Here is a 57,671-nt window from a genome sequence, read left to right as displayed (position 1 = left end):
ATTCTTTTCACAAGCGTTGTAGCAGCCTTAACAGTAGGTGGTAAAGCAGTTGGAAAAACATTTGCCATCCATTACTCTACTGCGATCATCTATCAAGTTGGTAGATTATTATACATTTTAGAGGTAAGATTAAAGATAAAAGTGTTCTCGGTTAGTAATGGGAAGACGAAGAAAAAAGACAAACTGACTCGAAAGTGAGGGTTCCTTTATGAAACTAGAGGAATTTAAAGACCCAAGCGAACTTAACGACTATTCAAAGAAACAATTAGAGGACCTAGCAGAAGATATCCGTCATTTCTTAATTGGAAAATTATCGGTGACGGGTGGTCACCTAGGACCTAATTTAGGTGTGGTGGAGCTTACCCTCGCCTTACATCATTTGTTTGATAGTCCTAAAGATAAGTTCATCTGGGACGTAGGGCATCAAGCGTATGTACACAAAATTCTTACCGGTCGCGCTGACAGGTTTGATCAATTACGCCAATATAAGGGCCTTTGTGGTTTTCCGAAGCGTAATGAAAGCGAGCATGATGTTTGGGAAACTGGACATAGTTCTACTTCGCTTTCTGCTGCAATGGGAATGGCAACCGCTCGTGACATTAAAGGTACGGATGAAAATGTTGTTGCTATTATTGGCGATGGAGCCCTGACAGGTGGTATGGCTCTTGAAGCATTAAATCATATTGGTCATGAACAAACGGATTTGATCGTGATTCTAAATGATAATGAAATGTCTATAGCGCCAAACGTTGGCGCTCTTCATAACGTACTTGGACGCTTGCGCACTGCAGGTAAGTACCATAAAGCGAAAGAAGAGCTTGAGCAATTAATCAAGAAAATCCCTGCTTTAGGTGGCAAGATTGCCGCTACTGCTGAACGAGTAAAAGATAGCTTAAAGTATTTACTTGTTTCTGGAATCTTTTTTGAAGAATTAGGATTTACTTATTTAGGTCCAGTTGATGGACATGACCTTGATGACTTAGCCGAAAATTTAAAGTATGCCAAGAAAACAAAAGGTCCAGTTATTGTTCATGTGTTAACGAAAAAGGGAAAGGGCTATGAGCCGGCAGAAAATGATGCGTATGGAACTTGGCATGGACTCGGACCATACAAGATTGAATCAGGTGAAGTTGTTAAAAAGCCAGGACCACCTAGTTATAGTGGGGTATTTGCTGAAACGTTAAAGAAGATTGCCCGTGAAGACAAGCGTATTGTGGCATTAACAGCAGCCATGCCTGGTGGAACGAAACTTGATGTATTTGCTAAGGAATTTCCAAAGCGGATGTTTGATGTTGGGATTGCTGAGCAGCATGCTACAACGATGGCTGGAGGGTTAGCTACGCAAGGAATGAAACCTGTGTTTGCCGTGTACTCAACCTTCTTACAGCGTGGATACGATCAAGTCGTTCATGACATCTGTAGACAAAATTTAAATGTCGTATTTGCGATTGATCGTGCTGGACTTGTTGGAGCAGATGGAGAAACGCATCAAGGAGTGTTTGATATTGCCTTTTTAAGACATCTTCCTAATATGAAAATATTAATGCCAAAAGATGAAAATGAGCTACAGCATATGATCTATACTGCTTGTAAATATGATGGTGGTCCAATTGCTGTTCGTTATCCTCGTGGAAATGGATACGGTATTAAAATGGATGATGAATTAAAGCAACTTCCGATCGGAAAATGGGAAACGTTAAAGGACGGTACAGACGCCTGTATCTTGACTTTTGGAACGATGATTCCAGTAGCAGAAGAAGCGATGAATCAATTAGAGAAGCAAGGCATTTCCGTTAAGTTGGTTAATGCCAACTCGGCTAAGCCGTTAGATGAAGCTCTTTTGCATGATATTGCCAAGTTAGACGTTCCGGTGTTAACGTTAGAAGAGGCGGCATTGCAAGCGGGTTTTGGAAGTGCAGTGCTTGAGTTTTTCCATGATAATGGCTATCACAAAGTGGAAGTCAAACGGATGGGAATCCCAGATGAATTTATTGAACATGGTAGCGTATCTGAATTACTTGAAGAAATTGGACTTACTTCAGCCAATGTGTTAGATCAAGTCATGACGCTATTACCAAAGAAAAGACAAAGGGCGTAACGATCGTGACGAAGAAAGAACGAATAGATGTCTTGCTAGTTGAGCGTGGACTTATAGAAACAAGAGAAAAAGCCAAAAGATCGATTATGGCGGGTCTTGTTTTTTCAGGAACAGAAAGAGTTGATAGGCCTGGATTGAAAGTTGATCGTGAAACCCCTTTGGAAGTAAAGGGAAATCCGCTGCCATATGTAAGTCGTGGTGGTCTGAAATTAGAAAAAGCAATTACACAGTTTGATCTCTCATTAAAAGATAAAATTGTCTTGGATATTGGGGCATCGACGGGTGGTTTTACAGATTGTTCCTTGCAAAATGGCGCCAAAGCGGTTTACGCTCTTGATGTTGGCTATAATCAACTTGCGTGGAAGCTTCGTCAAGACGAACGTGTTACCGTCATGGAGCGGACAAACTTTCGTTATGTAAAGCCAGAGGATTTAAACAAGGGACTGCCTCAATTTGCGACTATTGATGTTTCCTTTATATCGCTTAAGCTGATCCTACCTGTTTTACGAACTCTTCTTGTACAAAATAGTGACGTAGTAGCTCTTGTTAAACCACAATTTGAAGCTGGAAGAGAACAGGTCGGTAAAAAAGGAATTGTCCGTGATAAAAGAGTCCATGAAGAAGTGGTGACGAAAATCACTGAGTTTGCCGTTCAACAAGGGTTTGATGTAGCGGGTCTTAGCTTTTCTCCAATTAAAGGTGGGGAAGGGAATATTGAATTTCTTATGCATCTCCATTTCACTGGTGAAAAAGAAGTTGGACATGTTGCTGATAATATATCTACAAAAGAAGTGGTAGATTCTGCCCATGAGCAATTAAAGGTTAAGCAAGAAGGTGGCCAGGAGTAGAAGGGTCAAATAGATAAAGGACTAACCATAAAGGTTCAGTCCTTTTTTTCTAATTTTCTCGACCATCATCTTTTGTATGATCTTTCCTGTAAAAAAGTCTAGAAATAGCCAAACCTATTCCACCAACCAATAAAAATAAAATAGCTCTTATTAAAATCGAAACAGTAGGTAAGTCAATGAAAATAACTTTAAGAAGTGTAAAGACTATCATAAACATACCAATTAGACGAAATAGCTTATCTTGTTTTATCTGACCATAAATAACGTTTGCAGCAGCATATATAATCCAAGTCAGGGATAAAACGATTGATTCAAGTTCTAAAGAATTCGTCAGCAATAACGATAGCTGTGATAGATAGATAAGGCCGAGAAATGTTATTAGAATTTTTATAAAAGCAGCTAACTCCTTTTTTTGACTTATGATTTGATTGGATTTGAAGTGAAACAAAAATGATGACATCAGAACCGTCCAAGCTAATGTCTCAATGGAAATAAACCGTTCAATTGGAAATGAAAGGATGCTAATAACCCCAAGAACATAAACGCCAAATCCAACCCATCTTTGTAAGGTTGATTGATAATGATAGTTTAAATAAATGACGATTGACCCTTCGATAATAAGAAACAGTCCAAGTGTCGATTGTTCAAAAAGGTCTAATAAAAGAAGCAATAATGTTAAGGTTGCACTTGAAAGGAAGACGGATCGCTTTTTCTTATCCATTTTGAAAATGATTATAAAAAGCAAGTAAGCACTTATATGGATCGTTAACCAATACGAATAAGTAAAAGAGGCCAGAAACCACAACGACATGAGCACTGAACTTGTTAAAAAGGTAAAAGCTACTTGTTCTTTCAGTGTCTGTCGATAAAGAAAATAGAACACAATGATCATGTGCTGGACAAGAGTTGCAAACGCAAGTGCCCGAATGTCTGCATTCCATTGAACAAAAGCGAAAACCAAAAAACATAAGTGAAGACCATATGTCACAACTAAATAAAGAGCTTTAAGCTTTTGCGACAAAGCAAGGATCATATAAGCTACAAAAATGATGAGTTCATACAAAGCAAAAAATAAGAGGTTGCCACTTTCTGATTGAATTAGAAACGGAACTAAACATGCCCCAATACTACTTACAATTCCAATGCTTTGTGATTGGTAATATTTCGTAAATAAAAATCCAACTAGAACAACTACAATGTGTATCGTAAAAGCAGTAGGAGATTGGATTAAATCATATAAGATATGGGCAGTAAATGTAGTTATAAAGAAAATAGCTATCGCCCCACCTAGTAGAACTTGCCCGAGAACAATGTTTTGGTTACGCCATTGTTTATGACCCATAAAAAGAATCAAGCATCCAGCTATGTATACTGCTCCAATTCGTACATAATCATTAATGAAACCCATTTCAGTCCCTGCTTTAAAACCCCAAATCACTCCTAAAAGCAAAACGAAAATAAAGATTCTTGGTAACCATACCTGTCCAATTTTCTTTTCCCAATCTGTTTCTTTTTTCATTGGCAATTTAGTGGTTGGAGAGATTGGTTTATTGATTTTTGAGAGTGGAATTGTTTTTCGATCTCTTAACTTCGATAGGTCCTCTTCTAACTTCGCAACCCTATCTTCTAAATTTTTCATACGTTCATTGTCATTCATCGTCAATATCATCCACCGCTTCCATAAAATGTTAATATATTCATTCGCTCTTTAAAAGGCAAAATCCTTGTTGCATTTTATTGTATGATAGTTTTTTGTACTTTTCTGCTTTTTTTGCTTGATTTTGTCGTTTCTTTAGTTGTATTAAGACAAGAATCCGTAGATAATGAAGAGAAGAGATTGTGGAAAGATTGGGTGGGAAAATGAATAAAGGGCAAAGACATATCAAAATAAGAGATATTATTGCAAATTCTGAAATTGAAACACAAGATGATTTAGTCGAGCAACTTCGTCGTGCAGGATATAATGTCACACAAGCAACGGTATCGAGGGATATTAAGGAACTTCACCTAGTGAAAGTCCCTATGCTTGATGGACGCTATAAATACAGTTTGCCAGCGGACCAACGCTTTAATCCACTTCAGAAGCTTAAGCGGTCTTTAATGGATAGTTTTGTGAGTATTGATCTTTCAGAGAATCTGATCGTGATGAAAACATTACCAGGGAATGCCAATTCGATTGGTGCGTTGATTGATAATTTAGATTGGACAGAAATAATGGGAACGATATGTGGAGATGATACAATTCTTATTATTTGCAAAAATCGGGAAGAGTGTCCCGCAATAACACAAAGATTTTTAGATATGCTATAAGGGTGTGACTGAATGTTAATCGAATTATCAATTAGGCATTTTGCCATTATTGAAGAATTAACGGTCCAGTTTGAAAAAGGGTTAACGGTATTAACAGGAGAAACAGGTGCAGGTAAGTCAATCATTATTGATGCCATTGGGTTACTTCTTGGCGGACGTGGTTCAGCGGAATTTGTTCGCTACGGAGAGAAACGTGCTGAGATTGAAGGTTTATTTATCGTCGAGGATATTCATCCTGCAATAAAAAAGGCAATTAGTTATGGGGTGGATGTTCAGGACTCGATGTTCATATTAAGACGTAATATTACATCTCAAGGAAAAAGCATATGCAGAGTAAACGGAAAATTAGTTACGCTTGCGATTTTACGTGAGATAGGACAGGCACTTGTAGACATTCATGGTCAACATGAGCATCAGGCTTTAATGCATGCTGAGCAACACATCTCTATGTTGGATGGTTTTGCTCAGAAAAAGCTTACTCCAGCATTGATCGAGTATCAAAGCCTCTTCAGACGAGCTCGTCAGTTGCAAAAACAATTACTGAGTCTTAATCAAAATGAGCAAGAGATGGCACAAAAGATTGATTTGTTTCAGTATCAACTACAAGAAATAGAACAAGCTAATTTACAGCCTAATGAAGATCTTGTATTGAGTCAGGAACGTCATAGACTCGCTCACAGTGAAAAGTTGTTTTCGCTCTTGCAAGACAGTTATTCCAGTTTATATGGAGAAGGAAGAGGGCTCGACTTTCTGTCAACAGCGGTTTCTCATCTTGAAGAGGCTGTTACGATTGATGAAGAGTTAAAAGATTTGTTTGAATCTGTAAGCAATAGCTTTTTTTTACTTGAAGAAGCGGCTTTTTCACTTAGAGACCGAGTTGAGCAAATTGAGTTTGATCCAAGTCGACTAGAGTTTATCGAAAGTAGGTTGCATGATATCCAGCGCTTAAAACGAAAATACGGCTCAACTGTAGATGAAATACTAGAACATGCTTCCGTAGTGGAAGAAGAGCTGGACTCCATCATTCATAAAGATGATCGAATTAACAAGCTTCAAGATGAATTAGATGGATTATGGCAAGATCTCTTTGTTGAAGCAAAAGGACTGACAGAAGTAAGAAAGCAAGCTGCAGCCCTACTTACAGACGCCATTCATCAACAGCTTCGTTCATTATATATGGAGAAAACGACTTTTGATGTCCGTGTTCATGAGAAATTACCAAGTAAGTATTCACCCATCATTGATGGAAAAACAGTTCCGTTTAGTCAAGATGGGATCGACCTTATTGAATTTTACTTATCAACAAATCCAGGAGAACCAATGAAGCCATTATCAAAGGTTGCTTCGGGTGGCGAAATTTCTAGAATCATGTTAGCAATTAAATCGATATTTTCCAACCAACAAGGCGTTACTTCTGTAATTTTTGATGAAGTGGATACAGGCGTAAGCGGTCGTGTAGCTCAAGCCATTGCTGAAAAGATCCATGGTATTTCACTCGGTTCTCAAGTATTATGCATTACACATTTACCGCAAGTAGCGGCTATGGCAGATTCTCATCTTTATATTCAAAAGAATGAAGAGCGAGATCGCGTCAAAACGTCAGTGAACGTATTAACAAAAGAAGAAAAAATTACTGAGATTGCGCGCATGATTTCTGGTGTCGAAATTACAGATTTGACATTAGAACATGCAAAGGAATTATTAGAGTTAGCCGAAAAGCTCAAACATCCCTCTATAAAAAGCTGAGACCACTGAATAAGACTCTTTTAGCAGTTTAGAGGAAGCAGGCAATGGTTGCGCGCCTGCTATTGAGAAGCCCACTCATAGCAGGCTTTAAAATCAGGCAACAGCTCCGCTCATTGCGGGGAGCATTAAAAAAGGCAAAACCCGACCCTTTTTTAATGCACTCCCAAATTAGGTTAGCTTTTTCTTATTGTTCCAGTTATAAATGTTCCACCAGAAGGCAACATTAGTAGTACAGCCAATAATGGAGGTGTGGGCAAGGAGCTAGGAGAGTGAAGTGAGTGAGAGGCGATGTATGTAGAAAAATAATAGGTGTCCTTGTTCTGCTATTCATAATAAGCTTGGGATTATCACATGAAGTCCGCGAATGGGCAAGTATCCCAACAGCTATGACTGTATTGGAAGGGGAATTAACGCCAGTAGTTGAAGCGACAGAATCACTAAATGCAGTAAGCGTTTCAACTAGTACCGCGGCACAAGCTTTCCAACCTAGCGGAGTAAGTGAAAATGAAATTGTAGAAAATGTATCACTAGAAGTTGCTGGGTTTCCGGTGAAAAGTATTGATGTTAAATCTTTACCTAAAAAAGAAGTGATACCAGGTGGCCAGTCAATTGGAGTGAAGCTGAACACTGAAGGAGTCTTAGTAGTGGGACATCATTTAGTCGAAACAGATGACGGAAGCTCTTCCCCTGGTGAAGCAGCTGGGATTGAAATAGGTGATATGATCCTGAAAATTGATGGACATGAAATACAGCGCATGAGTCAAGTTGGTGAGTATGTTCAAGCCGCAGGGGACGAAAGGCGCGCAGTAAAAATGGAAATTAAACGAGATCATCAAACAATCGAAAAAGATTTAACTCCATTAAAAGCAAAAGGGGAACATTCGTACCGAATGGGTCTTTATATTAGAGATTCAGCTGCTGGTGTTGGAACGTTAACCTTTTATGATCCAGAATCAAAAAAATATGGGGCATTGGGACATGTTATTTCTGATGTTGATACACAAAAACCGATTGTTGTTCATGATGGTCAAATCATTCGCTCATCTGTAACATCCATTGAAAAGGGCAGTAATGGAGATCCAGGTGAAAAATTAGCTAGTTTATCTGAGCAACGTGAAGTATTGGGTTCAATCGAAAAAAATAGTTCCTTTGGAATCTTTGGAACGCTAAAAGAGGCAAATTTAAAAAATAATATTCATGATAAAAAGATGCCGATTGCCTTATCTACACATGTTAAAGAAGGTCCTGCAAAGATCTTAACAGTGGTAGAAGGTGAGAATGTAGAAGAGTATGATATCGAAATTGTCAGCTCTGTCCCTCAAAAACAACCAGCAACAAAAGGAATGGTCATTAAAGTGACCGATCCAAAGTTGTTAGAAGCTACAGGTGGAATTGTCCAAGGCATGAGTGGAAGTCCGATTATACAAGATGGGAAAATTATTGGAGCTGTTACGCATGTATTTGTAAACGACCCAACTAGTGGATATGGTTGTCACATTAGCTGGATGTTAGAAGAAGCAGGAGTAACAGATCATTTCTCAAATAAACAGGAAGCCAAAGCAAGCTAATTCGTTTTGGCTTCTTTTCTTCTGTTATTTTTGTGGTATGATAAATCCAGATAAAGAAAATTCGACAAAAGCACAGCCTTCTTTTTGATGAGATGCGAATATGGTCGAAAAAACAAGTAAATTGAAGTATACATTAGAAAAGCTTTAAAAAAACAAATAAATACCGAAAAATAGAAGGTATTTTCGAATGCTTGTCGAAAAAGTTACAGTAAGACAGAAAAAGTGGATACAGAGGAGGATTTTTGGTGCAAAAAATAAATGTTTGTATTGCCGACGATAATCGTGAGTTAGTCAATCTACTCAATGAATACATATCAGCTCAGAACGATATGCAAGTGGTTGGTACGGCTTATAATGGGCAAGAATGCTTAGGGTTAATTGAAGAAAAAGAACCAGATGTTCTAATTCTTGACATCATTATGCCTCATTTAGATGGATTAGCTGTTCTAGAAAGGATTAATACATCGAGTATGAAGAAGAAGCCTCATATTATTATGTTAACAGCATTTGGGCAAGAAGACGTAACGAAAAAAGCTGTTAATTTAGGGGCGGCTTATTATGTCCTTAAACCTTTTGATATGGAAGTATTGATTACTAACATTCGTGAAATTAATGGGCAAACTAGAGGTTTAATTCAACAAACATCTACACAATCTTTTATTTCAACGCCACAAAAAGATAAAGGTTTTAATTTAGACGCAAGCATTACGAGTATTATTCATGAAATTGGTGTCCCCGCACATATTAAAGGATATATGTACTTAAGAGAAGCCATTACAATGGTCTATAACGATATTGAGTTACTTGGATCGATTACGAAAGTACTTTACCCAGATATTGCAAAGAAATTCAACACAACTTCAAGTCGTGTTGAGCGAGCGATTAGACATGCTATTGAAGTAGCATGGAGCCGTGGGAACATTGATTCTATCTCAAGTTTGTTTGGTTACACCGTAAGTCACTCAAAAGCAAAACCAACAAACAGCGAATTTATCGCAATGGTTGCGGATAAATTAAGAATTGAACACAAGGTTTCTTAAAAAATGAGAAATAAAAAAATCAAATTCCAAGTGGAGTTTGATTTTTTTGTTTTAAATAACCAGGAATTACTAGTGTCATTCAATGAATTCATTAAAAAATGTTCTAATAAATTTGTGTGAATCTGCTTATATTATGAACAAACGGTGCAAAGAGGGTTTTCATATGGTAGAGCTTATTAAAGGACCTATTTATGAACATACACAAACTAAAAAATTACTCCATTATTTGCCGAGCCGGAGTATTGTCTTTCTCTGGCATGAAGATTTAGATGGAGTTGCAGTTGATGGTCTAATAGCAGCTAAGGTAAGAGCGGTTATTAATGGCAGGGCATCAATGAGTGGTCGATATAATCAGCACCAAGTAAGGCTGCTTCTAGAAGCTGGGATTCCAGTCTTTGATATTACATCCTTGAACGTGTTAGAGGACAAAGGATTTTATCAAGGAGAGGAAGCAATCATTTTTCAAAATGAGCTTTATATACAAGGATTTCAAGAGAACGAACCACGACTTATAGCGAACTTGCTTGCCTATAATGATGAATTGCTTGACATGAAAGATAGACAAGCGATCGCGAATTATTCACAACAATTTCAAAATTTCGTTCATAATACGTTAAGGTATGCAAAGAAAGAGTGTCATTGGTTTACTCAGCATATTTCGCTTCCAAGTTCGCTTCACACTATTAAAGATAAGGAAGTCTTTATTGTAGCGAGGAATACGAATTATGAAAAGGATATTCGTGCTATTCGTCATGCATTAGTGAAAAAAGAAATCATCATTATGGCAGTCGATGGAGCAGCTGACGGTTTATTGAAACAAAAGATCTGCCCTGATTTTATTATTGGCGACATGGATTCGATTAGCACTGAGGCATTTGAATGTGGAGCGACGTTATTATGTCACGAGCACCCAAACGGTTCTTCTCCAGGAAGAGATCGTTTAGAACAGTTAGGATACGAAGTAGAAACCATCTGTTTTGTTGGTACAAGTGAGGATGTGGCGATAACAGCCTCTTATTTAACTGGAGCCGACCATATTTACTTAATTGGATGTCGAATTGGAATGACAGAGTTTCTTGAAAAAGGCCGGGCTGGCATGGGATCGACTTGGTTAAGTCGTATTCAAGCAGGGGAGAAACTTACAGATTTAAAAGGAATTCACACCTTAATAGGTAAACCAAGAGTGCTGTCGTTTAATTGGCATAGAAGAGATCAAAAGTCGACCATCTTAGAATCCTTACAAAATCTTCTTCCGAACAAAATAACAACCTGGAAGAAGAAGGAGGTTCTTCGCCATGATTGATGTGTCCTATATCATTCCAGCCTTTAACGAAGAAGGAAGAATTGCGAATACATTAGAAGCATTAAGGGGTCTCTCTCTTTCAAGTGAAATTATAGTAGTAAATGATGGAAGCACGGATCGAACAGCTGAAATTGCTAAACTTTTTGCTGATCAAGTGATATCTTATCCATTTAACAAAGGAAAAGGATATGCTCTAAAGCAAGGCTGGCTTGAAGCAAGAGGGACGTATATTGCATGTCTGGATGCGGATTTAGAAGAGACAGCAAAAGAGATTGTTTCCTTAATTGAGCCAATTAGAAACGGAGAAGCAGATGTGGCAATCTCCATTATAAAACCAGGAAAAAAAGCAGGAGCTGGAATCGTTAAAAAAAGAGTACAAGCACTTGTTTATAAAAAAACTGGTGTGAAACTTGAAGCGCCATTATCCGGTCAACGCGTTTTTCACCGTAAGTGGCTCCCAATGCTCCTTAATCAAACTTATAAAGGATTTGGTATTGAAACTCAAATGACAATTGATTTACTGTGTGCAGGAGCGAACTATCTCGAGGTAGCCACAACGATGCAGCATCGAGAAATGGGGCGCGATCTTAAAGGCTTCTTCCATCGGCTGAAGCAATGGATTGATATTGAAAGGCAACTTAGGGGAGCTCAGTCATGATTGTCTTCTTTATCTCGGTTCCAATCATTGCTTACTTAAGTATGATTGCATTTAAGATGATGAATTTGGGCGTGAAGAATTACGAAGGGAAAGATGTTCCATATAGTTTAGGGGTGCTGATCATTTACAGCTACTCGTTTATGTACGCTTTTCCACCTCGTCTAAACCCATCTTTGTCGTTTGCTTCATTTGTCTTTGTTTTAAGTATTTGGCTACTCGGTTTAATAGATGATGTCTATGGTAAGCCATACCCAAAAGGATTAAAGGGGCATATGATCTATTTCGTTAAAAACCACATTTTGACAACAGGTCTGCTTAAGGCAGGAGGTACGGTTGTGACTGCCATCGTGTTTCTTTGGGTGAGTGAGTTAAGATCGTACTTGGCTTATTTTGTTGCCTTTTTGTTATTAACAGGTCTACCCCATGTTATGAACCTGTTTGACACTAGGCCACTTCGTGTTTGGAAATTGGCTATAAGTCTTTTGGCGTTAGTCATGGTATTCAATCCTCTCCCGTCTTTTCGATTTATTCTCATGGTCTTAACTGTATTTTATATTTGGTATGTCTTAGAAGGCTACAGGAAAGCAATGTTGGGGGATAATGGTGCAACTGGTATTGGAGCTATTTTAGCCGTCATTGTTGTCAATCAGTTTTCATTATCCGTTCAATACGGATTACTTGTATTTGTTTTAGTGCTGATATTAGTATCAGAGAAATACTCTTTTTCTGCTTTGATTGAAAGTTCCTCTTTTTTAAGAGCAATTGATCGAATCGGTATCATGAGAAAATGATCAATAACCAAAAAAGGCCGCTAGTTTCCCAAAAGTTAAACTAGGGGCCAATCACAGTATTTACTTTTTTTGAAACCTAGGGGAAATTTTCCCGTTTTTACGATCACGATAAAAAATAAAGCCACCTATGAAGCTTACACAAACAAGGAAAAGAATGAGCCCACCAAAAAATTGCAACGTTAAATTAGGAAACGGGCTATTTAATAATTGGAAAATTGTATCTCTCATTAATTTAATTCCATAACCAGCAATCACACCTGGTATAAGTAAAATCATTAAAGCTAAAAAACGTCCCATATTTATGCCTCTTTCATTCTAAGTATGTGTAGTGATCGGTTGTAGTATTAAGTAAGTAATACTCTGTTAATAACTGGCTAGTTTCGTTCTTCTTAGTTTTTTAAAAGAAGAAACCTTTACCTTCTATATTACCTAAAAACTTTACTTGTGTACACGTTTAGTAGTTGCATTTTTGTGTCATTTGCGTAATAGTAAAGAGAGAATTGATACTAGAAGTTAAGACCAAGTCTTAAAGAAGGGGGAGTGTGAGTGAAACGAGCTATTATTATCGGAGCTGGTCAAGGTGGGACTGCTTTGTGTCATTTGCTTATGGATATGGAGCACATTCAAGTTATGGCTGTGTTTGATATTGACCCATCTGCCCCTGGATTAAAGGAAGCTGATAGTTATCAAGTAAGGACGGGAATGGATTGGCAAGAGTGTGACTATGAAAACATTGATTTTGTTTTTGAAGCGACTGGAGATCCAAATGTATTAATCGATTTAAGAAAAAGTCTTAAGGATAGGACGATGATTGTTCCTTCAAAATTAGCAAGTCTTTTTTATTCTTTAATGGAAGAAAAAGATAAACTGATTCAACGGTTAAATGAGCAAATGTCAATACAAGAAACGATTTTAAATTCTACATATGACGGTATGATTGCGATCGACAACAAAGAGAGAATTCTAATTTTTAATGAGGCAGCCGAGCGTATCTCTAATATGAACGCAAAAGACATAATCGGTAAGTCAATTAAAGAAGTGTTGCCTTCTAGTGGGCTTCCACGCTTATTAAAAACGAAGCAAGTTGAACATCATCGTACACAGCAATTTGAAAATGGGACGAATGTTATTACAACGAGAGTGCCTATGTTTGAGAAAGGTCGCTTTATTGGTGCATTGGCTGTTTTTAAAGATATTACGGAAATCGTTGAGATCTCAGATCAAGTAACAAACCTAAAAAAAATTCAAACGATGCTCGAAGCGATTATTCAATCATCCAATGATGCCATTTCGGTCGTCGATGAAAATGGCAGTGGGATCATGATTAATCCTGCTTATACGAGATTAACGGGCTTAGCGCCTGAACAAGTGATTGGACACCCTGCAACAGCTGATATCTCTGAAGGGGAAAGTATGCATTTGCAAGTGCTTGAAACAGGGAATGCTGTAAGGGGAGTTCCATTAAAAGTTGGACCAAACATGAAAGACGTAATCGTGAATGTAGCTCCAATTATCGTTGATGGTAAAAAAAGAGGAAGCGTCGGTGTTATTCATGATGTATCAGAATTAACTTCCTTACATAATCAGCTTGAAAAAGCAAAGAAGCGAATCCAGACGTTGGAAGCTAAGTATTCATTCGATGAGATCGTTGGAAATTCTGACGAGATGCGCGTCGCTAAAGAGCAAGCGAAATTAGCTGCATCTACACCAGCAACGATTTTATTAAGAGGAGAGTCAGGTACTGGGAAAGAGTTATTTGCTCATGCTATACATAATGAAAGCAGGCGGCGTGGGAATGCCTTTGTCCGGGTGAATTGTGCAGCTCTCTCTGAGAATTTGTTAGAAAGCGAATTATTTGGTTATGAGGAAGGTGCTTTTACAGGAGCGAAACGAGGTGGCAAGCGAGGTCTGTTTGAAGAAGCCGATAACGGGAGCATCTTTCTTGATGAGTTGGGTGAGCTCTCAAGTTCAATGCAAGCGAAGCTCCTTCGAGTTTTACAAGAACAGGAAATCGTTAGAGTTGGTGGGACCAAACCGATTACAATTAATGTTCGTATAATTACGGCGACCAACGTTAATTTAGAAAAGGCGATTGTGGGAGGACGTTTTCGTGAGGATCTTTACTACCGGTTAAATAAATTTCCTATTTACATACCTCCATTACGTGAACGAGCGAATGACTTAAAGATACTCGCGGTTCATTTACTCACAAAACTTAATAGGGACTATGGTCGTTACGTTCAATCAATTTCAGATGAAGCGATCCGTTACTTAAGTACCTATCACTGGCCAGGAAATGTAAGGGAATTAGAGAATGTCCTTGCAAGAACGATGATTTACATGGAGCCTTCCAATCAACACATAGAGCGATATCACTTGCCTTCACTAGATGAGGAAGCATCTAAATCAATTCACATTAATGAAGGTGCTATCGGACCAGAATTAGAAGGCAGTTTGGAACATTTATTAAATGGCTTTGAAAAAGATGTCCTTGTTCGAACATTAGAACGTTACAAGAACAATCGGACAAAAACGGCTAAAGCATTAGGTATATCGATTCGGTCACTTTATTATAAGATGGAAAAATACAGCATTGCATAAATGTGCATGCAAAACCTTGCATAACAGTGAAGAGAATTGCACGCTTTATTATGGGATGTGATCGTTTTGTGAAGACTAATAAGGATTCTTGCTTATAACTCGGATATGGCATGATACTTGCAAAAAAGAAGAGTAACAACATCTTGATGCCAGGATGACTTATCAAGGAGGTTACAACATGGAATTATTTTCATATATGGAAAACTATGACTATGAGCAAGTTGTCGTATGTCAAGATAAATTATCAGGATTAAAAGCGATTATTGCCATTCATGATACTACACTCGGACCTGCTCTTGGAGGAACGAGAATGTGGATGTATAACTCAGAAGCTGATGCGTTCGAGGATGCGCTGCGTTTAGCGAAAGGAATGACCTATAAAAATGCAGCTGCTGGTTTGAATTTAGGTGGCGGAAAGACAGTTATTATTGGAGACCCTCGTAAGGATAAAAACGAAGAGATGTTCCGTGCATTCGGTCGTTATATTCAAGGTTTAAATGGGCGTTACATTACAGCTGAGGATGTTGGAACAACGGTTCAAGACATGGATATAATCTACGAAGAGACAGACTTTGTAACTGGAATTTCACCGGCATTTGGGTCATCTGGTAATCCTTCGCCGGTAACGGCTTATGGTGTTTACGTGGGAATGAAAGCAGCAGCAAAAGAAGCCTTTGGAACAGATGACTTGGCTGGTAAGACAATTGCCGTGCAAGGAGTAGGGAACGTAGCGTACAATCTATGCAAACATCTTCATGAAGAAGGCGCAAATTTGGTTGTAACCGATATTCATAAGGAAGCTGTTGAACGTGCTGTTACGGATTTTAACGCAAAAGCAGTAGACGTAAATGATATATACGGAATAGAGTGTGACATTTTTTCTCCTTGTGCATTAGGGGCGATCATTAATGATCAAACGATACCGCAATTAAAAGCAAAAGTCATTGCAGGTGCAGCAAATAATCAATTGCAGGAAGAACGTCATGGTAGTCTGATTCATGAAATGGGAATTGTCTATGCTCCAGATTACGTAATTAATGCAGGTGGCGTCATTAATGTAGCTGATGAGTTAAATGGCTATAACAGTGAACGTGCTCTGAAAAAAGTAGAAGGAATTTACCAAAACATTGAGAAGGTTTTAACGATCTCAAAGCGTGATCAAATTCCTACATTTAAAGCAGCAGATCGGATGGCAGAGGAACGTATTGAAAGAATGAGAAGATCTCGCCGACAGTTTTTACAAAATGGACACCATATTTTATCTCGTAGCTAAAAATATTAGTTGGAGCAGGGAACGAGGAGGAGAACATAGATGGCTGAAGAATATGATCTTGTCATTTTAGGGGCAGGGACTGGCGGCTACGTTGCTGCTATCCGTGCTGCTCAACATGGCATGAAAGTTGCGGTTGTAGAAAAAGAAAAACTTGGCGGAACCTGCTTGCATAAAGGATGTATACCGAGTAAAGCATTGTTAAGAAGTGCAGAGGTTTTTGCGACAACGAAGCGCTCAGAAGATTTCGGTGTCGTGACAAGCGATGTTCATCTAGACTTTAAAAAGGTTCAGGAAAGAAAGAACTCGATTGTTGATCAATTGCACCGGGGGGTCAAGCACCTTATGAAAAAAGGGAAAATTGATGTATTTGAGGGCATAGGTCGAATTCTCGGACCTTCGATTTTTTCGCCTACACCAGGGACGATTTCGGTGGAACGAACAGACGGACTAGAAAATACGATGTTGATTCCTCAATATGTTTTAATTGCTACGGGTTCTTCTCCAAGGTCGCTTCCTGGCTTAGATCCAGATGGACAATATGTACTTACTTCTGATCATGCACTCGCACTTGAACAACTCCCATCGTCAATTCTTATTGTGGGTGGTGGAGTGATTGGCATTGAGTGGGCATCGATGCTTTCAGATTTTGGCGTTGATGTGACAGTGATTGAGTTTGCTGAACAAATTCTGCCAACTGAAGATGCTGACATCGCAAAAGAAGCTGCTAAACTGTTAAAGAAAAAAGGAATTAAGATTGTTACGAATGCAAGGGTTTTACCTGAGACATTAGAAAAAAATCAAAAAGTTACGATTCGTGCAGATCTAAATGGAGCAGAGCAAACATTTCTAGCAGATAAATTATTGCTGGCGGTAGGGCGTAGTCCAAATATCAACAATATTGGTTTAGAAAATACAGACATCCAATTAGAGAACGGCGCCATTAAAGTAAACGAATATGGTCAAACAAAAGAATCTCATATGTATGCGATTGGTGATGTTATTGGCGGATTACAACTTGCTCATGTTGCGTCACATGAAGGAATTATTGCTGTTGACCATTTGGCACGCAAAAAGCCAGAACCTATCGACTATAATACTATTCCAAAGTGCATTTATAGTAGTCCAGAAATGGCAAGTGTTGGATTAACGGAGACACAAGCGAAGGAACAAGGCTTTAAGATCAAAGTGGGATCATTTCCATTTAAAGCAGTTGGAAAGGCATTGGTTTATGGGGATGCTGAAGGGTTTGTGAAAGTCATTGCTAATGCGGATAACAATGATTTACTAGGTGTACACATGATTGGTCCACATGTTACCGATCTGATTTCAGAGGCTACACTCGCAAAAGTGTTAGACGCTGCGCACTTTGAAGTAGCTGAAATGATTCACCCTCATCCAACATTATCTGAAGTCATTGGGGAAGCAGCTTTGGCTGTGGATGGCCTTGCTATTCATTCATAAAAAAGGCATAGAAGAGGAGGAAAGAAGATGACAGAAAATCGACATCGTGCTTTAGGTTTAACAGACGATACCATACTTGAAATGTATAAAACCATGCTCCTTGCACGAAGAATTGATGAACGTATGTGGCTATTAAATAGGGCAGGGAAAATTCCATTTGTGATTTCATGTCAAGGTCAGGAAGCGGCACAAGTTGGAGCTGCTTTTGCCCTTGATCGTAAAAAGGATTATATCCTTCCTTACTATCGCGATATGGGTGTTGTATTAGCGTTTGGAATGACAGCACAAGATTTGATGTTATCAGGTTTTGCTAAAGCAGAAGATCCTAATTCAGCGGGACGCCAAATGCCTGGTCACTTTGGTCAAAAGAAAAATCGGATTGTAACAGGTTCTTCACCGGTGACAACTCAAGTACCTCATGCTGTTGGGATTGCACTAGGTGGCAAGATGGAAGGGAAAGATTTCGTTACTTTTACTACATTTGGTGAGGGGTCTTCAAATCAAGGAGATTTCCATGAAGGGGCTAACTTTGCAGGTGTCCATAAACTTCCTGTTATTTTTATGTGTGAAAATAACAAATACGCAATTTCAGTTCCGATTGAAAAACAACTTGCTTGTGAAAAAGTATCGGATCGTGCCATCGGATATGGAATGCCTGGAGTAACGGTTGATGGAAATGATCCTCTTGCGGTATATGAGGCTGTAAAAGTAGCAGCAGATCGCGCAAGAAGAGGGGAAGGACCATCTTTAATCGAAACGGTATCTTACCGCTTGACTCCACATTCAAGTGATGACGATGATCGTGCTTATCGCCCTCGTGAGGAAGTGGAAGAAGCAAAAAAATTGGATGCGATCTTTACTTTTGCTTCTTATTTAAGGGAAACAGCTGTCTTAACAGATGAGTTGGAAACTGAAATCGAAAAAGAGTTTACTCAAATAATCGATGAAGCAACGGAATATGCAGAGCAAGCACCTTACGCAGACCCAGAAGATCTAATGACGCATGTGTATGCAGAGGAATAGAGAGGGGGAAAAAGAATGGCTATAATTTCTTATATTGAAGCGGTGACCCAAGCTTTACGAGAAGAGATGGAGCGCGATGAAAAAGTGTTCATACTTGGCGAAGATGTTGGAGCGCGTGGTGGTGTGTTCCGTGCTACTAATGGCTTATACGAACAGTTTGGTGAACAACGTGTCATTGACACACCTTTAGCGGAATCGGCGATAGCTGGTGTTGCTATTGGTGCAGCAATGTATGGGATGAGACCTGTTGCAGAAATGCAATTTGCTGATTTTATCCTTCCAGCTGTTAATCAAATTATTTCAGAGGCGGCTAAAATCCGCTATCGTTCAAACAATGACTGGGATTGTCCAATTACGATCCGAGCACCTTATGGTGGGGGAGTACACGGGGCTCTTTATCACTCTCAATCTGTTGAAGCCATTTTTGCCAGTGTTCCAGGTTTGAAGATTGTGATGCCTTCAACTCCGTATGACGTAAAAGGTCTACTTAAAGCTGCAATACGTGATAATGATCCCGTTCTATTTTTCGAACATAAGCGTGCCTATCGTTTAATAAAAGGAGAAGTACCAGAAGATGATTACACACTTCCAATTGGCAAGGCTGATATAAAGCGAGATGGAGACGATATTACCGTTATTACGTACGGCTTATCAGTTCACTTTGCGCTTCAAGCTGCTGAACGACTTGAAAAAGATGGAGTATCTGTGCATATCGTTGATTTGCGTACGGTCTATCCACTTGACAAAGAAGCGATTATTGAAGCAGCTAGTAAAACAGGGAAAGTTCTTCTTGTTACAGAGGATAATAAAGAAGGCAGCATCATGGGAGAAGTGGCTGCGATCATCGCAGAACATTGTTTATTTGACTTAGATGCCCCAATTAAAAGATTAGCCGGTCCAGATGTTCCAGCAATGCCTTATGCACCAACAATGGAAAAGCATTTTATGATTAACCCAGATAAAGTGGAAGAAGCGATGCGCGAGCTAGCAGAATTTTAAATGAAGGGAGGAAATCATAAATGACGACAGAAATGAAGATGCCCCAACTTGGGGAAAGTGTAACAGAAGGCACGATTAGTAAATGGCTTGTTGAACCAGGTCAATATGTGAACAAGTATGATCCAATTGCAGAAGTTATGACGGATAAAGTAAATGCTGAAGTTCCGTCATCCTACTCTGGGACGATAAAAGACCTTCTCGTTCAGGAGGATGAGACCGTTGAAGTTGGTGTTATCATCTGTACGATTGATGTAGAAGAAGCGGCCAATGTAGAAAAGCCAGAGCGTGCCCCTGAACCTAAAGCTGTTGAATCGACCTTATCAGAACGAGCAAAAGATCAATCGCAAAAGCGTCGTTACTCACCTGCCGTTCTACGCATGTCACAAGAGTCCGGTATTGACCTTGAGCAAGTGTCTGGATCAGGAAAAGGTGGAAGAATTACGCGTAAAGATCTTCAGCGCTTAATAGATAGTGGAGAAAAACCTCCTGCTGCGCCGGTTGCAGCTAATATAGCAGAGCCGACTCCTACTACAGATGCACAACCAGTCGTCCAGAAACAAATACCATCGAAAATGGAAGATGTACCTGTAGCGCATAGAGGTGACATTGAAATTCCTGTTAATGGAATTAGAAAAACGATTGCAGCCAATATGGTCAAAAGCAAACATGAAGCACCACATGCATGGATGATGGTAGAAGTTGATGTAACCAATCTTGTTCATTTCCGTAATCAGATTAAACAAGACTTTAAAGCAAAAGAAGGTTTTAATTTAACGTTCCTCCCATTCTTTATTAAAGCAACCGTTGAAGCATTAAAGGAGTTTCCACAGTTGAATTCCATGTGGGCAGAGGATAAGATCATTCAGAAAAAAGATATCAATATTTCTATAGCTGTCGCAAAAGAGGATGCATTATATGTGCCGGTTATACCAAATGCTGATGAAAAATCGATTAAAGGAATCGGGCGTGAAGTTCAAAATTTAGCTTCAAAAGTTCGTTCAGGTAAGTTAAGCGGTCAAGACATGCAAGGTGGCACGTTTACAGTGAACAATACAGGGTCATTTGGGTCTGTGCTGTCAACGCCAATTATCAATCATCCACAAGCGGCAATTTTATCAATTGAATCGATTGTGAAGCGACCTGTTGTCATCGAAAGCGCGTCAGGAGATATGATTGCTATCAGAAGTATGGTTAATCTATGTCTCTCGCTCGATCACAGAGTGTTAGATGGTCTCGTTTGTGGTCGCTTTTTAGCAAGAGTAAAAGAAACTCTAGAAACGATGACAGCAGAAACAACGTCGATTTACTAATGATAGTAAAAAGCTGAGAAGAGATCTCAGCTTTTTTTTGGTCTCTTACATAAACTGATTTTGAGCTGGTTACTCTATAAGTAATTAAAGGAAAGGGTGACCAATACATGAAACGTTTTCACCAGTTGTTTCTTTTTGCTCAACTCATGTTAATTGCTTCGATTGTGGTTACATCGTTGGCACCTGTACAAGCGGAAGTGTCGGAAGATAAAAAGGAAGAAACTTGTTGGGAGCATGAGCAAGGAATTAGTAAGAAACTTAAAGTCCATCTTGATTTTTATTACGAATTGCTCGCAGAAAAATATGCCCCTAACGAAATAGAGCAATGGAAAGAAATAAGAGTTGAACGTGATTTATTGCAGAAGAAATTGAAAGAAGCCAAACAAAGAGGTGAACTTGAAAATGGCCAAGCTGTTGACAAGAGTTGGTTAGATAAACATGCCGAACTGCAAAAGGCATTTAATAATGCAATTGAAAAACGTGACGATGAGCAGTTGAAAACAATTTTACCTCAAATGTTTGATCAATATGCTGAATTAAATTCCTTGTTTAAACAGCGTTTAAATCTAAATAAGTTATCGTAAAATTACAGTCTGTCTTCACTATTTTGAAGGCAGATTTTTTATTTACAGTTTACACATCGTAAGGATTACGATATAATTCATAGATGTGATAAAACGTAATCGTTACGAAAGGGGTTTATTTATGAAAAAGCTATTTAGTTTGTTTGTTTCTGTTCTTATCCTTTCTATATTTCTAGCTGCATGTAGCAATCAAGAGACGGAACAACAACCGGCAACAGAACAACCTAGTGAAGAGAATGTTCAACAATTGGAATTATATACGACTATTTTTCCTTTAGAAGATTTTGCACGAAAAATTGGTGGTGATTACGTGAATGTAACCAATCTCGTTCCAGTTGGAGCGGATGCACATTCATTTGAACCAACTGCAAGAGAAATGATAAGTGTGGCAGAAGGCGATGCATTCATTTACAACGGTGCTGGCCTTGAGGGCTTTGTTGATGCCCTTATTGATACCATTGAAGGTGAAGAAGTTCAGATCGTAAAGGCTTCAGAAGGTATGGAACTCATTGATTTTGATGCAGAGCAAAATCATACGGACGATGAGCATGAAGAGGAACACGATCAAGCACACGGTGAAAATGAGCATGAAGAAGAGAGCCATGATCATGCTGAAGAAGCCGATGCGCAAGAGGAAGAGGATCATGGTCATGCTGAAGAAGCCGATGCGCAAGAGGAAGAGGATCATGATCATGCTGAAGAAGCCCATGCGCAAGAGGAAGAAGATCATGGTCATGCTGAAGAAGCCGATGCGCAAGAGGAAGAGGATCATGATCATGCTGAAGAAGCCCATGCGCAAGAGGAAGAAGATCACGGTCACGATGAGCAAGCCCATGATCATGATAAAGATCCGCACGTGTGGTTAGATCCAATCCGATCTATTACACTTGCCGAAAATATCAAAAATACATTGATTGAGCTACTTCCAGAACAAGAAGAGTATTTCACTTTCAACTTTGAAGAAGTCAAAGCAGAGTTAGAAGCGATTGACAGAGAATTTCAGGCAATGGTAGATGCGGCAGGAAAAGATACGTTCCTTGTTTCTCACGCTGGCTATGGTTATTGGGAAGCACGATATGGTGTGAAGCAAATTGGAATTGCAGGTATTTCACCAACCAATGAACCATCTCAACGTCAACTACAAGATCTTATCGGATTTGCTAATGAATACGACCTAGAATATGTAATGTTTGAACAAAATGTTCCAGCAAAAGTAGCTGATGTTGTAAGGGATGAAGTAGGAGCAGAAGCTCTTTACCTTCACAATCTTGAAGCGCTTGTTGAGGAAGACATCCAAAACGAAGAGGATTACTTTAGTTTAATGAGAAAGAATATTGAAGCATTAGCAACTGCGCTTCAGTAAGAATTGATTCAATCTAAACCATCTACTTGAATGTAGGTGGTTTTTTTTGTTGTAGTCTATTTAATTGTTCGTGAAAATTAAATGTCTGAAATGAAATAACGATGCATAAGAGTGAAGGGAGTATATATTTTACAACATGGAGGTGCCTACAATGAATGGTTATACTCAACGAAAGTATTATTACCCGTATGCAAGTCCATTTGATCCGTGTCCCCCTATTCCAGTTAAGTCATATGAAACCCCGCCTCAGCTTTATTTAGGCTATCAGCCTTATGGATTGGACCAATTTAAACCGCTCGATGCTTTATACTGTGGAACATTGTGGCCAGCTTTATACTCTCCGTATTCAAATCCTTACGAGCAAGGGAGGGAGTAAGAGGATGACACATAAACAACTGCCGGCAGAATTTTATCCATTGATGGAACAGTTGCAAGCGATTGATTTTGTTTTAGTGGAATTAACGCTTTATCTTGACACACATCCTAATGATCAAGCTGCAATTCAACAATTTAATGAAGCAGCTCAATATCGTCAGCAACTAAAGATTGAAGTTGAAAAATGCTATGGGCCATTACAGCAATACGGGAACAGTTACAGCGGATACCCGTGGAACTGGAATGACTCACCTTGGCCATGGCAATTGTAAATTCATAAGAGCGGGAGAGATTAGTATGTGGATCTATGAGAAAAAGCTTCAATATCCTGTCAAAGTAAGCACTTGTAACCCGACATTAGCCAAATATTTAATAGAACAGTATGGCGGAGCAGATGGGGAACTAGCTGCAGCTCTACGCTATTTAAATCAGCGCTACACAATACCTGATAAAGTAATTGGTTTACTAACAGATATCGGTACGGAGGAATTTGCCCATTTAGAAATGATAGCAACAATGATATATAAGTTAACTAAAGACGCAACACCTGAAATGCTAAAAGAGGCTGGCCTTGCTGAACATTATGTTAATCATGATAGTGCATTGTTTTATCATAATGCTGCTGGGGTACCATTTACAGCAGCTTATATTCAAGCAAAGGGAGATCCGATCGCAGATTTATACGAAGATATCGCAGCAGAAGAGAAAGCAAGGGCAACCTATCAATGGATTATTAATATGTCAGATGATCCTGATTTAAATGATGGTCTCGCTTATTTACGCGAGAGAGAAGTTGTTCATTCTCAACGTTTCCGAGAAGCTGTTGAAATGCTGAAAGATGATCGAGAAACTAAAAAAGTTTTTTGATAGGATTTATAAATGATTAATGATAAAGGGCTGAGCAAGATTCATAATCCTCTAAAAGAAAACTAATTGGATTATGAATCGAAAGCTCGTCCTTTTTTAAAATGTACAGGCTCTCTCTGAATCGTTGGGATATTATAGTTAAAAGGAAGGTAAAACAATTGGATTTCTTTAAGAAACAGGGTACAATATAAATACTACTATGTTAGAGAGGTGGAGAAATATGCAACAATTTAATTTTTTTATGAATGATGTTGTTAATGTTGCACGTCAAGAAATGGTTGAAGCAGGTTATGAACAGTTGCAAACTCCTGAAGAAGTAGATGAATCATTAGCTAAAGAGGGGACAACACTTGTGATGATTAATTCTGTCTGTGGATGTGCTGGTGGAATCGCTCGTCCAGCAGCTGCTTATATGAAAAATTACGAAACAAAACCAGATCGTTTTGTGACAGTATTCGCTGGACAAGATAAAGAAGCAACAACTAAAGCTAGAGAGTACTTCACAGGTTACGCGCCATCTTCACCTTCTTTTGCCTTACTTAAAGACGGTAAAATCATGAAAATGGTTGAGCGCTTTGAGATCGAAGGACATGAGCCAATTCAAGTTGTTCAGAAGCTTGAGCAAGCGTTTGATGAGTATTGCAAAGCTAAATAATTTGCTTTAAAAAGAGTGACTTAGTTAGGGTACGTTCTATCTGAGTCTCTTTTTTTTGACAATTTACTTGATTCAAATGATACACTTAGTTCATGGCAAAAGAAAATTATGATATACTACGGTATAAGTTAAATAAGGAGTGTACAATACATGCAAGCTTTGTATGATCAAATTCAAGTCTATTTAAATATGCAAGAGGAAATTTCGTTTAAAGAATTTAGCGAATATTACCGTAAAGTAACAGCAGAATTAGGAGATGTTCATGAGACACTTGATGAAGAAGGAGTTTGGAAAAGCCTTTTTATCGTCGAAAACATCATGTCTAATGCTGAAGGACGTGCGAATGCTACCAAAGGTTCAGAATCTAAAAAGTATGCAAAAATGGCTCAACGTCTTCAATTATGGGCGAAAAACCTTGCAGCTCGATTAGGACAAGCTGGTTATACGGAAGAAGATATCAGTGAGCGTTTTAATAAAATGCTTGAAGAAGGATCTCCAGCTAAAGAAGCGAAATAATGTTGGTAAACATGTAATTGAGAGAGGAGCCCTTTACAACTCCTCTCTTTTATGTTATATTAGAGCATGTCGCTTAGTCATTGTGCGCCTATGGTGAAAGGGATATCATTCAAGATTCCGGTTCTTGCGTTGTAGGTTCGAGTCCTACTAGGCGCGCCATTTTATGTTGACATTTCGCTAGTAATCAAGTATATTATTAAATGTCGATACACTATATAACTTGATCCGTTAGCTCAGCTGGGAGAGCGCCACCTTGACAGGGTGGAGGTCACTGGTTCGAACCCAGTACGGGTCATTCAAAGAATAAAGTTTAAAACCCTATCTACACAAGGGTTTTTTATTTTTATCATCTTACAAAATCGTCTAGGGAATAATGCAATATAAACTAATGGTCACATTTTGGTCACGAGGGTAAAATGGTCACATTTGGTGGTCACAGGTATTTTGCTAGATAATCCCCTCAAGCTTTTTGATAGCGTCCTCTTGCATGGTCGGTAATACATGAGAATAGGTATCAAGAGTCACTTTAATGTTGCTGTGACCAAGACGTTCTGATATCACTTTAATGTTCACCCCTTTTGAAAGCAACAATGTTGCATGAGTATGCCTCAAATCATGAAATCGAATTTGGGGGACTTGTGCTGTTTTTATAAGGTTATTAAAACTTCTTCGTAAGTTAGCAGGATTTAACGGTGTTCCGACTTGTGTGCAAACAACCAAGTCATTATTAGTGTATATGTCATTTTCCTTTTCTTTATTAACGATAATTTTATGCCTTTTTAATCCGTCAATTGTTGAGTTTGGATGTTGTATGTTTCTTCTACTGGATTTTGTTTTACCACAGACTAAAAAAGTTTTACCGTCATGACTTAAAGTTTGATTGATGACTAAATAACCTTTGTCTAAATTAATATCTTTCCAGCGTAAGCCAAGTATTTCTCCTTGACGCATCCCAGTTAGTAATGCAAGTTCAAAAGCAATATAGTAACGATTTTCTTTAGCAAATTCTAAAAACCTTTTTATCTCAAGCTCATTCCAAACCAACATTTCTTTTTTTGCTCCTTTAGGGAGCTTAACTTTTGATGCACAATTTTTCATTATCATTTCTAGGTCATTAGCGTGTTCGAGCGCATTCCTAATAATATTTATATTTTCTTAACGGTTGAGTCAGATAATCCTTCCTCAGTTAAATCGTTCAAGAAGTTTTGAATGTGTAGAGTTGTCAATTTCGAAACAGGTATTTCACCTAATGCAGGAATAATACGATTTTTTAGATACCCATGATACAGCTTTGCTGTTTGATCTCCAATCATATTTCGCTTTGTTTTAAACCAATCGGTTAAAAATAGACCAAATGGTGTATTCGAAGGTTCAAAATAAAGACCTTTGTTCAACGAATTTTCAACCTCAACAAGAGCTTTTTGTGCCTCTTTTTTTGTTTTGAATCCTCTTTTCTTTTTTTGTTTCCTCGTACCGTTATCTCTAATATCATAAATAATATACCAACTTTTACCTTCTTTCCTCACCGATCCTATTTTCATCATCTCCTTCGATGTTTTCATCTAAGTTGTTTAATAAAGACAGTAATGCATTGGTTTTATCGCTGTTAAAAGAACTAATATCGTGTTTAAAGATATCACAAAAAATATTGAAGTTTTCTTTGCTTCTCATGAGTCGGTGAACATTAATTAATACAAGCTGAGCTTTTGATAGATCGTATTCTACAAATTCATTAAGAATAATGTTGATATTTTCTCTAATCTCTTTTAAGTAGGATTTTTCGCTCTCATACCAGCTTATAAAAATCTTTCCTTGATTATTGTGAGGCTTTTGAAAAGGAAAATATAATTCCATTTCTTCTTGATTGATTTGTTGTAAATCCTTTTCTATTCGATTTACTTGTTCCTCTGGTGAAAATATATTAAATTTCTTCAAAATCAGATTTATGCTATCAGGGTCGTAACCTACTTTTTCTAGAAGTTTATATGAGGTCATATAATCTGGCTTCTTTATTTTACCTCTTTCAAGTTGTGACACATATGTGGTAGCTTTATTTACCATTTCTGATAGCTCTGCTGATCCTACCCCTTTCTTTATTCTTAAAGCTTTTAGGTGTTTTCCGAACTCTATACCGTTCATATTTGCCAACCTCCTATAATACGAACAATTTCATTATCGTAGTTTTTGTATTTTTAATATTTCCAAGAAAGTGCTTTATTAAAAGGGTGTGTTATAAAAAAACTAAATTAAGTATCTCGATTATGGTATGAAAAATATGAATAAAATATAAAAAATGTAGGAACTATATTTTTGAACAACTAGAAGGAGTGGAAATACATGAAAAATTTAGACGAACTTCCAGTGGTACTGACTGTTTCAGACGTAAAAGAAGTCCTAGGGATAGGGTTGTCACAAGCCTATGACCTTGTAAACTCTAATCAGTTCCATGTGACGAGAGTAAACAGGCGAATACTCATCTCTAAGGAAGTATTCTTGAATTGGTTAAACGGAAAAAGGTCAATTTAGACAATGCAACCTTTGATCAACATTGTTGATAGTCCACCTGGGACTGGTAAAACGTCATGGGCGATTGAGTACATGAATGGTACGACAAGAGACTCACACAAATTTCTTTTCTAACACCTTTCTTGAATGAGATAGCAAGAATTAAAAAGGCGGTCAAAACGAGAGAAGTCTATGAGCCTATAATAGAGAAAGGGAAGTCAAAGCTAGATGATTTACACATTCTGTTAGAAAAAGGGAGAGATGTTTGTACAACTCATGCGCTGTTTAAGTTGTTTAATTCTGAAACACACCGCCTACTAATACGAAAAGGTTATACGCTGATTTTAGATGAAGTATTGAATGTAATTGAACAGATTCGAATAAGGAGAAACAGCTTAGACCTGTTACTTGAAGCGGATGCGATTTATATAGAAGATTATAAGGGGAAGCAGCTCGTCAGATGGAATCAACAAAAAAAAATCATATGACACTGAGTACAACGACATTAAAAGTATGGCATTAAGTGGTAATCTTATGATGTATAACGATAGCGCTTTGATTTTAAATTTCCCCTGTGACATTTTCGGGTTATTCAAACAGGTTTTTGTTTTAACTTACATGTTTTACGGTCAAATCCAACGCTATTATTTTGACTTACACAAAATAAGATATAAGTTCCTATCAGTTAGGTGTGAAAATCAAACACACCAATTAGTGCCTTACTGTCAAAGGAATGTACATGATAAGTCATGGTTGAAAGCTAAAACAAACATATATGAAGGCAAATTAAACGTTATTGGTGATCCAGCTTTTAGCCTATCTAAAAAATGGCTGTCGAAAAGGGGAAATGCGAATAAACTTTGTAAGGCAGCCTACAACTTTCTCACCAATAAAGTAAAGGCAAAGGTTTGTGATACGTTGTGGACGACAGTGAAAGGAGAAAACGATAAGATAAAGGACAATGTTAAGCCGAAAAACTTTGCTACTTGCTTCTTAGCCATGACAACTAGAGCAACAAATGAATATAATGATCGATTTAATCTTGCTTATTTGGTCAATCGATTTATGAACCCAATTGAAAAGAAATTTTTTGAGCAATATGGAATAAAAGTTGAGGAAGATAGATGGGCTTTGTCAGAGTTAATTCAGTGGGTATGGAGAAGCCGAATAAGAGAGGGGCAGCCTATACAGAAGAATGCGCAACCTTTTGATTACATACCTAAACAGCGATCAATTTGAAACTTTGCCTGACACGGTTATAGTAGATCAAGAATGTGATGATTGGCATGCTTAGGATTATGATTAAGTTTTTAGGTGGTTGGGGTACCTAAGTCTACCTATTCGCAGGTTGCTGGTGTCGAGCGTAGCTCGACACATATATACACCTTAGATGAAGCTTAGATGATCTTTGTTAGAAAGTTATTAATGGATTAGATCAATAATATAATATCATCTATAGAAGAATGTGAAAGCGTGTACTAAAAGTAACGAGCATAATAGTTGAAAAATCGGTGAAATAAAATAACAATCAAAAAAAGCAAACCCAATCTATATTTACTGATTGAGTTTGCAAATACTAAGTATGCATAATTTAATGATCCAGCCGATTATGACACCAATGAGGAGAAAGATTATAGGAGAAAAAATTGGTCCCAACAAGAATTCAAATATTTTCAAGGTGGGAGAATAAATAACGCCTATGGTTGATAGAAAAGCTGCAAATACAAAAGGTAAAAAGGAGAAGGGGTTCCTACCTCCTCCTGCATCACGATAGGCATCCCATATAGCAAACATATAGATACATGGGTAAAACATTAACCATTGGTAATCAGTTAAATCAATAGCCTTTAACATATTGCCATGAAAACTTTCAATAATAATTAAATTTAAATTAGCTTGTACGTTAATTAACAGCTCTAGAGATATAAAGACAATTCCTTTCATCAATTTCCCATTTAGAAATTGTGCAAACCCTGGTAGTGCTATACTCCATAACAATTTTTCAATTTTGTTTTCCATCTGATTTATACACGTTATTGATTAGAAAAATTTTTTTTATTTATTACTTGAGGTGGTTCTTCTAACCAGCTATTATCAATCATAATGTTTACACCATCATTAGCGAAGCCAGTGACTTCTGTTGTCAAACGAACATACGTTGTGACTATATCCGTTCTCAAACTAGCTGCAGCCGCTGTTGCGTAGTTTGAGGTACTTGATTGTATCAATAGGGCTGTCTGGAACATGACTAGTTTATCCGAAAATGGTGCTATCGTGGAGTTAAATACATTAAGGTCTGATGGCATTGGTACAGGAACGTCATCGTCCGTTAAAATAGTGGAAAAAAGTTTAACATGTTTGGTAGCTATATCTTTTCCTTTATTGCAATATTTACGCACTTCTTTAGACTTTGCAACTTGTGTAAGTCCAGTTAATAATACTTGTCCGACTAAATTGGTTTCAATATTGGCATAAACATGAGTAATTTCAATAACATTAACTGGTCTACGGTTTATATTTAATAGACCACCTTTATAACTTTTTTGTTCAATAAAATCAATTTCATTAGTGGTTGAAACATAAGGTGGTCTGACAAATAATCCTTTAGATAATAAAACATCACTTGTTTTGTTGTACAAATTTGTTGATGATTGTATAGCTTTACTTAAAAGATTACGGACACTTGGTTTTGCTGAAGTTGCAAGAGCCACACCGTAAACGGACATTCCTACCTTTGCCATATTCTTAATATAGTATAAATAATATGTATCTGAGTAAAGACGTGGGGCATTGGGATTGACATCCTCATCTTTAAAACCAATAGGAATAGGCTGGTTGTCATCTTTAAGAATTTTTTCTGATAGGCTAAGACTTTCTTCTGAGATATGTAGTGCGTATTTTATAACTGATTTGATTTCTTCATCCTCAACATGTTCTATAAAATATTTAAAAACACAGACTGACATGCTATTGTTTTGAAAACTACTCCAAAGTGCGGCAATTTCTGAAGATGTTAATCTGGTTTGATGTTTTTCTTTCATTCACTCTCTCTCCTAATAACATAATTACTGTTATAATTTGCTGTTTTTAAGAATTTATACAGATCAATCTATTCGCTCGTTAATCAACCGATTAATTTTCCTTAATAATTTTGCAGCTTTATTCAAGTCTTTTGTGATGACATTGTTTATACAGGCATGAATACGGTCATTCTCCTTCTTTAGCTGCTCTTTCGTAAACGGTACGGTAGAAGAAAGAGCGTCATCGTCAGACCTGATAGAGGTCACATCTTCAATTGTTATTTGTTGTGTGTATTCTTTCATTTTTTCCCGTTCTCTCTCTTCCGATAAGATTCCATATTCCTCAAGCTGTTTTTTAATTTCAATCTTATCAACGCCTAATTTCAACAATAAATGATAGGAAGTGTTAAAGTCAGGCTTCTTGATCAGACCTCGCTCTAGCTGCGAAACATATGTAATAGCTTTTCCTACATCAGACGATAAATCTCTTGAAGAAATGTTCTTTTCATTTCTTAGTTTTTTTATGTACAAACCGAAAATAGCACCATTCATTATTGTCACCTCAAAAAATATTGTAAATTTTAATAGGTTAACTATGTAGCATATTCATGCTGCAATTTATTTGTGAGAGAGGTTAGTAATTGCAAAGATGGAAAAACCAATTAGAATATTACAACATGAGAGGAATTGACAAAAATGATTAAGGACCTAAGCGATGTAGAGAATTTATTAAAAGAGGTAATGTATAGAAATTCAGAAGAGTTCATTGAAAAAGAAGTTATGTGGGTATTAAAAATGGGGTGCATGTTTGGAGCTGAGAATGTAACTGAACCACCTACGTTAAGGAAAGAGGCGAACGTAATAACGGCTTTCTGTTTTAGAAATACTGAGCTTGAGAACGCACATGCTTCAAATACAGAAGAAGAATTAACGGATCGTTTTGTGGACAAGCTTATGCTACAATCTTCAAAGAGATTAGGCGAGTGGCTAAAAATGAGAGAAGCGCTTTTAGAGTGCATTCCTGGAATAAACGCTTATCTTCTCCTCCGCCAGAAGCCCCAGCGTTTGATGTGAAGGCGATGTTGTCTGATTTCGGTGAATCACTGCATATTGCTAAGGTGAATGGAAAATATGTGATTGTGATTGAAGGGGATGCATTTACGTTTGAGAAGGGGTTTCTCCGGTTGAGTTTTTGAAGCCGGAGCCTTTGGATGAGGTGTTGAAGAGGATTGGAAGGTAGGAGAAGGATGATTATCGGAATTCTAACGTCATTGTGACCAATAGTGTGACCGGAATTTAAGCCCTCAATGCCTTTAACACAAGGTTTCCATTAAATGAATGTGACCAGCACCTGTTTATTTGCAGGTGTTTTTCTTATGAAGTTTATTAGAAAATGAATGCTGTTAACCGATTGAAAAAAGTCTTTTATATTTGAACGGTGCATTCAAATTCCTACAATCCAATCGTTTTGAAACAACTGAATTTCGTATTTATCACAACCTGTTATCACTTTAACCCCTTTAAAACGCGATGAAACGTTTGTTTTGTTACAGAAAATAAGGGATATCCATGCTGTTCATTACGGTTATGAAAGTTCGGTCAATGATGATGAAATCATGAGTTTTATTCAAGAAGAATATGCTAGGCCTGGTGCAGAGGAGAATTTAACAGTTGGTGAAGTTATCCGTAATTTTATTGGTGCATTAAATATTCTTCAGCAAAATCCAAATTACGAGCGTGCCAAACTATTTGGTAAGCTAAATAATGAAGAAAAAGTACCAGAACCGAATATCAACTCTCGTTTTTCTCGAACGGAAGGGTAGTTAATGTTATGACTTCATTTCAATTACTCTCGAAAACAATGCAAAAGAAAATTTCGGATATGAACTGGGATAAACTTACTCCCGTTCAAAATAAAACAATTCCAGTCATTATTGAAACAAGTGCCACTTATGTATGGGAATACCGCTATTCTCACACAGTTTTTCAATCCGCACAAATTGGTTATTAATCAACGCTTTTAACAGAGAAATATATAACACTTTTAACTGCTCTTCTGCGTTTTCTTCTATGCATGAAATGATTGGCAAAAAAGCTGCTTCCGTTTTACCAGATTTGCTTTCATTCTAATTAAAAGGTAATAAGCGAATGTATAAGCAACCATAGGCAAATACAAAAAACATCGAGTTCCAGATGAGAAACCAAAAGCTTTTTCACTAACGATTACATGTTGTGTATAGCAAGGTAATCCAGACGGAATCTTTCCTCAGTTTAATCCAAACGTTAAATAGCCAATAAAAAGCCCTCACATAATTATATAAGTAGTTTCGTTTTTGTGGAGAAACATAGAAAATAACAATCTAATTAGCGGACTAAACCACTTAATGTCAATGCAATCATAGTGGCTGTTCTATTTTTATTTCTAAACAAATGCGTCATAGTCAAAGATTCCATAAATGACAATTAGTCACCAATGAATCCATAGGGAATTGTATGTATAATTGTGGTGGTAAAAGTGTTTTTTGAACCAATGCTATTACAAAAAGAAAATGAACCCTGTGATGATGATTCATATATAACGGAATTAAAGCTATATGGAATTAGACTGGTACTTTCAAAGTTTGATGAGAATAGTCCTTGTTGATGTTACAAAGTTGATACAAAACAAAAAACAACTTAGGAGAGTGTTGAATAGATGATTAAAAAATTGGTGTCAAGTTTAACAATAGTAGTTCTTTTAGCTTCAGGTACTCAAGCTTTTGCTAAGGAAGGTAACAATGGTAATAAAAATGGATGGAATAATCCTAAAAATCCTCATTATGAAGCGCCTGTTGTTACGCTTCCTGCTGAGGTTGCTCCAGTAGAGACTCTACCTGCTCCTGTTGAGATTGATATGCTATCTCCAATCTTTGCAGATGTTAAGAGCTATTTAGATGGAAAGATTGGCTTTGATAGTCACGCTTCTATTGTTGGTCTTAATACATTATCTGTACCTGTACAGTATTCTAACTGGGTTATTGTGCAGTATTATCAAACTTCCATTAATGAAGCTCTAGCTCATGATCTTCGTATTATTGATGTAGAGCACCAGAACATCCACACTGATGGAGGCATCACTAAGTATGCTGATATGATTGTAACTATTGGAAGATAGGTTATTTAAGCGCCTGTTGCTGATAGAGAGCTTTGGATTTTTTTGAAGAAGTGCAGCAAAAACAAAACTTGCAAAAAGACGAATAATTCTAACCAACCTTAGATAATTAGACGAAAACTCCCTTCAAAAAAGATGGGAGTTTTTATTTAAGTAGCAAAGATTGTGAATGATTGTACTTACACTAACGAGTGCGATGCTTTAACAAGGCATAGCTTGCCTTTGTTCCTCAAACGTGGCAGGTTACTTCAATTATGACTCTATAAAGGCTAGTGAAAGAAGAATATGTGTTTTTTCTGGTGAAATGTGTGCTAGAAAGGGTAGTAAATGATCAGTATAAAAGAACAAATATCTTTAGCATTTGAGTTAGTTGATAGAGGCGAATTTTAAAAGCAGATACACTTTATTTAGATTTCCTTAATCAAATATCTTACAAAAAACAAGTGAATTTAAACTAGTCCTACATGGAATGGGTTATGTTAAGTGTCAAATGAACAAGTTTAATGAAGCCCCGAAGTATACACAATGAAATTGAGTAAAAAACGTTTTTGTCAAAACTATCTAAAAGATGAGGTTCTCATAATGCAATGCAAAGTAAAAAACGGTTATGCAGAAATAGGTGATCAAATAAAGGTATTAGGGTATATCGATCAAACTGGAACATTTCGCATGGATCAATATTATAACGGAATCGAATACATTGTGACAGGCTTCAAAGAATACGAAGGTGAAATGGAGATTTTATATAAACGATTACCGCCAGTGAATCATCCTCGACAACTAGAAATGATTGAATACACGCGGTTTAGTCATTCACCGCAAATTATTGAGATCATCAAAAAACGAGAAACATTTTGGTCAAAGCTAATTAAAAAATATTTCAATTCGTGACTGCTTTCGAGGAATCAACACTAGAAAATTTTAGTATTGGAGTAAATAAAAAAGAGAATGCTTACTTATAGTACACCTTAAGGAGGTTGTTTGTGAAGTAAAGTAACGGGGGGCTTTTTTGAATAAGGGCAGCATTAAAATTAAACGCATTTGAAATTTTCTTAACACTATTAACTCATTATTTATAATGATAACAGTGGTCCATTGATTCTGAGCCACTCTTTCCGTTGCTCATAGTTAGGAATAATTGATTGTACAAACTTCCAATAATTTTTAGAATGGTCAGGGTATCTAAGGTGAGCTAACTCATGCACAAGCAAATAATCAACAATAGGTATAGGCGACATTATAATTCGCCAGTTTAAATAGATTGAACCATCTGGTGTACACGTACCCCAACGCATTTTCTGATCTTTTAATTTTACTTTCGAAGGGACAACGTTCATCTTTGGTGTGTAAATGGATAGCCTGTCGTTCAGTTTTTTTTCACCGTTTTCGTAGTACCACCTTTTAAAAGCAAGAGAAAGCTCTTCATTTTTTTCTTTTTCGGAGAAATGAAAAGGTATCTCACTTATAAATCGACCTCTATTAAAGGTAAGACGAACGTTCTTTATATCCTCTGAATTTTGCACTTTCAACCGATAGTTCCTTCCTAAATAAGCAAATTTCTCACCGCTAACAAATTCTTTTGGAGTAGGTTTTTCGACTACTCATTAATAGCATTCCATTTATTTAAAATCCAAGGAGCTTTTTTATGTAGGATTACTTGCAATTGATGCTCGTCTATGTGATCTGGTACTGTCACCTTAACGCCGTTTAGCCATTCGATTGCAATAGATACGTCTTGTTTATCAGAGCTGTATTCAAGTTCATAATCTATGGTTGTTGTACCGTATACAAAATTTGGCATTAATACTAACACCTCTCTCTCTCTTTGATAAATTTTAGTTTGTTTGACATGTAAGGTCAATTGGTGTGAACGGTCAAAAGAAATATACGTTTATTATAAATTCCATTATCTAGATAGTATCTCTCATTTCATAATACAAACACTTTAAACAAAACGATTCTGGAAAGAAAATCAGAAAAAGGTGGGGGTATTTTGAAGAAGAATCTTTTAGTAATGAGTTCATTTCTGCTAGTTATTTTATGTATAGGTTGTACAAATCCCCAAAGTGGGGGAGTACAAAAGGAGACCTTAGAGAAACAAGGAATGACTGTAATGAATGAAGATAGAGGATTAAGAGAGAATCCTCATCAAATTATTGCGGAATTAGAAGAACAAATTGTACAGTTAGAGGAGAGAATTGAGTATTTAGAACAAGAAAATCGGGAATTAAAAAACGTTACTGTTATTGAGAAAGTATATGAGGAACTGGAAGCGGGAATGTCAATGGGAGAGGTATCAAAAATCGTTAGCGAAAATGGCCTTAAGATGGAAGGGGTTAGCGGTACTATGAATGTTGTAGTTTATAAAATTTATTCCGATGATATAGAACAGTACATAACAGCTGGATTTCCAAAAATGGAATTTGGAGATGGAGAAACTCTTGGAGGTTTTTCTATCAAAGGAAATTAAAAATTAGAAAAGCAAAGCTCAAAGGTGGTTTAACCACTTCTTAACAAAATATGCTTTTAACTGTCAAAAGTAACTAATACCATTCTGGTCACACAGTGGTCACGGAAAAGAAATTATTAGATGAAATTATCAAATAAAAGCAGATAAATAAAATATCCGAAAGCCCTAATACAAAAGGCTTTCGGACAATAGTAAGTATTATAGGAGGTTAACGAGCCACCATGACAGGATGGAGGTCACTGGTTCGAACCCAGTACGGGTCATTCATAAGAAAAAGCTGAACCCCTTGGTATACAAGGGGTTTTTTTGTATAACAGAGTATAACAGATTGAACTATTTTGGTGTGAACACCCCAGTTGGGGGCATATTGGTGGCGAATAATTTATTAAATTTTTTTTTCGATGAGGTTGTTAGCACAATAGGTTGAACAAGGGAAAGATGGGATGCCTAATGCTCCTGTGGGAACTAATACATTAGATTTAATTAATAGAATTTATCAGAAAGGTTTCCTCTTTTTTCTATGCTAATTATATAGTGCTGAATGGTTTGGAGGACGTCGATACATTTAAAGGCAGACTTATATTTGATTACAGCCATTGAAATGTACCACCTCTGACATAGTATTTACTACCAAATGACAAAAAGTGTACCAAAGAATGACAGACCGTTTACCACTGCAACCCTTCTAGTGATAAAAGATATAACCATAGTTTTGAGAATCAAAAATGTTAAAAACTGATTGACTTTCAATAAGACCATTCTTCTGCAAACGGGCCATTATCTACAGTATGTTTTTCTACCGTATTTAACGAATGTAATGATACAAAAACAACCAGATTTCTATCTTTGTGGAAACATTATATACAGTTATTTTTTATAGTATTCAACGTATTCAAAGGTAAGGGGAAATGGACTTGGCGAACTGGAGAAAGAAACAACCTTGAAGTTTAGTGTGGAAGTGTACTTCTTCCAGATTAAACTTCAAGGACAGTAAGCGTAAGCGCGGTAGGTGTGATAGATAGGCTTGTTGCCTAACGAAAAAATTGCACAAGCTTCAGTATCAATTCCATCCACAGGGGGCTTGTGGTATGCCTTTAAAACGTTTATCTATGACTACATGTAATCAACGAAAAAGGGTGCATTCTTTCACCTTTTTTGAGCTGGTACTGTAGATAAGTGCCAGATTGTGGAGTAACTATTATATTACGTAGTAGACTAAATACTGCGCAATAAATATCTTCATTTTTAGGTGACTTTGTGAAAGAATTTACTTAAGCTAACGGAGTAGGATAGCACAATAAAACAGACCAACATTCACAAATGTTTAGTCTGTTTATTTCATTATCTTTTATTTGCTAATTGATCCCTGTCAGGTGCTTGGGGAATTTGTTCCATCCATCCATTCTCAATCATAATATTGGCACCATCTTCTGCATATAGAGCAACTTCTGATATAAGCCTAGTATAATGTGCCCCTAAATCTCGCCTGGTACTTGTACCAAGAGCTTTCCCATAGTGCCCGATTCCCATTCCGTTTAATGCTTCTATAATGGACATTATTAATTTATCGGAAAAGGTAGGCACATTTGAGTCGGATGGTAAAGCGTCCCAAGCACTTGCCGAAGGAAGTAAATCATCACTTAGAATAGAACCAAAGATCTCAGTATGCTTATCTGCAATATCTCTTCCCCTAATCATATAATCGCGTACTTCTTTGGATTTTGCCACCTGACTGAAACCCATGCACAATGTTCGTCCCATTTGGTTTCTGGTCATATTATGATAAATCGCTGCCATTTCAATGACGTTTAGCGGTCTACGGGTCCCAAACCAACCCGTTAGGTAACTTTGCTTTTGGACGTATTCTACCTTTTTAGGTGCTGGAATGTAAGGGGCTCTAATGAATATCCCTTTGGACAGCATCACTTTACTGGCTTTGTTGAATAGTGTGGATGATTCGTTTAAACATTCAGTAAAGTATTCGGATATATCGAATCGAGCACAAGTTGATAAAGCATATGAGTAATTCTCCATATTCATTTTTGCGAAATTTTGCATTGTAAAGATATAAAAATCATCGGTGAACAATCGCGGGGCTTCTATATACACATCAGCCTCAATTGAAAAACCGTCAGGTACAGGAAGTTGTTCTTCATTAAAAAAAGACGTTAACTTTTGAACACGAACTTTAGATAACTGCAAGGTGAAATCAAGGACAGAACGGATCTCACGATCTTCAACATTTGATAAAAAGTTTTCGATTATACATATTGACATCGTTTCTTTCATGTAACTGGTCCATAAGTTTGCTATTTCTGCTGATTTAAATTCAATTTTATGCTCTGTTTCGACCATCGTATGTTTCCTTCCTTTCAACTATACATAATGAATTGTCATTTTTAAGGTTCCAATAAACGTAAAGTGTTATTCAACAAACGGATACAAAACTTTAACAACTGGAGTTGTCGCTTCGGCAGCTCTTTTATTTTTAGGACTTATTAAAGTAACTGGCAGGCTAATGCAAAGGGAATTTCTTGAAAAGTTTAATATTATCTTTTTAAAAAGCCAACGCATTTAATGCGTTGGCTTTTTAAATAATCATAAAGGGTGAAAATATATGCATGTTCTTACTGCCATTATCAGTGTCATTGCTGTTTTTGTTTGGGGGAACTGGAGAAATTGGAAGAAATATCATGCAACACTACTCTTTTTTGCTCTTGGGAACCTTGCTTATAATTTCTTAACAGCAAATTACTTCTTGTGGCGTTTAGATGCTGATTCATTTTCAAACCATACTCTTACTGAAATAAAATATACATTTATTATTTTCCCAGCAACAGGTCTGCTCTTTTTAGAGAACTACCCTGAAGGAGTCATAAAACAGATTTTACATAATTTAAAATGGATTTTTATTTATGCAATCTGGGAATACATGTTTAATTTAACAGGACACATTGAGTACCAATTCGGATGGACGTTTTTGTGGTCGGTAGCCGTACTTTTTGTAATGTTTCCTATGTTAAAACTGCATGTAAATCACCCTTTGTTAACATATATTTTGTTCGGAATTGTTTCCACTTTCCTACTTTGGTGTTTCAATGTTCCTGTTCATCTTCCTGTGGAAGAGAGGATACATTATGGGAAATAATTTATTGAAATGACTGTTTTTACTATGATAGGATTTCTGATTACACTACATTCATTAGCGACTAGCATGAGGATAACTTAAAAAGGCATTACATGGAGTTGTTAAACACAACTTCAAAGGTAGCGAAAAAAGTCGAAAGTTAATGATTGATAATCATTGGTTTGAACAACTACCTCAACAAAATAGAATAATTCCTTAAATTTAAGAAGATGTAATAGAATTAACGGATTCTATGACCTTATTCTTATGGATTAGTACAGCATAAATTTAAATAATGAGGTCAAACTAAAGTGAGAATAACTTTAGGGAGGAACGCTATATGCCAGAGAAACCTGCAATTACGTCATCTGAACTAGGTACGTTATGGCTAACATACCAACAGAAAACAATGATTTTACGAATGTTAGAGTATTTTATTGAGAAAGCCGATGACGAAAAAGCCAAGGGAATTATGACTAATTTACATGGAGAAATTGACCTTTATGTTGGTAAAATAACAGAAACTTTACAAAATGAAGGTGCTGTAATACCAGTTGGTTATACCGATCAAGATGTCAACATAGGGGTGCCGAAGTTATATGATAACGGTTTCGACATAATGTTTGTTCGTCTACTAAAAGAAATTAGTATGGCATTGCATTCATTAAATTTAACTATGGCGTATCGAGAAGATATTGTTATGATTTTTAATGAACTTACTGCCATTACTCAAAAGTATTACAATCTTTGCACACAATATTTGCTTGAAAAAGGTATGCTTGCTCGCCCTCCTTATGTTTCAATGCCAAAATCGGTTGAGTTTGTAAAAAATACAACCTATTTAGGTGGACTCGCCATTAATCCATTTAGTGAAAAACGGACATTGAATACGGTAGAGGTTGCTCATCTTCATCATTCTATTGAATCAAATCTCACTGGGATTCAGCTGATTACAGGTTTTGCCCAATGTGCAAATAAAGAAGAAGTCGGTAAATTCTTTAACGAAGGAGCAGAACTTGCTAAAGGTATTATAAAGGAATTAAGCGAATCCTTACTACAAAGCGGTATACAAACCCCTGAATCATCGGGTGGCAATACAACTCGTTCAACGGTGGCTCCATTTTCTGATAAATTGATGATGTATTGCACAAGTCTATTTTGTAGTTTTGCTATGGGGAGCAGCTCATTAGGAACTGCTTTTAGTTTACGAAATGATTTACCAGCAAAAATGGCTATTTTTATGAAAGATACCTTTGAATATGCCCATAAAGGTGCAAAAATAATGATTAACAATGGGTGGATGGAAGAACCCCCTCAGATGGAAGAACGGAAGCAACTAATTAATAAATAAAAGCCCTAAACACTTATTGTGATAATTTTCACTACAAGTGTTTTTTGAAAATAATTAAACGAACGGGTGCTTATGTTGTGCGAAATGTTCCTAGTTTAAATGGAGGATGGTTACATCTCTCTGGTAAAGGCTAGGCAATTCCTTGTGGAATTGAAGGATTATATCGAAGAATCAAATGAAGAGGTAACGCTCGGAAGGGTTCTCTCTTAGTCGATTAGCACTAGATTCGGTAAGGAAGATAGTGTTAAGAGCTCGGTGAGAAGGCGTAAGAATTTACCGTAACAGTGTAGTTTAGCTGACGAAAGCCTACCCGCGGGGGTGGTGTAAATCATGATGCTTGAGTTGAATGAATATGGTGAGAATGCAAGACAACCTATAAGAAAAGGTTACGCTGACAAACTTCTGAATGTACGGGTCTAAACGCACGATACATAGAAATGTGTATATCACCTAATTGTGAGGTTAGTAGTGGATGAGTAAGACTAACATATATGAAAATCCATGATATGTTAAAGGCATATGACCGACTAACAGGCTTACAGGAAGCACCTAAGTTCATTCTTTAATAGATATAATTCAACGTTGTAAGCTGATAACGTGGAGAGCTTACTCTCAATGAAACGTTGAGAAGGAAAACATTAGTGAAATTAGCTACTGTATAACTTCACTTAATATCAGTGAAAGTGGTGGCACAGTACCGATGAAAGGTGTAATCAACCCGGAGGGATAGCCACTAGACTAATGAAGAATCATTCAACCATGTATGGCAGAACTTTATCGATTAACAAGGTTCTTGTGAGACTAATAGAGGCTCAACTCCTAAGGGAGTCACCGACTTGTTGAAACGGAAGAAACTGAGACACAGTGAGTATTACGATATGCAACATTGTTTTGATAATCTTTACGCTCAAAGTGTCAATGGTCAAAATTTCTATGATTTAATGGAACTGATCAGTTGAATGAAAATATACGTCTTGCCTATCGAAATATCAAACGAAACACAGGGAGTAAAACAGCAGGGACAAACAAGTTAACGATTGATGATATTAAAAATTTGTCAGTAGAGGATGTAATTGAACACGTTCAAACTATGTTCAAAGCATACAAACCTGAAAGTATTCGGCGAGTCTTTATTCCTAAAGCAAATGGCAAAGTAAGACCACTAGGAATCCCAACGATATGGGATAGAATTTTCCAACAATGTATCTTACAAGTATTAGAACCCATTTGCGAGGCGAAATTTCATAAACACAGTTACGGCTTTAGACCAAACAGAAGCACTCATCATGCGAAGGCGAGATTAGAATCGCTTATCAATATGGTGGGTCTTTATCATTGTATAGATGTAGATATAAAAGGTTTCTTTGATAATGTTCATCACAGCAAATTACTTAAACAAATCTGGTCATTAGGAATAAAAGATAAATCTCTACTTTCGATTATTTCGAAGCAACTAAAAGCAGAAATTGTTGGAGAGGGTGTTCCCACTAAAGGAACCCCGCAAGGCGGTATTCTTTCACCACTTTTATCAAATATTGTCCTAAACGAACTGGATTGGTGGGTAAGTAATCAATGGGAAACTTTTCAAAGCAACCATAACTACAAACATAATGGAAGCAAAGTAAAAGCACTCAAAAAATCCAATTTAAAAGAATGTTACATCGTTAGATACGCTGATGATTTTAAGGTATTATGCCGTACACGTTCACAAGCGATTAAAATGAACTATGCCATTAAAGATTTTCTTGAAACTAGGTTACATCTTGAGATAAGTGATGAAAAATCAAAAGTTATTAACTTAAAGAAAAATTCGTCAGAATTTCTAGGATTCTCCTTCCAGGTAATTAGGAAAGGAAAAACTAGATTTGGTTATGTAGCCAAATCCAATATGACGAAGAAAGCAAAGTCCAATGCACTTATAAAAATTAAGGATTCTATAAAAGCAATTCAGAAGAAACCATGTATTGAAACAGTCTGGCACTATAATACTGTCGTAATGGGGATTCAGAACTATTACGCAGCAGCGACTGAAATTATGAAAAATTTAAGTGAGTTGAGCACCCATCTAAACAAGACGTTATATAATCGACTAAAGCACTCCAGAAAAGAAGCAACATTCTCCGATATGACTATTACATTACAAAAACGATATAAAGGCTGTACATCAAGGCTTTATAAAATAAAGAATATGGTATTTGTCCCTATTCATGCCCAAAAGCACAAGACAAATCTATGTTTCTCTCAAGATATTTGTAATTATACGGTAAAAGGAAGAGACAAAATACACCACAATCTTAAAGCGACTGATAAAAATGTTTTAGCTCATGTCATGAAAAACTTTATTCCCAATCGAACGATTGAGTATAACGACAACCGCATTAGCAAGTTTATTGCCCAATATGGAAAATGTGCCTTAACAAGTATTGAGCTTGGGAAACATGACTGGCACTGCCATCATAAAAATCCGTATCATCTCTCAAGAGATGACACGTACTCAAATTTGATAGTGTTACATGAATCCGTTCATCGGCTGGTACACTTAAAAGACCATGAGAAAATTAAAAATCTAATCAAGGTTTTGGAGCTGAATAACAAGCAAATTCAAAAGGTAAATGAACTACGAAAACAATGCAAAAACGACTTAATCATAAATTAGGATAAAAGCGCTTCAATTAAATACATAGAACTGAATGAATTGGATTAGCTGGAACGCCGTATGCGGTGAAAGTCGCATGTACGGTGTGAACAGGGGGAAAAGGGGGCGATAATTTCAAACTCTTACCTATCTGTATTAAGAAGAACAACTAACAAAACAAAGTTATTTGCTGCGCAGTACAACGATACTCTTCAATAGATTGTGGCTTAATCACCTCCCCCTATTGATAAAAGGCATCGTAATATTATGAATTGTTCACTCTCTGGTCTTATATCCTATATGTCGTTTGAAGTATGTTGAAATTATTATTTCTTGAATACACTTGTCAAATAACTTTGGTCACTAGTAAGGTATTTAATTTATACGTTTTTAGAGTATAATACCGTTACAAATATTCTCTTTCATATATGAAGGGGAGATCGGAAAATTATTTATTTAATAATATGTAAAAGAAAAAAGTAAATATATACATTGTATTGTATAAAGATAAGTGTAGTTTTAAAGCTAACCTTCATAAGATATCATGTTATTGATGCTAGTATATTTTCATGGACACATCTTAGTTAAGTTCTGGAAAATTTGACTAGAATATTTAACGAGAGGATGTGTCCGTATGGGGATCAAAAAAGTAAGTAAAAACTTCAATGACGATTTCAAAAAAATGGTGGTTAATCTTTATCATACTGGTAGCTCAGTGAAAGATTTAAGTAACGAATATGGCGTATCAGAAGTCACGATTTACAAATGGATTAAAAAGCTTTCTCCAATGGAACTGGAAGATGGAACCTCGGCAACTCCAGATGATTTTGTTAAGTTACAAAAGCAACTTCTTCGTCTTCAAGAGGAGAACGATATCTTAAAAAAGGCTATGGCCATATTCGCGAAAAAGTAAGTCTGACTGAGCTAACAACCATTATTAATCAACACAAGGAGCAGTATGCCATTCAAACTTTATGTGATGTGCTAGAGATTGCTAGAAGTACGTATTATCAGGCTTCCCAAAAGCTTGAGTCCAATCGTGATTGTGAAAACAAGGAACTAACCAAACGAATAAAAGAGATTTATACAGAAAGTAAGGAACGTTATGGAGCTCCGAAAATTCATCATATCCTTCGAAAAGAAGGTTATTCAGTGAGTCTCAAACGAGTTCAGTGTTTAATGAAGAAAGCCGATATACGATCGATTATTAAGAAGAAATATCGACCCTATTCTAGTAATGAAACCGTGATAGAGCGTGGAAATCTGCTAGATCGAGATTTTACCACGACAACCATTAATGAGAAATGGGTAGCTGATATTACGTATATCTATACCATTAAACACGGTTGGTGTTATCTTGCTTCTGTCATGGATCTGCATTCTAAAAAAATTGTTGGTTATTCCTTTTCAAAAACAATGACTACGGACTTAGTAATAAAAGCATTAGCGAATGCCTATTCTACACAAGTACCAGCAGCAGGACTCATCTTGCATACAGATTTAGGAACTCAGTACACAAGTGAAGAATTTACGCAGGATGTTCAAGAAAAAGAGATGAAACAATCTTTCAGCAAAAAAGGTTGCCCATACGACAATGCCTGTATTGAATCGTTTCATGTCACTTTAAAGAAAGAAGAAGTCCATCGTGTAAAGTACTTAGACTATTCATCAGCGAAAATAGCGTTATTTAAATACATTGAAGGCTGGTACAACCGTAAAAGAATCCATGGCGGTTTAGGCTATAAAACGCCACAAGAAGTAGAGAACAGCATTAAGGGAGTAGCTCAGGCGCTACCCTAATTATTAGCACCGCTTTATATGGAGTGGTGAGTGTGGTAGGCTATTTGCCTTGCGAAAGAGAGAACAACAACCATTGGCTGTGTGGAGATCAGTAACTCTTAATTTATACGAGTCTAAATTAAACTCATAACTTGGATGAATATTCACCTAAGTGTGATTTTATAAATCTAGCAGCAATTTGCTCGAGATATTAAAAATCATCTATAGTGAGCTCCGGTGATCACAGATTGACCACTTAATAGAATTAAAAAGAATTAATGAGGATTATCCATAGTGGATTCGGTAATCCTCAAACAGTTGATAAATTAATAGAAATGAACACAAGTACAATAGAGTTAACTTAAGGAATCTCGACACGAATATGGGCGGCATGATGTTATCCTATTATTGTACTGCTCAGTTTCTAGACACCGGATAAAAAAGTAAATTTGCTTTAATCGTCAATATGAATGAAAAAGAATATTTAAAGAGGATTGCCCTTTGTGTACTACAAATAGGCAATCTTTTTTACGTTTATCCTAATGGTTGCAATCGATTGAGAGTTAAAAATGTAAACGCTAAAATAAAAGTTGAAAATTGATAAAGAAATGATTGATTAGCTTCTACATTATTGGTTTTCAGTAAAATGGGTTAAATTATAAAAATGTATTGACTCAAAAATGAGATAAGTCTATACTAAACACAAGCACAAATGACAAAACCTTGCTCATATGTGCAAGTTATTCAAATGTTACAGGGATAATAACACGGCAAGGTTATATCGGAGGTTTGAAGATGTCTAACTGGGAAGAAAGACGGTTACTTGTAAAAGTTGCACAAATGTATTACGAGGAAGACATGACTCAAAATGAGATTGCAAAGGAACTAGGGATATACCGTACGACAATTGGAAGAATGTTGAAAAAAGCAAGAAAAGAAGGCATTGTACAAATCCATATAGATAGTACATCTTATGAGACATTTGAGTTAGAAACAAAACTTAAACAAGTTTTTCAGCTTAAAGACGTCATAGTTGTACCAAATAATGAAAGCGATTCAGATGAAAAAAGGAAAACCACATTGGGTCTTGCAACATTAGAGATGTTAAACAGAATTATTAAAGATGACGATACAATTGGCTTTGCATGGGGGAGAACCATGGGAAGTATGATTGGCCAACCTGTTGAATACAAGGCAAGAAAGGCAGACTTTGTTCCTTTAGTTGGCGGGCCAGGAACATTAGATAGTAAATATCATGTAAATACGATTGTCTATAATGTCGCAAATACTTTTGGTGGATCGTCTCATTTCATTGACGCAGCTGCGGTAGTAGAAAAAAAAGAGACTAAGAACGACATTGTGTCTTCTAATTTTTTCAGAAAAATACTGGATATGTGGAACGAATTAAACATTGCAGTAGTTGGAATTGGTGCACCTCTTGCTTCATCCAACATGATATGGACAGGGTTTTATGGGGATAGAGAAATAGACGAACTAAATAGCCTTAATGCAGTCGGTGACATTTGTTCAAGATTTTATGATATTAATGGTCATGTAATCGAGTCAGAAGTAGCAGAAAGAACTGTGGCGATTGAATTAGAAAAGTTAAAAGAACTTGAGTATTCAATTGGAGTTGCTGAATCGGAAAATAAAGTACCATCTATTATAGGTGCTTTAAGAGGAAGATATATTAATGTTCTAATAACCAATGAAAGTACAGCAGAAGAACTTTTGAAACAAATATAGTTTTATGAGGTTAGATGAGAACGTAACCAAAAGCTATTATTCTGCAACTATGAGAGATTGGAGGTCAGACCAAGATGTTTATCTACTTAATCATTTTAGTTGGGATAGCGTGGCTTGTTCAAAGCTTTTTAGGCTTTTTCCAAATTAAAAACTTTAATAAACATTTCAGCTTTTTAAGACAAAAAGGAAGAGTGGCTATTGGAAGGAAGAGAGGACTCTTTAAAGCTGGTACAGTTATCCTTATTGCCATAAACAAAGGGAATAAGATTATTGAAGCCAGAAAAATGCAAGGGGTTACAGTGTTTTCACGAGTGAGGCCCATGCAAGGATTAGATGGCAAAGACTTGCTTAAACTTACGAAGCAAGACTTGCAAATATATGACAAATTAACAATAGCGGCCATTCAAGATGCGGTTGCGAACGTTAAGGTTATCTCTAAGGGAGGTGAGATTCCTATTCAGAAGACTTTGTTTGAACGTCTAGTACAAAAAGTTACATTAAAAAAAGGGGTGAACTAATATGGACATTATTACTATGTTAGCTGATGGTTTTATGGGGTTATTTGAAAGAGGTGGCGAGGTATTTGTGGATCTTGTCACAGGAATTGTACCTTTATTAATTTGTTTGTTAGTTGCCATGAATGCGGTTGTTCGTTTAGTTGGGACAGAAAGAGTAGAGCGACTTGCAGCGAAATCAGGAAAAAATGTTTTTGCTAGATATCTATTCCTGCCAGTGTTCGGTACGTTTTTCTTTGCAAATCCTATGACGCTGTCATTAGGACGATTTTTACCAGAGAGACACAAGCCGGGTTATTATTCAGCGGCATCGTTTTCTTGTCATACACACAACGGCTTGTTTCCACACGTAAATCCAGGCGAGTTATTCGTATTTTTAGGGATTGCATCAGGGATTACAGCTTTAGGACTTCCAATTGCAGAATTAGCAGTTATGTACTTTCTAGTAGGTGTGGTTACAAACTTTATGCGTGGTGTGGTTACAGACTGGACTGTAGCTTATGTATCAAAACAACAAAAAGTTCAACTTAAAGACACTGTAGAACTATAAGGGGGGAAACAACATGTCAAACTACAATTCAGCTATTGTTCATGCAGGACCAGGTGGTTTTGGTGGCCCATTAAATATTATTGTAAATGAAAAGAAAAATAAGATTGTCTACATTACAGGTGGGAATCAACCAGATATTGCTCAAAAGCTTGCAGATGTAACGGGTGCAGAGTTAGTTGATGGATTTAAAACAAAGGTACCAGATGATGAAACAGCTTGTGTCATTATTGACTGTGGTGGAACATTGCGTTGTGGAATTTATCCACAAAAGAGAATTCCAACCATCAATATTATGCCAACAGGTCAAAGTGGACCTTTAGCAAAGTATATTACAGAAGATATTTATGTTTCAGGAGTTAAAGTTAATAATATTGAAGTGGCAAATGGAGAAGTAGCAGCAAGTGCACAAAAAGAAAGCGCTTCTGTCGGCGAAACAGAAACGCAAGAGACTAATACTAAACAATATAAGTATAGCACAGACAAAAAAATTAGTGAACAACAGAAGCCAAAAGGCATAATGGTCAAGGTTGGAATGGGTATAGGTAATTTTACAAGTACGTTATTCCAAGCTGGTCGTGACACGATTGATACAGTATTGAAAACGATTCTTCCGTTTATGGCGTTTGTTGCCATGCTTATCGGGGTTATTTTAGAGACAGGTATTGGTGACGTATTTGCCAATTTCCTATCACCATACGCAGGCTCTTTACCGGGATTGCTTTTAATTTCATTAGTTTGTTCGTTCCCGCTTTTATCACCGTTTCTAGGGCCAGGAGCAGTAATTGCTCAGGTTGTAGGTGTGCTAATTGGTACCGAGATTGGGCAAGGTAATATCCCGCCACAACTTGCATTGCCGGCATTATTTGCAATCAACTCACAAGCCGCAGCGGACTTTATTCCTGTAGGACTAGGTTTAGCGGAAGCAGAACCAGAGACTGTTGAAGTAGGGGTTCCGGCTGTTCTGTACTCGAGGTTCTTGACCGGGGCACCAACCGTATTTGTAGCTTGGTTAGCAAGTTTTGCTATTTATACGGATTTCTAAGACTATTATTGAGCATATTACTAAATAGAAAAAATTTGAGATTAAGCAGGTGTTAGTATGACTAAAGTTTATTTTACAAATGTAACAAGCATTGGACCTATGGCTCCTACTTTTTATGCAGATAAGATGATTATCCTATTTAAAAGTGATGCACCAGATGAATTAAAAGAATTTTGTATTGTTCATGAGAAGAATGAATTAAATGGAGACGTACTTGTTGGAGATACTTTTAAAATTGGTGAAAACGAATATAAAGTAACAGCAGTTGGAAGTGCAGTAAACCAAAACCTTGGAGCGTTAGGCCATATTACGATTAGATTTGATGGAAGCACAGAAGCAGATTTACCGGGAATGCTTTGCTTAGAAGATAAAGATATTAAAGAGATTTTTGAGGGAGAAACACTAGAGATCGTTCGATAAAAAGAAGGAAATAGGAGTGGAGAAACTATGAGCGGATTACAAAGAGTGGCAATTGTTGCTGGTGGAGGCCAAAACTTAGGAGAGGCGCTTTCTCATCGTTTGGCTGAGGACGGATATAATGTTGTGGTTGCAGATCTAAATGAAGAGAATGCAAAAAATGTTGCAATTGAAATTGAGTCAAAGTTTTCTAGTAAAGCAATCGGTATCAAAGTAGATTTAACGAATGAAGTAGAAGTAGCATCTATGGTCGAAAAGACAGTTGCTGAATTTGGCCAAATCGATCTATTAGTCTATAATGCAGGCTATGCGAAAAGTTCAAAAATCACTGACTTTGAATTAAATGCTTGGGAAACATCAGTAGCTGTAAACTTAACAGGTTACTTCCTATGTGCCCGTGAAGTTTCAAAAGTTATGATTGACCAAGGTTACGGAAACATCATCCAAATTAACTCGAAGTCAGGAAAGGTAGGAAGTAAGCATAATTCTGGTTATTCTGCTTCTAAATTTGGCGGAGTAGGTCTTACTCAAAGTCTAGCATTGGATCTTGCAGAACATAACATTCGTGTGAATTCAATTATGCCAGGAAATCTATTAAGCTCTCCTATGTTCCAGAGCTTACTTCCGCAATATGCGAAAAAACTTGGAATTCCTGAGAACGAAGTAGAACAAGTGTATATTGATAAGGTACCACTAAAACGTGGTTGTGAGTATGATGACATCGCTAATGCCGTAATTTTCTATGCTTCGGATAAAGCAGGTTATTGTACTGGGCAATCTATAAATGTTACTGGTGGCCAAGTGATGTTCTAATACTATGAAAGTCATTATGTTTCTTAACAGCATAATGACTTTCTTCTATATAAATATATCAAGGTGAGGAGACTATTATGAAAATATTAATTGATTCAGCTAACATTGAAAATATTAAACATCTAACTGATTATTATCAAATTGAAGGGGTTACTACTAACCCTACGATTCTGGCCAAAGAACAATTAGATTATTTGGAACAGTTAAAACAGATTCGGAAGATAATTGGTAAAGATAAAATGTTTTTTGTTCAAACGATATCAGAAAACGCTGCAGATATAGTAGACGAAGCAAAACGGATCATATCTGAGATTGATGAGAATGTCTACATTAAAGTTCCTGCGATTAAAGAAGGCTATAAGGCTTTAAAGGAATTACATCATTTGGGGATTAACACTTTGGCAACGGCTATATTCACTGCCCAGCAAGCTCTAATGGCTGCGAGATGTGGTGCGAATTATGTCGCACCATATGTGAACCGAATTGATAATGTTTCAGGTGATGGGATTAAGGTTGTTTCAGAGATTGTCGAATTATTTAATACGCATCAATTAAAAACGGAGGTCATGGCAGCGAGCTTTAAGAATGTTAATCAAGTGCACAAGTGCAGTTTAGTAGGGGCGCAATTCATTACAGCTAGTCCAGACGTCATTGAAGAACTCCACTCTCACCCATCTTCTGAAATCAGTGTTAATCAATTCACGAAGGATTGGCAAGAGCGTTTTGGGACGGTAACGATCTAATTATTTTCATGAGGTGAGGAAATGAAAGGAATAATATTTGATTTTGATGGTCTTATCTTTGATACGGAAACTCCGCTGTATGAAGCGTACCAACATATATTTAAAGGATTTAATGCGGAGTTACCTCTTGAAAAGTTTGCACAAATTGTAGGGACTGGACTAGATGTGTTTCACCCGTATAGATATTTAGAAGAACAGATTGGTCAGTCTGTACTAGATGAAGAGTTAGATCTGAAATTAGAAAAACATCGTTTGGAAGTGCTAGAGAAAGCAGATCTTCGCAAAGGGGTAAGAGAATATTTAGATCAAGCTAAACAACAAGGGTTAAAGATCGCTTTAGCTTCTAGTTCTGAGCGAAGTTGGATTGATAAGTGGCTTACTCATCACAAAATTGATCACTATTTTTCGATAATTCGTACGAAAGATGATGTGCATAAAGTCAAACCAGACCCAGAGCTTTATGAACAAGCTGTGAAAGGGCTTGGACTTAAAAAAGATGATGTTTTTGTTTTTGAAGATTCATTAAACGGGTTAACCGCCGCAAGAAGAGCAGGTCTTTCTTGCGTAATCGTACCTAATCGAATCACTTCACACTTACCGTTTGAAGATTATCAGTATAGACTCAATTCCATGGCGGACATGGAACTGGTTGAGTTAATAAAATATATTAAGGAGAACCAACATTCTCAGACTAATTGATATTGAAAATATAAATTATCTAAACTGCATAAAAAGGAGAATACCACTATGGCAGAAAAGACATTTAAAGTAATTGATAAAACAGGCATTCATGCACGACCAGCAACAATGTTAGTGAAACAGCAGGTCAATTTGAAGGTGATATGAGTCTAGAATATAAAGAGAAAAATGTGAATTTAAAGTCAATTATGGGCATTATGGCTTTAGGAATCCCAGCAGGAGCTGAAATAAAAATTGTAACAACAGGATCAGACGAAAACGAAGCACTAAAAGCAATCACTGAGACCTTAGTAACACAGGGGTTAGCTGAATGATGATATAGAGCATTAAAGGTATTGGGGCGTCAGTATAACTAGGTCATTAGCTTTGCATAAAGTTATTAAAAATTTGTCAAGTAGTTTCGAGTAGAAATTTATGGTTTCAAGACATAAAAAAACTCCTTATAATTAGGTTTGGTAGTTCTGTCCAAATCCCAATTAAAAGGAGCCTTCCCATGGACAAGAATACCATAAAATCTACAATAAATGAACTACTAAAAGTCATTGATGAACATACTTTTTCCAACCTAATTAACGTGATAGACCTTGATAAATACGTGAAAAAGCTAACAGCCTATAAGTTTCTTCAATTGCTTATCATTTCGCAATTGAAAGAAACGAAAAGCTTAACTCAAATGTCAAAGAAGCTAAGAGATGAGGAAGAACTTCAAGTTCAACTTACATTTGATACGATTAGCACTTCACAGCTTTCAAGGAAATTGGGTGATTTATCGCCAACGTTATTTGAAAAGATCTTTCATTATCTCGTTTTGAACATTCAAGCGAAGACGAAGCAATCGCCGATCATTCGTGAGATCGGTCGCTTACACGTGATCGATTCAACAACGATGAGCATGAGTGTAAGTCAGTACCCTTGGGCGACTTTTCGCAAAACGAAATCAGGAATTCGACTTCATTTACGGGTTGTCGTCACGAAAGAGTTAACCTTACCCGATAAAGGAATTCTTTTACATGCCAAAACTTGCAGACCGCACTCAAATGGGAGATCTCATTGACATAGATTCGGATGCGATTCACTTGTTTGACCGTGGCTATATCGATTATAAACAGTTTGAACATCTCTGTTTACACGATGTTCGGTTTATTACTCGTTTGAAGAAGAATGCACAGGTTGAAGTGCTATCTGAACAAGTTCCGCAAGTTGGTTCACCTATTGTGTTAGACCAGGAAGTGTTTCTAGGTAACTCGCAAAATGGGACAAAAATGACCCATCCCTTGCGCTTAATCGAGACACACGATAGTCAGGGAAACGTCGTCATGATCGTCACAAACTGTTTTGACTTGTCTGCCGAAGAAATCGGTGACTTGTATCGTTATCGCTGGAAGATCGAGACCATACTTTATGAAAATGTATCGCCCTAGCTGACGAGCCTATCATGCCCGCCACTCCATGTAAAGCCTATTTATCATAGTTAGAGCAATTCCCATTTACACAAAATAATTTATACTCCCTTAAGGTTATTTACTACTCAGTATAATCCTTCTCTTTAAGAGGAGGATTTTTCTTATTTAATCTAATAATTTGTTATTTACAATCTGAAATTCAGCTAATCTCTTATAAAGCAGCTTTATGAAGGAAAATAGGCACTTTCAAATTTATCAGCGGCACGATCTTGCATATCTTGATTGACGTGAGAGTAAGTCTCTAATGTAATACCAACACGAGTATGGCCTAATCGTCTGCAACAATTTTAGGGTTTTCTCCAATCTAACATATGAGTTGCATGGGTGTGTCTATAATGGTGAGCTCATCATTACAAGGATAACTACCTCTTGAATATCGGCCTAATATAGGGGATCCGATAGTTATATTAAGAATATGTAGTGAGTAATCCTAGTACGAAGGGATAGTAAGACTAGAGACCTAAATAAGCTAGTATTTCGTATGTGACCAATTGAACATTTCTTGGTATAGTTTAGATAATCCCCCAAAAAGCCTATAAACGTGATCTCCTACTGAATACTTCTGTGTATTTCAATCTCTCTAATTATCCAATAACCAAACAGATGGACAATGGTAATTTTACGTTATTTAAAATGTCGTAGTTAAGAGAAAAGAGTAAATGAATTAACGCAATTTTTAAGGGTTCGTTTTGTTGGTGTTGTTTCACAAAAAATACTGTATGGTGGTTTTACATTTTATATGTTCTTTAATCGAAGTAAGACCCTCTGCGAACATATCAAAGATGGGAGTTGAAATTTAATATGAGAAATGCTTCAATTGTTTTTTATATATCATTAGCCCTAGTGGCAGGTCTTGTTCTTATGGGAATCACGATGCCCGCATCGTTAGAGCGTATCACGAGTAGTACACAAGGGGTGATTACCGATTCATTTGGGTGGTATTACCTAGTCATTGTTTCGTTGTTTGTGTTTGTGTGTTTCTATTTATTAGTGAGTCCGATTGGCCGGATTAAGCTTGGGAAACAGGAGGACAAGCCTGAGTTTTCACGTCCAACTTGGCTTGCGATGCTTTTTAGTGCAGGTGTAGGGATTGGGTTAATTTTTTATGGTACAGCTGAACCGATTAGCCATTACGCCGTTAGTTCTCCTACAGGCCAAGTGGGCACGGATCAAGGTATTAAGGATGCGATGAGGTTTACCTTCTTTCATTGGGGGATCCATGCATGGGCGATTTATGGGTCGGTTGCGATGGCTCTGGCATACTTTACCTTTAGAAAAGGTGAACTGAGCTTAATTAGTCGAACCTTACGACCGTTGATTGGGAAACATGCGGATGGGTCTGTTGGGAAGGCGATTGATGTTATTGCCGTAATTTCTACGGTTATAGGGATCGCCACCACTTTGGGATTTGGTGCCATGCAAATTAACGGGGGACTGTCCTACTTATTTGGAGTACCTAGTACTATGACGAGCCAAACCGTCATCATTCTCGTTGTTACAGCCTTATTTATGATTTCGGCCTTAACGGGTCTAAGCAAAGGGATTAAGATCCTAAGTAATTTGAATATGGGACTTTCGGCTGTCCTCTTCTTGATTGTATTTATTTTTGGACCGACACTTTTTACGCTTAACTTATTTACAGATACGGTAGGGGCTTACATGCAAAACTTCATTAATATGAGTTTTCGGATTGCACCCCTGAACGAAGAGGACCGTAGCTGGATTAATGGGTGGACGATCTTTTATTGGGCATGGTGGATTGCATGGGCGCCATTTGTTGGTGTGTTTATTGCTAGAGTCTCAAAGGGTCGAACGATTCGCGAGTTTGTTGTATGTGTCTTATTCGTTCCGTCGCTTATTGGATTCCTTTGGTTTTCAACCTTTGGGAGTGCAGCCGTTGTAACTGAATCTTCAGGGCTGCTTTCGATTTCTTCATTAGTTGCCGAGGAATCTCTTTTCGGCGTGTTAGAAGGGTTTCCGTTCAGCATGGTGTTATCCATTTTAGCCATTTTGATCATTGTCACGTTCTTTGTTACATCGGCTGACTCTGGTACGTTTGTTCTAGGTATGATGACAGCGAATGGATCTCAAAATCCAAGTACATCAATTAAAGTCATTTGGGGCGTCTTTCTCTCGATTACTGCGCTAGCTCTTCTTTATTCTGGGGGCTTGCAAGCTCTTCAAAACACGATGATCATTGCAGCTCTTCCATTTTCAGTGATTATAGGATTAATGGTAGTCAGCTTACTTAAATCTTTAAAACAGGAAGCAAAAGAGCTCGGACTTGGTCAGTTTAGAATGGATCGAAATAAAACGGTTGGTAAACAAAGCAAAGAGGATGTTAAGGAAGCTGGATAAACGATATCAGTCAAACAAGCAACGTATCAACTTCGGTTGGGACGTTGCCTGTTTATCTTTTATGCAATCATTTACAATTTTGTCGTTTTTTTACTGTCTATTGGAGTATTGACCATGAAAAAAAATGATCTGTGGCTTCTGTTGCTTTAGAGCTTGGGCTACATCATGATAAGTAAATCGATGGATAAAAGCTAGAAGGAAGAAGGTATCGGAAAATCTAGCAAGAGCACTAGTCAATCTTCGTTTTAATATCGTAATATCATCATTATAAGCGTAGAAGTATATTTTTTGTATATGGTATAATTATTTAAGTGAATATGTTAAGAGGGGAACATTATTAATAATCAACGAAATTAACAGGTAGGTGGAATATGGAAAAAGTTCAAGAAAAAATGAATGTCTTAGAACGTATTATTTCTATAAAAGATACTTTGCCTAATAAGCAGAAACAACTATGTGATTACATTTTAAACAATCACCAAGATATTGGAATGTTTACTGTAAAAGAAGTGGCAAATAAGGCGAGTGTAGGAACTACGACTGTTCTGAGGTTAGTGAAATTATTAGGTTACGACAGTTTTTTTGATTTAAGAAAAGATTTTCATGACATTCAAAAAGATTATTCAGATAAGTGGGAGAATGTGCAAAAATCTTTTGATAGTAATGATAAAAAAAACTACAAGACGCTTTCTACTGTTTTTCAAGAAGGTGTCCAATTAATGGATAAAACTCTTAACCCTCAATTAGTTGAAAGCTTTAATGTAGCAATGGATTTAATATCAAATGCTGAAAAAATTAATATACTCGGATTACGTCCGTACAAAGCAATTGCGATATATTTAGAGTTACTTATAGAAGAGTTCCACTCAAAAACGAGGCAACTCAGTTATGACAGTGACTCTATGTTTGATCGAATTCTTCAATTTGAGAAGAATGAAATTTTTATTATCTTTAGCTTTGCTCCGGATACCCAGCGAGCAATTGATGCTGCAAAAGTAGCATATGAAAGAGATATTCCTATTATTTTAATTACAGATCATTTGTCTTGCCCGATTGCTAGTTATTCAAGCGTTATACTAAAAACTGAGTCTAGTGAAAATCATTATACAATAATTCCGATTATTGCGCTGGTTGAGTCTATAGTGATTGAATTAGGAATAAGTCAATCAAAAACGTCCATTCAAAAAATACAAACTTTAGTCAACACATTAAAAGATAAAAAAATAATAGTTGAATAAAAGCGTTTTACCTGACATTACTAAGGCATTTTGCCCAAAGGTAATGTCATTTTTTTAGACTAGTCAGCTCTAAAAAGGAATATATGAACCTTTTTATTAAAAAACGGTTTACAATGAATCTAAACGATGCTATTCTATATTTAGAAGTTGGGATATTCAAAAAGTCATTTCAGGGAGTTAGGGGAATATTGTTGAGTACACTAAAAAAGCTTGAGAAACTTGAACAAAGTAAGAGGGTTGGTTTCATTTACCTTTCACAAGAGGATTGCATTAAAGCTGCGGTCTGAATATGGAGGGGACACTGAGTGCAATTCAAAAATCTTTCGAGTTACATGGACACAACGAAGTTGTTCAACCTTCTAAACCAGTTATTCGTTGGGGAGGGCCTGAAACGGAAGAGACAAGAGGAAGAATCATGACGATGCCTTCTTATCTAGGTGGGGATCTTGACGTAGCGGGGATGAAATGGATTCCGAGTATGCCAGAGAATCCTAAAAAAATTGGTCAACCAAGAGCCTCAGCAATCATAATTTTAACCGACCCTAATAACGGTTTTCCTTTAGCGATTATGGATGGAACTATTGTAAGCGCTATGAGGACAGGAGCAGCAACTGGGATTGCAGCTAAATACTTAGCTAATCCGAACTCTAAAATTGTTGG

The 57,671-nt window shown here is 36.9% G+C and carries 55 protein-coding genes, 2 tRNA genes and 7 pseudogenes (1 of these 64 running past the window's edge); 53 read left to right on the top strand and 11 right to left on the bottom strand.

Annotated features, from left to right (window positions below; translation table 11 throughout):
* The 3 genes in view from LDX58_RS19205 to LDX58_RS19195 are tightly spaced (at most 10 nt apart) and all read left to right on the top strand, a layout consistent with a single transcriptional unit that may run on beyond the window.
* Positions 1-198: the final stretch of a hypothetical protein gene (locus tag LDX58_RS19205; protein WP_227938465.1), read on the top strand. Its footprint begins 414 nt before the window's first position; the window shows 198 of its 612 coding nt (coding positions 415-612); its start codon lies off the left edge, out of view; it ends in the stop codon at positions 196-198.
* 10 nt (positions 199-208) lie between these two features.
* A complete protein-coding gene (gene dxs, locus LDX58_RS19200) occupies positions 209-2,098 on the top strand; it encodes a 1-deoxy-D-xylulose-5-phosphate synthase (RefSeq protein ID WP_227938463.1) in 1,890 nt (629 codons plus the stop codon).
* 2 nt (positions 2,099-2,100) lie between these two features.
* Entirely contained in the window at positions 2,101-2,946 is an 846-nt protein-coding gene (locus LDX58_RS19195) for a TlyA family RNA methyltransferase (protein ID WP_227938548.1), read from the top strand.
* 49 nt (positions 2,947-2,995) lie between these two features.
* Here LDX58_RS19195 and LDX58_RS19190 read toward each other — a convergent pair whose 3' ends face one another.
* Entirely contained in the window at positions 2,996-4,603 is a 1,608-nt protein-coding gene (locus LDX58_RS19190) for a DUF2339 domain-containing protein (RefSeq protein WP_227938461.1), read from the bottom strand.
* A 203-nt stretch (positions 4,604-4,806) separates the two neighbouring features.
* On the opposite strand from LDX58_RS19190, the gene ahrC reads away from it, so the two are divergent.
* From ahrC to LDX58_RS19155, 7 genes are all read left to right on the top strand, one after another.
* The gene (ahrC, locus tag LDX58_RS19185; protein WP_227938459.1) at positions 4,807-5,256 is read left to right on the top strand and encodes a transcriptional regulator AhrC/ArgR; all 450 of its coding nucleotides are present in this window, start codon (positions 4,807-4,809) and stop codon (positions 5,254-5,256) included.
* 12 nt (positions 5,257-5,268) lie between these two features.
* Complete coding sequence (recN, locus tag LDX58_RS19180; protein ID WP_227938457.1) at positions 5,269-7,002, top strand: DNA repair protein RecN; 1,734 nt, start codon at positions 5,269-5,271, stop codon at positions 7,000-7,002.
* Positions 7,003-7,280: 278 nt separating this feature from the next.
* Positions 7,281-8,570, top strand: coding sequence for a SpoIVB peptidase (gene spoIVB / locus LDX58_RS19175; RefSeq protein WP_227938455.1), 1,290 nt, complete (start codon positions 7,281-7,283; stop codon positions 8,568-8,570).
* A gap of 245 nt (positions 8,571-8,815) precedes the next feature.
* Positions 8,816-9,610 carry a sporulation transcription factor Spo0A gene (spo0A, locus tag LDX58_RS19170; RefSeq protein WP_227938453.1) on the top strand — a complete coding sequence of 265 codons (795 nt, stop codon included), beginning with the start codon at positions 8,816-8,818 and terminating at the stop codon, positions 9,608-9,610.
* Between the two features lie 163 nt (positions 9,611-9,773).
* Positions 9,774-10,913 carry a putative cytokinetic ring protein SteA gene (gene steA / locus LDX58_RS19165; protein WP_227938451.1) on the top strand — a complete coding sequence of 380 codons (1,140 nt, stop codon included), beginning with the start codon at positions 9,774-9,776 and terminating at the stop codon, positions 10,911-10,913.
* Positions 10,906-11,571, top strand: coding sequence for a glycosyltransferase family 2 protein (locus tag LDX58_RS19160; protein WP_227938450.1), 666 nt, complete (start codon positions 10,906-10,908; stop codon positions 11,569-11,571). Before steA ends, LDX58_RS19160 begins: the two co-directional genes overlap by 8 nt.
* Positions 11,568-12,362, top strand: a complete 795-nt coding sequence (locus tag LDX58_RS19155; RefSeq protein WP_227938448.1) for a hypothetical protein — start codon at positions 11,568-11,570, stop codon at positions 12,360-12,362. Before LDX58_RS19160 ends, LDX58_RS19155 begins: the two co-directional genes overlap by 4 nt.
* A gap of 60 nt (positions 12,363-12,422) precedes the next feature.
* Here the strand turns inward: LDX58_RS19155 and LDX58_RS19150 are convergent, their stop codons facing one another.
* Positions 12,423-12,659, bottom strand: coding sequence for a DUF2627 domain-containing protein (locus LDX58_RS19150; RefSeq protein WP_227938446.1), 237 nt, complete (start codon positions 12,657-12,659; stop codon positions 12,423-12,425).
* 249 nt (positions 12,660-12,908) lie between these two features.
* Here LDX58_RS19150 and LDX58_RS19145 point away from each other — a divergent pair, with 249 nt between their 5' ends.
* The 15 genes from LDX58_RS19145 (at position 12,909) to LDX58_RS19075 (ending at position 25,684) form a co-directional block, all read left to right on the top strand.
* On the top strand, positions 12,909-14,963 hold the full coding sequence (locus LDX58_RS19145; RefSeq protein ID WP_227938444.1) for a sigma 54-interacting transcriptional regulator: 2,055 nt from the start codon (positions 12,909-12,911) through the stop codon (positions 14,961-14,963).
* 178 nt (positions 14,964-15,141) lie between these two features.
* Positions 15,142-16,236, top strand: a complete 1,095-nt coding sequence (gene bcd, locus LDX58_RS19140) for a Leu/Phe/Val dehydrogenase (RefSeq protein WP_227938442.1) — start codon at positions 15,142-15,144, stop codon at positions 16,234-16,236.
* A 39-nt stretch (positions 16,237-16,275) separates the two neighbouring features.
* Positions 16,276-17,697, top strand: coding sequence for a dihydrolipoyl dehydrogenase (gene lpdA, locus LDX58_RS19135; RefSeq protein WP_227938440.1), 1,422 nt, complete (start codon positions 16,276-16,278; stop codon positions 17,695-17,697).
* 27 nt (positions 17,698-17,724) lie between these two features.
* On the top strand, positions 17,725-18,720 hold the full coding sequence (locus LDX58_RS19130) for a thiamine pyrophosphate-dependent dehydrogenase E1 component subunit alpha (protein WP_227938438.1): 996 nt from the start codon (positions 17,725-17,727) through the stop codon (positions 18,718-18,720).
* 15 nt (positions 18,721-18,735) lie between these two features.
* Entirely contained in the window at positions 18,736-19,719 is a 984-nt protein-coding gene (locus LDX58_RS19125; protein WP_227938435.1) for an alpha-ketoacid dehydrogenase subunit beta, read from the top strand.
* Positions 19,720-19,739: 20 nt separating this feature from the next.
* Entirely contained in the window at positions 19,740-21,029 is a 1,290-nt protein-coding gene (locus tag LDX58_RS19120) for a dihydrolipoamide acetyltransferase family protein (protein WP_227938433.1), read from the top strand.
* 107 nt (positions 21,030-21,136) lie between these two features.
* Positions 21,137-21,613: a hypothetical protein gene (locus LDX58_RS19115; RefSeq protein WP_227938431.1), complete on the top strand. Its 477-nt coding sequence runs from the start codon at positions 21,137-21,139 to the stop codon at positions 21,611-21,613.
* A gap of 121 nt (positions 21,614-21,734) precedes the next feature.
* On the top strand, positions 21,735-22,976 hold the full coding sequence (locus LDX58_RS19110; protein WP_227938429.1) for a metal ABC transporter solute-binding protein, Zn/Mn family: 1,242 nt from the start codon (positions 21,735-21,737) through the stop codon (positions 22,974-22,976).
* A gap of 151 nt (positions 22,977-23,127) precedes the next feature.
* Complete coding sequence (locus LDX58_RS19105) at positions 23,128-23,352, top strand: spore coat associated protein CotJA (RefSeq protein ID WP_227938427.1); 225 nt, start codon at positions 23,128-23,130, stop codon at positions 23,350-23,352.
* Positions 23,353-23,356: 4 nt separating this feature from the next.
* On the top strand, positions 23,357-23,623 hold the full coding sequence (locus LDX58_RS19100) for a spore coat protein CotJB (protein WP_227938425.1): 267 nt from the start codon (positions 23,357-23,359) through the stop codon (positions 23,621-23,623).
* Positions 23,624-23,648: 25 nt separating this feature from the next.
* Positions 23,649-24,218, top strand: a complete 570-nt coding sequence (locus LDX58_RS19095; RefSeq protein WP_227938422.1) for a manganese catalase family protein — start codon at positions 23,649-23,651, stop codon at positions 24,216-24,218.
* A gap of 220 nt (positions 24,219-24,438) precedes the next feature.
* The gene (locus LDX58_RS19090; protein WP_227938421.1) at positions 24,439-24,873 is read left to right on the top strand and encodes a BrxA/BrxB family bacilliredoxin; all 435 of its coding nucleotides are present in this window, start codon (positions 24,439-24,441) and stop codon (positions 24,871-24,873) included.
* A 150-nt stretch (positions 24,874-25,023) separates the two neighbouring features.
* On the top strand, positions 25,024-25,389 hold the full coding sequence (locus tag LDX58_RS19085) for a hypothetical protein (RefSeq protein ID WP_227938420.1): 366 nt from the start codon (positions 25,024-25,026) through the stop codon (positions 25,387-25,389).
* 84 nt (positions 25,390-25,473) lie between these two features.
* Positions 25,474-25,548: transfer RNA gene (locus tag LDX58_RS19080), tRNA-Arg, on the top strand.
* Positions 25,549-25,611: 63 nt separating this feature from the next.
* A tRNA-Val gene (locus tag LDX58_RS19075) sits at positions 25,612-25,684 on the top strand.
* 152 nt (positions 25,685-25,836) lie between these two features.
* On the opposite strand, the pseudogene LDX58_RS19070 reads toward LDX58_RS19075, so the two are convergent.
* Both LDX58_RS19070 and LDX58_RS19065 read right to left on the bottom strand, forming a co-directional pair.
* Positions 25,837-26,930, bottom strand: a pseudogene (locus LDX58_RS19070) (tyrosine-type recombinase/integrase).
* Positions 26,899-27,528, bottom strand: coding sequence for a helix-turn-helix domain-containing protein (locus LDX58_RS19065; protein WP_227938419.1), 630 nt, complete (start codon positions 27,526-27,528; stop codon positions 26,899-26,901). Before LDX58_RS19065 ends, LDX58_RS19070 begins: the two are co-directional and overlap by 32 nt.
* A 198-nt stretch (positions 27,529-27,726) precedes the next feature.
* Between LDX58_RS19065 and LDX58_RS19060 the strand changes: the two genes are divergently transcribed.
* Both LDX58_RS19060 and LDX58_RS19055 read left to right on the top strand, forming a co-directional pair.
* On the top strand, positions 27,727-27,915 hold the full coding sequence (locus LDX58_RS19060) for a helix-turn-helix domain-containing protein (protein WP_227938418.1): 189 nt from the start codon (positions 27,727-27,729) through the stop codon (positions 27,913-27,915).
* Positions 27,916-28,329: 414 nt separating this feature from the next.
* A complete protein-coding gene (locus tag LDX58_RS19055) occupies positions 28,330-29,133 on the top strand; it encodes a YonV family putative phage-derived protein (RefSeq protein WP_504753270.1) in 804 nt (267 codons plus the stop codon).
* Between the two features lie 315 nt (positions 29,134-29,448).
* On the opposite strand, the gene LDX58_RS19050 is transcribed toward LDX58_RS19055, so the two are convergent.
* The 3 genes from LDX58_RS19050 to LDX58_RS19040 form a co-directional block, all read right to left on the bottom strand.
* Positions 29,449-29,913 (bottom strand): hypothetical protein, encoded by a 465-nt coding sequence (locus tag LDX58_RS19050; protein ID WP_227938416.1) that lies wholly within the window; start codon positions 29,911-29,913, stop codon positions 29,449-29,451.
* A gap of 14 nt (positions 29,914-29,927) precedes the next feature.
* Positions 29,928-30,935, bottom strand: coding sequence for a DUF3231 family protein (locus tag LDX58_RS19045; RefSeq protein WP_227938415.1), 1,008 nt, complete (start codon positions 30,933-30,935; stop codon positions 29,928-29,930).
* Positions 30,936-30,998: 63 nt separating this feature from the next.
* Complete coding sequence (locus tag LDX58_RS19040) at positions 30,999-31,466, bottom strand: helix-turn-helix domain-containing protein (protein WP_227938414.1); 468 nt, start codon at positions 31,464-31,466, stop codon at positions 30,999-31,001.
* A gap of 144 nt (positions 31,467-31,610) precedes the next feature.
* On the opposite strand from LDX58_RS19040, the gene LDX58_RS19035 reads away from it, so the two are divergent.
* The 4 genes from LDX58_RS19035 (at position 31,611) to LDX58_RS19020 (ending at position 32,925) form a co-directional block, all read left to right on the top strand.
* A complete protein-coding gene (locus tag LDX58_RS19035; protein ID WP_227938413.1) occupies positions 31,611-31,988 on the top strand; it encodes a hypothetical protein in 378 nt (125 codons plus the stop codon).
* A gap of 5 nt (positions 31,989-31,993) precedes the next feature.
* Complete coding sequence (locus tag LDX58_RS19030) at positions 31,994-32,110, top strand: DUF3900 domain-containing protein (RefSeq protein WP_308017584.1); 117 nt, start codon at positions 31,994-31,996, stop codon at positions 32,108-32,110.
* 348 nt (positions 32,111-32,458) lie between these two features.
* Positions 32,459-32,737 carry a BREX system ATP-binding domain-containing protein gene (locus tag LDX58_RS19025; protein ID WP_265416767.1) on the top strand — a complete coding sequence of 93 codons (279 nt, stop codon included), beginning with the start codon at positions 32,459-32,461 and terminating at the stop codon, positions 32,735-32,737.
* A gap of 8 nt (positions 32,738-32,745) precedes the next feature.
* Positions 32,746-32,925 carry a hypothetical protein gene (locus LDX58_RS19020; RefSeq protein ID WP_227938412.1) on the top strand — a complete coding sequence of 60 codons (180 nt, stop codon included), beginning with the start codon at positions 32,746-32,748 and terminating at the stop codon, positions 32,923-32,925.
* A gap of 1 nt (position 32,926) precedes the next feature.
* On the opposite strand, the pseudogene LDX58_RS26130 reads toward LDX58_RS19020, so the two are convergent.
* Positions 32,927-33,004: pseudogene (locus tag LDX58_RS26130) on the bottom strand (hypothetical protein); the annotation flags it as partial.
* Positions 33,005-33,429: 425 nt separating this feature from the next.
* On the opposite strand from LDX58_RS26130, the pseudogene LDX58_RS26495 reads away from it, so the two are divergent.
* From LDX58_RS26495 to LDX58_RS19005, 3 genes and pseudogenes are all read left to right on the top strand, one after another.
* A pseudogene (locus LDX58_RS26495) lies at positions 33,430-33,540 on the top strand (ATP-dependent DNA ligase); the annotation flags it as partial.
* Positions 33,541-33,609: 69 nt separating this feature from the next.
* Positions 33,610-34,068, top strand: coding sequence for a hypothetical protein (locus tag LDX58_RS19010; protein WP_227938411.1), 459 nt, complete (start codon positions 33,610-33,612; stop codon positions 34,066-34,068).
* 579 nt (positions 34,069-34,647) lie between these two features.
* Positions 34,648-34,956 carry a hypothetical protein gene (locus LDX58_RS19005; protein WP_227938408.1) on the top strand — a complete coding sequence of 103 codons (309 nt, stop codon included), beginning with the start codon at positions 34,648-34,650 and terminating at the stop codon, positions 34,954-34,956.
* Positions 34,957-35,138: 182 nt separating this feature from the next.
* Here the strand turns inward: LDX58_RS19005 and LDX58_RS19000 are convergent.
* Together LDX58_RS19000 and LDX58_RS18995 are read right to left on the bottom strand one after the other, a co-directional pair.
* Positions 35,139-35,597 (bottom strand): annotated as a pseudogene (locus tag LDX58_RS19000) (M48 family metallopeptidase); the annotation flags it as partial.
* Between the two features lie 65 nt (positions 35,598-35,662).
* A complete protein-coding gene (locus LDX58_RS18995) occupies positions 35,663-35,866 on the bottom strand; it encodes a SprT family zinc-dependent metalloprotease (RefSeq protein ID WP_227938405.1) in 204 nt (67 codons plus the stop codon).
* A gap of 192 nt (positions 35,867-36,058) precedes the next feature.
* Here LDX58_RS18995 and LDX58_RS18990 point away from each other — a divergent pair, with 192 nt between their 5' ends.
* Positions 36,059-36,535, top strand: coding sequence for a hypothetical protein (locus tag LDX58_RS18990; protein WP_227938403.1), 477 nt, complete (start codon positions 36,059-36,061; stop codon positions 36,533-36,535).
* A gap of 1,341 nt (positions 36,536-37,876) precedes the next feature.
* Here the strand turns inward: LDX58_RS18990 and LDX58_RS18985 are convergent.
* Positions 37,877-38,890, bottom strand: a complete 1,014-nt coding sequence (locus LDX58_RS18985) for a DUF3231 family protein (RefSeq protein ID WP_227938401.1) — start codon at positions 38,888-38,890, stop codon at positions 37,877-37,879.
* Positions 38,891-39,152: 262 nt separating this feature from the next.
* On the opposite strand from LDX58_RS18985, the gene LDX58_RS18980 reads away from it, so the two are divergent.
* From LDX58_RS18980 to LDX58_RS18895, 18 genes and pseudogenes are all read left to right on the top strand, one after another.
* Positions 39,153-39,683, top strand: a complete 531-nt coding sequence (locus LDX58_RS18980) for a CBO0543 family protein (RefSeq protein WP_227938399.1) — start codon at positions 39,153-39,155, stop codon at positions 39,681-39,683.
* Between the two features lie 319 nt (positions 39,684-40,002).
* A complete protein-coding gene (locus LDX58_RS18975) occupies positions 40,003-41,013 on the top strand; it encodes a DUF3231 family protein (RefSeq protein ID WP_227938397.1) in 1,011 nt (336 codons plus the stop codon).
* A gap of 839 nt (positions 41,014-41,852) precedes the next feature.
* Positions 41,853-43,669 (top strand): annotated as a pseudogene (gene ltrA / locus LDX58_RS18970) (group II intron reverse transcriptase/maturase).
* Between the two features lie 613 nt (positions 43,670-44,282).
* A protein-coding gene (locus LDX58_RS18965; protein WP_227938395.1) for an IS3 family transposase occupies positions 44,283-45,448 on the top strand; the annotation gives its coding sequence in 2 pieces (ribosomal slippage) (positions 44,283-44,535 and positions 44,535-45,448; 1,167 coding nt in all).
* Between the two features lie 774 nt (positions 45,449-46,222).
* The gene (locus LDX58_RS18960; protein WP_227938393.1) at positions 46,223-47,173 is read left to right on the top strand and encodes a sugar-binding transcriptional regulator; all 951 of its coding nucleotides are present in this window, start codon (positions 46,223-46,225) and stop codon (positions 47,171-47,173) included.
* Positions 47,174-47,247: 74 nt separating this feature from the next.
* A complete protein-coding gene (locus LDX58_RS18955; RefSeq protein WP_227938391.1) occupies positions 47,248-47,691 on the top strand; it encodes a transcriptional regulator GutM in 444 nt (147 codons plus the stop codon).
* A 1-nt stretch (position 47,692) separates the two neighbouring features.
* Positions 47,693-48,238: a PTS glucitol/sorbitol transporter subunit IIC gene (gene srlA, locus LDX58_RS18950; RefSeq protein WP_227938390.1), complete on the top strand. Its 546-nt coding sequence runs from the start codon at positions 47,693-47,695 to the stop codon at positions 48,236-48,238.
* Between the two features lie 13 nt (positions 48,239-48,251).
* Positions 48,252-49,280, top strand: a complete 1,029-nt coding sequence (gene srlE, locus LDX58_RS18945) for a PTS glucitol/sorbitol transporter subunit IIB (RefSeq protein ID WP_227938388.1) — start codon at positions 48,252-48,254, stop codon at positions 49,278-49,280.
* A 57-nt stretch (positions 49,281-49,337) separates the two neighbouring features.
* Positions 49,338-49,700, top strand: coding sequence for a PTS glucitol/sorbitol transporter subunit IIA (locus LDX58_RS18940; RefSeq protein ID WP_227938386.1), 363 nt, complete (start codon positions 49,338-49,340; stop codon positions 49,698-49,700).
* Between the two features lie 27 nt (positions 49,701-49,727).
* Complete coding sequence (srlD, locus tag LDX58_RS18935) at positions 49,728-50,510, top strand: sorbitol-6-phosphate dehydrogenase (protein ID WP_227938384.1); 783 nt, start codon at positions 49,728-49,730, stop codon at positions 50,508-50,510.
* Between the two features lie 77 nt (positions 50,511-50,587).
* Positions 50,588-51,253 carry a transaldolase family protein gene (locus tag LDX58_RS18930; RefSeq protein ID WP_227938381.1) on the top strand — a complete coding sequence of 222 codons (666 nt, stop codon included), beginning with the start codon at positions 50,588-50,590 and terminating at the stop codon, positions 51,251-51,253.
* Between the two features lie 21 nt (positions 51,254-51,274).
* Positions 51,275-51,952 carry an HAD family hydrolase gene (locus LDX58_RS18925; protein WP_227938380.1) on the top strand — a complete coding sequence of 226 codons (678 nt, stop codon included), beginning with the start codon at positions 51,275-51,277 and terminating at the stop codon, positions 51,950-51,952.
* 48 nt (positions 51,953-52,000) lie between these two features.
* Positions 52,001-52,266 (top strand): annotated as a pseudogene (locus LDX58_RS18920) (phosphocarrier protein HPr).
* A gap of 179 nt (positions 52,267-52,445) precedes the next feature.
* Entirely contained in the window at positions 52,446-53,006 is a 561-nt protein-coding gene (locus LDX58_RS18915) for a DUF4372 domain-containing protein (protein ID WP_227938379.1), read from the top strand.
* Complete coding sequence (locus tag LDX58_RS18910; RefSeq protein ID WP_227938378.1) at positions 52,963-53,373, top strand: transposase; 411 nt, start codon at positions 52,963-52,965, stop codon at positions 53,371-53,373. Before LDX58_RS18915 ends, LDX58_RS18910 begins: the two co-directional genes overlap by 44 nt.
* Before the next feature lie 843 nt (positions 53,374-54,216).
* Positions 54,217-55,773 carry a glycine betaine uptake BCCT transporter gene (locus tag LDX58_RS18905; RefSeq protein WP_227938377.1) on the top strand — a complete coding sequence of 519 codons (1,557 nt, stop codon included), beginning with the start codon at positions 54,217-54,219 and terminating at the stop codon, positions 55,771-55,773.
* Between the two features lie 371 nt (positions 55,774-56,144).
* On the top strand, positions 56,145-57,011 hold the full coding sequence (locus tag LDX58_RS18900; protein WP_227938376.1) for a MurR/RpiR family transcriptional regulator: 867 nt from the start codon (positions 56,145-56,147) through the stop codon (positions 57,009-57,011).
* A 289-nt stretch (positions 57,012-57,300) separates the two neighbouring features.
* Positions 57,301-57,671, top strand: a pseudogene (locus LDX58_RS18895) (2,3-diaminopropionate biosynthesis protein SbnB); the annotation flags it as partial.

It is taken from the genome of Alkalihalobacillus deserti (assembly GCF_020734105.1).
Classification (GTDB): Bacteria; Bacillota; Bacilli; order Bacillales; family Bacillaceae_D; genus Halalkalibacter; species Halalkalibacter deserti.
The sequence above is the reverse complement of the archived record's forward strand: the minus strand, read 5'-3'. Positions and strand labels throughout refer to the sequence as shown.

Bases quoted from the DNA above. Each gene is read 5' to 3' on its own strand.
- LDX58_RS19120 (WP_227938433.1), top strand. From the start codon at position 19,740: ATGACGACAGAAATGAAGATGCCCCAACTTGGGGAAAGTGTAACAGAA.
- LDX58_RS18985 (WP_227938401.1), bottom strand. From the start codon at position 38,890: ATGGTCGAAACAGAGCATAAAATTGAATTTAAATCAGCAGAAATAGCA.
- LDX58_RS19125 (WP_227938435.1), top strand. From the start codon at position 18,736: ATGGCTATAATTTCTTATATTGAAGCGGTGACCCAAGCTTTACGAGAA.
- LDX58_RS19065 (WP_227938419.1), bottom strand. From the start codon at position 27,528: ATGAACGGTATAGAGTTCGGAAAACACCTAAAAGCTTTAAGAATAAAG.
- srlE (WP_227938388.1), top strand. From the start codon at position 48,252: ATGTCAAACTACAATTCAGCTATTGTTCATGCAGGACCAGGTGGTTTT.
- LDX58_RS18915 (WP_227938379.1), top strand. From the start codon at position 52,446: ATGGACAAGAATACCATAAAATCTACAATAAATGAACTACTAAAAGTC.
- LDX58_RS18930 (WP_227938381.1), top strand. From the start codon at position 50,588: ATGAAAATATTAATTGATTCAGCTAACATTGAAAATATTAAACATCTA.
- LDX58_RS19105 (WP_227938427.1), top strand. From the start codon at position 23,128: ATGAATGGTTATACTCAACGAAAGTATTATTACCCGTATGCAAGTCCA.
- srlA (WP_227938390.1), top strand. From the start codon at position 47,693: ATGGACATTATTACTATGTTAGCTGATGGTTTTATGGGGTTATTTGAA.
- LDX58_RS18995 (WP_227938405.1), bottom strand. From the start codon at position 35,866: ATGCCAAATTTTGTATACGGTACAACAACCATAGATTATGAACTTGAA.
- LDX58_RS19030 (WP_308017584.1), top strand. From the start codon at position 31,994: ATGTTGTCTGATTTCGGTGAATCACTGCATATTGCTAAGGTGAATGGA.
- LDX58_RS18980 (WP_227938399.1), top strand. From the start codon at position 39,153: ATGCATGTTCTTACTGCCATTATCAGTGTCATTGCTGTTTTTGTTTGG.
- LDX58_RS19045 (WP_227938415.1), bottom strand. From the start codon at position 30,935: ATGAAAGAAAAACATCAAACCAGATTAACATCTTCAGAAATTGCCGCA.
- LDX58_RS19090 (WP_227938421.1), top strand. From the start codon at position 24,439: ATGCAACAATTTAATTTTTTTATGAATGATGTTGTTAATGTTGCACGT.
- LDX58_RS19130 (WP_227938438.1), top strand. From the start codon at position 17,725: ATGACAGAAAATCGACATCGTGCTTTAGGTTTAACAGACGATACCATA.
- recN (WP_227938457.1), top strand. From the start codon at position 5,269: ATGTTAATCGAATTATCAATTAGGCATTTTGCCATTATTGAAGAATTA.
- LDX58_RS18900 (WP_227938376.1), top strand. From the start codon at position 56,145: ATGGAAAAAGTTCAAGAAAAAATGAATGTCTTAGAACGTATTATTTCT.
- LDX58_RS19040 (WP_227938414.1), bottom strand. From the start codon at position 31,466: ATGAATGGTGCTATTTTCGGTTTGTACATAAAAAAACTAAGAAATGAA.
- LDX58_RS18955 (WP_227938391.1), top strand. From the start codon at position 47,248: ATGTTTATCTACTTAATCATTTTAGTTGGGATAGCGTGGCTTGTTCAA.
- srlD (WP_227938384.1), top strand. From the start codon at position 49,728: ATGAGCGGATTACAAAGAGTGGCAATTGTTGCTGGTGGAGGCCAAAAC.
- LDX58_RS19020 (WP_227938412.1), top strand. From the start codon at position 32,746: ATGACTTCATTTCAATTACTCTCGAAAACAATGCAAAAGAAAATTTCG.
- LDX58_RS18975 (WP_227938397.1), top strand. From the start codon at position 40,003: ATGCCAGAGAAACCTGCAATTACGTCATCTGAACTAGGTACGTTATGG.
- LDX58_RS19100 (WP_227938425.1), top strand. From the start codon at position 23,357: ATGACACATAAACAACTGCCGGCAGAATTTTATCCATTGATGGAACAG.
- lpdA (WP_227938440.1), top strand. From the start codon at position 16,276: ATGGCTGAAGAATATGATCTTGTCATTTTAGGGGCAGGGACTGGCGGC.
- LDX58_RS18910 (WP_227938378.1), top strand. From the start codon at position 52,963: ATGCCAAAACTTGCAGACCGCACTCAAATGGGAGATCTCATTGACATA.
- LDX58_RS19085 (WP_227938420.1), top strand. From the start codon at position 25,024: ATGCAAGCTTTGTATGATCAAATTCAAGTCTATTTAAATATGCAAGAG.
- LDX58_RS19115 (WP_227938431.1), top strand. From the start codon at position 21,137: ATGAAACGTTTTCACCAGTTGTTTCTTTTTGCTCAACTCATGTTAATT.
- LDX58_RS18960 (WP_227938393.1), top strand. From the start codon at position 46,223: ATGTCTAACTGGGAAGAAAGACGGTTACTTGTAAAAGTTGCACAAATG.
- LDX58_RS19060 (WP_227938418.1), top strand. From the start codon at position 27,727: ATGAAAAATTTAGACGAACTTCCAGTGGTACTGACTGTTTCAGACGTA.
- LDX58_RS19010 (WP_227938411.1), top strand. From the start codon at position 33,610: ATGATTAAAAAATTGGTGTCAAGTTTAACAATAGTAGTTCTTTTAGCT.
- LDX58_RS19110 (WP_227938429.1), top strand. From the start codon at position 21,735: ATGAAAAAGCTATTTAGTTTGTTTGTTTCTGTTCTTATCCTTTCTATA.
- ahrC (WP_227938459.1), top strand. From the start codon at position 4,807: ATGAATAAAGGGCAAAGACATATCAAAATAAGAGATATTATTGCAAAT.
- LDX58_RS18940 (WP_227938386.1), top strand. From the start codon at position 49,338: ATGACTAAAGTTTATTTTACAAATGTAACAAGCATTGGACCTATGGCT.
- LDX58_RS19035 (WP_227938413.1), top strand. From the start codon at position 31,611: ATGATTAAGGACCTAAGCGATGTAGAGAATTTATTAAAAGAGGTAATG.
- LDX58_RS19050 (WP_227938416.1), bottom strand. From the start codon at position 29,913: ATGGAAAACAAAATTGAAAAATTGTTATGGAGTATAGCACTACCAGGG.
- dxs (WP_227938463.1), top strand. From the start codon at position 209: ATGAAACTAGAGGAATTTAAAGACCCAAGCGAACTTAACGACTATTCA.
- LDX58_RS19150 (WP_227938446.1), bottom strand. From the start codon at position 12,659: ATGGGACGTTTTTTAGCTTTAATGATTTTACTTATACCAGGTGTGATT.
- LDX58_RS19160 (WP_227938450.1), top strand. From the start codon at position 10,906: ATGATTGATGTGTCCTATATCATTCCAGCCTTTAACGAAGAAGGAAGA.
- bcd (WP_227938442.1), top strand. From the start codon at position 15,142: ATGGAATTATTTTCATATATGGAAAACTATGACTATGAGCAAGTTGTC.
- steA (WP_227938451.1), top strand. From the start codon at position 9,774: ATGGTAGAGCTTATTAAAGGACCTATTTATGAACATACACAAACTAAA.
- LDX58_RS19005 (WP_227938408.1), top strand. From the start codon at position 34,648: ATGCAATGCAAAGTAAAAAACGGTTATGCAGAAATAGGTGATCAAATA.
- LDX58_RS19155 (WP_227938448.1), top strand. From the start codon at position 11,568: ATGATTGTCTTCTTTATCTCGGTTCCAATCATTGCTTACTTAAGTATG.
- LDX58_RS18925 (WP_227938380.1), top strand. From the start codon at position 51,275: ATGAAAGGAATAATATTTGATTTTGATGGTCTTATCTTTGATACGGAA.
- LDX58_RS19095 (WP_227938422.1), top strand. From the start codon at position 23,649: ATGTGGATCTATGAGAAAAAGCTTCAATATCCTGTCAAAGTAAGCACT.
- LDX58_RS19190 (WP_227938461.1), bottom strand. From the start codon at position 4,603: ATGAATGACAATGAACGTATGAAAAATTTAGAAGATAGGGTTGCGAAG.
- LDX58_RS18905 (WP_227938377.1), top strand. From the start codon at position 54,217: ATGAGAAATGCTTCAATTGTTTTTTATATATCATTAGCCCTAGTGGCA.